The sequence below is a fragment of the Pseudoalteromonas sp. SG44-17 genome (genome assembly GCF_014164235.1).
Classification (GTDB): Bacteria; Pseudomonadota; Gammaproteobacteria; order Enterobacterales; family Alteromonadaceae; genus Pseudoalteromonas; species Pseudoalteromonas rhizosphaerae.
Genome location: NZ_JACJEV010000002.1, coordinates 1 through 57,671 on the forward strand (window position 1 = coordinate 1; position 57,671 = coordinate 57,671).

Here is a 57,671-nt window from a genome sequence, read left to right on the forward strand (position 1 = left end):
TTCTATGAATTGGCGGCCAGACTGTTTGGCGTTTAGCTCAAAGTAATGTTCACTGGCAAGGGTTTGTAAAATAACTTTTGGCTCATTGTCGTCATCATCAAATAGTAGTTCGTTGTGGGCTGCGGTTAATAATCGGTTATGCGTTGGATTGGCGGCGGTTACTACGCTTGGTTGATCGCTATTTAGTGCAAAGCCCATAATGTAGGCGTGATTAGGGTCGTTGTTAATACAGCCTATTAGTACCTCTGAACCACCGACGAGTGGAAAGTGCCATCCAGTGGCCTGAGTTTGGTTTTGGCATGCATACAGAGCTAACTTTTGCAAGGCAGGGCTTGACTGCGTTAGTGGTCTGGCATTTTTGTCAAAATCAACGCGGGCTCGATATTGCCCGTTGTCATCAATAAATGCATTGCCGGTCAGTGATTCTACTTTCGCAGGGAATACCATCGGTTTTGCTTGATGGGGAATAGGGAGTGGCTTAAAGGGGGTGCCTCGCTCAATAAATTGCGCTGTACAACTGTATTTAGTTAAACCCTCATGGCTACTTTCGTCACTTGGTTGCTCGCTGTAGTGCTCGACTGCGATACAGAGCAAGTCACCACTGCTACCAATGCCGGTGTTATCACTTAATGAAATCGAACATCCCGCAAATAAATCACATACGTTACCAGTTAAGCTAATAACTTTATTTAAACTCGCTAGTGCATTACTAAAATTTTGTGCTTGATTAGTTGCGGCGGATTGCGATAACGCACAGGGTTCAAAGAATGATTGGCTATTGCTGGCAATGGTATTAAATTGCCCATAGGCTGCACTGTTTGCAGTATTGTTATAAATAGACTCAGTAAGTTGAGCATGCATAAAGCCAACAAATTGCTCTCTGTGTTGGTTATTCATTCCAGCGCTACTGGTAACTTCTAAAACGCCGCGCTCAAGGTAGGGACTATTTAAATTACTGTCGCTTATCACCAGTATTTCAGCCGAGTCTTTGCTTTCAAACCAATAAAATAAACCATGGGAAGCCAGTAAACGATGAAAAAACTGCCAGTTACTTTCCATTGCTTGTACGCACTGAGGCATATCAGCAAACGGTTGGGTAACTCTGAAATCTACTTGACCTTGAGAGTATCCGGCTTGTGATGCTAGGTAGTGTAAAACATCTTTTAAATTAACCCCGATAAATACTTTGCTATCTGAGGTGTTTTTTAGCGTACTCAATCGATCTTTAATGACGATATGATAGCGGCGTTTTTTATTGAATAACCCAAGATCGGTGCTTTGTGTTATGAGGCCTGCTTGGTGGCGATAGTAATTGTCTTTATTTACAAATGTAATTAAGGCCGATTGTAATAATAAATCGTTTAAAGGCTCATCAGTGAGGGTGTCGAAAATCAGGTCAAACTCAAAGCTTTTATTTAAGCGTTCAATTCCCTTTACCTGAGTTACGTTCATTGTTTTATTATTAATATCTAACAATAATCGTGATTTAGACATTTCCTTGTCCTTTTGCTACCTTGGTCGATAATGCGTGTAAAAATACACATTAATCTAGCGATAATCAATGAAATATTTGTAATCAACGATATTTAGATTATATGCAAATAGGTTCATAATGTGTTCATTTTTAAAATTATATGGTGTGGTCGCTTTTATTGGGAACAACTTTAAGTTAGAAATAGTTGTATTTTCGCACTGAATTCGGTTGACATTTTAACAATTATGTTTGTATCATGCGCTAATTCTAAGGACTGAATAATTACCGCGTTAGTGCAACTTTAAGCTGACTATGTTAAATCAAGGATGATAAAATGAGAAAAAAAGATTTTATAAATCAGGTTGATAGCCTTTACTCCTTGGCTTGGTCTCTAACCTGTAACATCTCCTCTTTACTTGATCAAACAGGTATTCCTGCACATCGTGTTTTTTCTGAATCTGTTATAGATCAGTTTTTCTTCTTTTTGAATAATCCTCCAAAGAACGATGGAAATATTATTTTAATTAATGAAAATATATCTAGTTATATTCAAGAGTTAATAGTTTTAAATTCTAAATTAATATCTTCAATCGATCATGTTGTCATCAAGTCTCTAGCTGTTGAAAATCAAGAAAATAAAAGTTCAGGTTTTTTTTCTAGAATTTTAAATGACAATCGCTGGTCAGATTGTGCGTCAGTGCGTTTTAACAGGGTTATTTGCCCTGTTTATGAAGAGATCCTTTGTAAAAACTGAATAATCAATTTTAAAATATCTAATGAGGTATTAAATGCGTTTTGCAATAAATAAAGTAATCTTAGCTGTGCTGTTAATGTCACTCACTGCGTGCATGAGCACTAATGTAGAGTTAGACATTACAGCAACAGATAATTTAAATTTAAATCAATTTGATGAAGCACTTCCAGTGGTTCTCAGAGTGTATCAATTGTCTGATATTCAGAGCTTTAAAACAGCGACGTTTGAAGAACTTTGGAAGTCAGATAAATCAGTATTAGCAAATTCATTGATCACGTTAGAAGAACGCACTATTAATCCTGCCGAAAAAACAACGATCGCTTTTGAACAAGCTGAAAATGCTCGTTTTGTGGCAATTGTTGCGTTATTCAGAGATCGCCAAGGAGACAAATGGAAAACGTATTATCAACTAGGTGATGGTCCGGTTAAATTATCGACTGCATTAGATGTGCTGATCACAAATAATGAAGTGCAGTTGCCTGACGTGGATGAGGCACAGTAATGAGTACTAAAGCCCCCGTAAAACCCGTCTGGGCTGAAGGTGTATTATTAGCACAACACCATTTTCAGTTATTTGATGAGTATCATGAGCAAAATCAAATTGTAAGACAGCGACTTATTTCTCCATTGGTGTTTGGTATCCAGCATCTTGCAATTGATGAGTCAGCGTTATCACGTGGGCTATTAAAAATTACTAGCTTCAAATTGTTACTTGAAAATGGTCGATTACTTGATTTTGATCGCCAACAACATGACGAATTAAAGCTGGAATTAGATCCTAACCTAGATGAAGTGATTATTTACATCGCGATTGCTGCCAATAAAATCGTTAGTAATATTGAAGGTTATGCAACAACCGGTCAGCTCAGTGCCTATCATGCAGACTATATTGAGTTAAATGATGATCATGATGCTGCACGTAATCGTGAAGTGCTGATAGCGCACCCTAAATTTATATTACTAACAGATAGTGATGTAAAAACTTATTTTGATACTTTAGCGTGTTTGAAAATAGTCCGCGCAGAAGACGGCTCTTTTGTTGTTAATAAACACTTTGTACCACCACTGTTAAATATCAGTGCTTCGGTATATTTAACTGAGCTATTAAATCGCACCGCAAATTTAGTGAATGCGAAAGTCAATGTGTTGCTTAGTCGCAGGAAAAACTTTGGTTCAGTGACTGACTTTGGTCCAAACGAGATGAATAGCTTTTTATTACTTAATGCGATGGCACCTTCAGCAAAGCGGTTGGATCATTTAAAAAGTTTGTCATTAGTTCATCCAGAGCGTTTGTACTGTGAATTGGTTGATTTGATCAGCTCTGTATCGATGTTTGAACACAGTGATTTAGTAAACCAAGTCCCTCCTTATCAGCATAAACAACTCAGCCATGTATTTGGTAAGTTAGATGAGTTGCTAACTAAGCTACTTGAAGGTGTTGTGCCTAAGAAAATGGCTGGCCTTAAACTTGAAAAAATTTCCAATGCTATTCATCAGGTTGCGACTATTGACTCAGCAATTTTTGAGCATAACGACTTTTATCTAGCGGTTTATTTTGAAGCTGAGGATACCAAGTGGATTGAAACATTTAGCGACCAAGTTAAAGTTGGCGCAACTGAAAAACTCGATATTATGATTTCATCAGCCCTTGCAGGTGTTCAGCTAACTCACTGCCAACGGCCGCCAAATAAATTAGCAATAAAGAGTGGATATGAATATTTCCGTCTTGAATCACATGGTTACATTTGGCAGCAAATAATCGAAGAGCAGTCGTTAAGTTTATTTATTCCATTTGGTTTGCAAGCTGCGCAAATCGAAATAGTTACTGTCGCACGCAATTAAGTTAGGTGAAATGATGCAACAACAATCACAACAACAAGATTTAATCGCCTGTATATCACCGGTTATAAATGCGTTATCGCCATTAAAGCTCAAGCAATCAACCGATCTTGAGCTGAACGATTTTCGTGATCAGTTATTAAATAGTTTTGATGAGTTTGAGCGTAATTGTTATGCCCAACAAGTGACGACTAGTGTGATGCAAGAAGTAAAATTTGCTCTTACTGCAATGTGCGATGAGTTTGTAATGAGCTCCGGAGCGCATTTTCGTATGGACTGGATGTCACGACCGCTGCAGTTAGAGTTTTTTGGCAATAACCGTGCAGGTGAAGAGTTTTTTGAGCGTTTAGCGACTTTGCGTACTGGCGGTGAAAATAAATTTGCGGCGTTAGAAGTGTACTATATTTGTTTGCAATTGGGTTTTGAAGGTATCTATAAAGTTAAAGGAATAGAACAGCTTAAAGCTTTGATAGTTGACATTCGTGCACAAATTGAAGATGTCAAAGGCACGCCTAATGCACTGCTTTCTGATAATGGCGTACCTGCTGAAGGGTTTGCTATGAAAGTCGGTCGTAATGTCCCTTATTGGGTTATTCTGTCGATTTGTTTAGGCTCAATCGCTTCCCTATTTGCAGGCTTTCATTTTGTGATCAACAAGCAGGCTACACAGAGTACGCAAACCATAAGTAATCAGGTGGAAGTACTCACTCAATTGAATAAAACCAACGAGACACGATAAGGCAATACCATGCAAGGAAGAGTAAATAAAAGTGGCCTAGTGCATTTTTTACTGGGCTTAGTGTCATCTCGCGCCACAGGACAGTTGATCGGTCTAATTGCAGTGCTGAGCATTGTTTGGTTTGCTGGGCGCATGGTGGGTTTAGACACGACTGATAAAAAGCTGATTGCTATGGGAGCAGTTACGGCGGTATTCATTTTATTTATTTTTACTCGTTGGTTATGGACTAAGCGTTCTGGCGATAAGTTAGCTTCTGAACTTGCAAATCACAATGCGGGCTCAAGTGCTGAGCTTGATGAAATAAAAGAAAAAATGCAAGAAGCGTTAGGCTCATTAAAAGCATCGCACTTAGGCGCTGGCTATCGTGGTAATACCGCTCTTTATGCACTACCTTGGTATATGATCATTGGTCCATCAGCGACCGGTAAAAGTACTTTATTTGCTAACTCTGGATTACATTTTCCGTATTCAAACTCTAGCGAACTGCATATTCAAGGTTTTGGTGGCACACGTAACTGTGATTGGTGGTTTTCAGATCAAGCGATCTTAATTGACACCGCAGGACGTTACACAACTGAGCAATCAGAAAACAAAGAGTGGTTATCATTTTTAAATTTACTGAAAAAGTACCGCCCAAAATTACCTATCAATGGCGTAATGGTCGCAATTAGTGTAGCTGATGTTTTAACCTCTGACAGTGAAGAAATTCGCCAGCATGTAAAGTTAGTCCGTGAACGTATTGAAGAGTTGATCACGCAACTAGGTGTTATTTTCCCTGTTTATATCACTTTCACAAAAACCGATTTAATTAGTGGCTTTGAACCTTTTTTTAATGACTTATCTGAAAAAGAGCGCGAGCAAGTGTGGGGCGCATATTTACTTGATATTAGTGAAGATCAAAAAACCGATCCGGCTGAAATGTTCGAGCTCAGAATGGATGAATTATACGAACGTTTGTGCCAGCAACGTTTAAGTAAAGTGGCCCGTGAACGAAATGAGCATCGTAAACAGTTGATCCTTGATTTTCCTAATCAGTTTAAATCGGCCTCAACAAAACTAACCGAATTTGTAAACTTGCTATTTAAAGCGAATCCGTACCAAGAAGTTCCTTGGTTTGCAGGCGTGTATTTTACCTCAGGTACACAAGAGGGCACACCAATTGAGCGAATCACCAACGGTGTACGCGATCAATTTGGCGCGGTTGTGGTTGAACAAAAACAAGAAACAATCACCCAAAGCTATTTTATTAATCGCGTTTTTAATGATGTTGTTTTTAAACTACAAGATTTAACTCGGGGTAATCGTAAAAAGCGCTTAGTAGGTCGTTGGTTAAAAGGTTTAACTGTAACCACGGGGCTTGCCTCAATAGCGGCGATTACAGCGTTATTGATTACCTCATACACCAGTAATCAGTTATTGCTTAACCAAGGCGAAGCACGCGTGAAAGCGGTGGTTGAAGTTAATGTAAATAAGGCGAAGGCGGATCAAAAGCTAGCTGCAACACTTGCATTATTTGAGCATTATCAGGAGCTTGTAAGTTATGAAGAAAGCTTACCTTGGTATTTTATTTTTGGTATTTACGAAGGTGACGAAACAACTCAAAGTGTCGCGAATGTATTATTTAACCAGTTAAACCAATTGATCACACTTCCTGCTGAAAAACAGGTGTTAGCACAATTAAAACAGTATGAAAGTCGTTGGAACTCTGATGAGCCGGAGTCACGCGTAGGTATTCGACAACCTTATTACGAAGCACTTAAATTACATTTAATGCTAAGCACACACCCCGAACATAAAAATGATGAATTTGCTAAACAGCAGCTACTTAGTTTTATTAGTAATCACTTTAATATTGATTTAACAGCGCAACAAGATACACCCATTTATAGTCAATTAACTGCGTTGTTAGATGTGTACTTAGCTAATTTAGGTACTGATCTAGAGCATCCTGGGAAGATTAATTTTTGGCAAGCAAATGAAACCGCAATTTATACTGCGCGCGAAAGTTTAAATACTCAACCTGAAGCTGAGCCTCTGTATAAGCAAGTGATAACAAGCTTTGCTGAGCGCAAAAAAGCATTACAGCTTAATCAGTTTATGTCGGCTAATAACCGTGATGTATTAAAAAGTAGCTATGCAATTCCTTATGTATATACCAATGCTGGTTGGCAAGAATATGTATATCCTGAAATTAAACGTATTTCACGGTTAGTGTTCTCAGGCGATTGGGTTATGGGCACCAGTAATGACGAAGGGCAAAATGCTGTAGATGAAGCACAAGCTGAGTCCTTAGCCAAAGCAATGCGTGCTTATTACTTTAAGGATTACGGTAATACTTGGTTCGAATTCTTAAATAGTATTCAAGTCCCAGCATTTAGAGACTTAAACGATGCAAGTATTGATTTTGCTCGCCTTTCATCAAACGATGGCCCATTGATAGATTTAATGATGCTGGTGAACAATAACATAATGGTTGCTGACGAACCTTCAGCCGTTACCGCGAATAATGACAAAATTGCGACCTTAGTTGCCGGTGCTGCCGACGTTGCGCAGAAAAAAGCAGCAAAAGGAAAGCTAGCTAAACAAGCTATTAACAGCCCTGATTTTTCACAAATGAGTACGGTTAGAGCGCCAGAGCTGGAATCTCGCTTTGCTGATTTACGCCGTTTTACACAAAACGATGATAATAAGCGCAGTTCTGATTACATGGGCCAGTACATTAGTTCATTAAGCAGCATCCACTCAGACATAAAAGCGATGGCGGCGAGTAATGAAGATGATGGCCAAGCTATGATTTTTGTCCAAGATTTACTCTCAGGTAATAATCAAACCAATGCTTTGCAGTCTTCATGGATCATCATTGAAAGCCAAACACGTGCTTTAGACCCACAAACAAAAGAAACGTTGGATACTCTTTTCAAAGCGCCTTTACAAGCGGGTATAGCCACAATTATGGCCAAAGCACGAAGCCAGTTAAATGAAGAGTGGGAAAACCAAGTTTATACAATGTACAGCAACAGCATCGCAGGAAAGTACCCATTTAACCTAAATGGACCTGATGCCGCGATTGCTGATGTATCGGAGTTTTTAAACACTGAGTCGGGCATATTATGGAACTTTACTAACACTCAACTGAAACCTTTTATGAAAGTACGTCGTGGCGTATGGGAAGAAAAACAGTGGAATGGTGTTGGTATTGGCTTTAGTAAAGAATTACTCGATGGTTTAACAAAAGCAAATAAAGTAACACGTTCACTATTTACTAGTGGCGCAGATTCTGCGGGCTTTAATTTTCAGATGATGCCAGTACCACAAAGAGGCATTCGTGAAACTTATTTAGGCTTTTCAGAGCAAGGTTATCGCTATCGTAATGAGCCGGAGGAGTGGCGTAACTTTTCTTGGCCTGGTCGTGGTGCTGCAGAAAAAGCGATTCTTTATGGTTTAGATAATAAAGGCAATCGAATTTCGATTGAGCAAGATGGTCCGTGGGCGCTACTTAAAGTGCTTAATAATGCTAATGTAAAATGGATAAAAGGCACTGAGTTCTTAGCTACATGGGAACTAACCGATAAGTCAGAACAGCAATTAACAGTACAGTTTTCCTTAAAATCAGGGCGTAATAGCGGTATTTTCTCAAAATATATGCTGACTTCGTTTGCTTTACCGAACTCGTTGTTTTCGAAATCGCCGCAATATGCGCAGTCGAATAATAATTCGGTACAGTAGGGGCGGTTATGTTTAATTTATTTTCTAAAAAGAAATCGCCGTTACTAGTAAAACAGTTTTCTTACGGTTATATGGGGAAAACACCAGTACGACCCGATTTTGTGAAGTTAAATATTTCATCGCGTGAATCAGTGGCATTTGATCATTGGTTACAAGAAGGATTTGCTCACCTTAATCGTGGTCGAAAGGCGAATAATGTTGCTGTACTTAATGGTGTTAAATCGTTGTTTTTTGTATCTGGGAACAGTGAAGACAGTAGTTTGCTTGGTATTTTACAACCAAGTAAAGATAGTAGTGGCCGTTTTTACCCTTTTAGCTCTTTTATACATAGCGGATTAGACACTTATAAACGCCATCCAGCATTTTTGTTTTTATATGCTAGTCATGTGATTGAGCACTTAATTGGTGTGAATGATCGCATTAAAGAAGCGCCATCAATTGATGCGATGGCGGAACAAGCTCATGCTTATAACAAGGTTGCTGATGCGTTGAAGCAGCAACCAAATTTAAATCAAGAGCTAGATAAACTGCGCATGATACCGATGAGTGTGTTGTGGCAGCATCTCCAGATGAATGATGTGCATAAGCGTGCTGTATTAATTGAAGAACTATCTGCAGTATTGAAGTCGATTGCAAATAGAGGCTGTCTACGCAGTCAATTTGGTATTCGTTTACCAATGCCACAGTTTAGTCATGAGAGCGCCTTGGTCGCTGGGTTTTGGCTGCATTTAATAGCATCTGTGGTTGCTGATCACAACTGGCAACCGTGGTTCTTTTATCAACTAGGGTGTGAAGATCATGCGCCTAGTTTAACGGTGTTTTGTCGTCCTGTATCGGCATCCTATTTTAGCTCGATTTGGTTAAATGAAGACAAATCAACACAAATTATTGATTTGACGAATTTACCACTGAGCAAAGTGCCAAGTGACTACAGTATTAATTTTGCCGATATGGATAACGTAAGTGTATACGATGCACTAAGACGATGGTGTAAAGCATGAGTTTAAAGCAACCACATACTCACAATAGCTGGCAACTATGGCTGGATGAACTTGCTGCACCATTGCAAGGTTTGCCGTGTGGCGAAGATTTAAAATACGAAGAAACATTTAAAAGTCTCAAAGCATCTTCATCGGGTGTTGGTGAGGTTGATTTTAAAGTGATGTTTATTCAAGCAACTGACTTATTACAGAATAAGAGTAAAGATTTACGTATTGTTAGTTACTTATGCTTAGCTGCAACCAGTGAATTTGGGGTGCAGGGGTTAATTAGTTCAATCAAATTGTTTAATAAGATATTGGCTGATTTTAGCAACGACGTACACCCACTTAAAGAGCGCATGCGCAGTGCTGTAAATACCTGGTTTTTACAGCAACAAGAACGTCTAAAAGGGATTTCGCAAAGTCATTCGGCAACCGCAGAACAATGGGCCGAACTAGATGCGGTATTAACCGATTACAACCAACACTCAGTACCATTATTAGATAGTGAATCAGGTCCTTTATCTACTTTAAACGAGTGGACTGACGAGCAAATGAAACGCAACCCAGTTGCAAAGGCAGTCGAGCCGTCAGTTGTTAGTAAAGACGATACTGAACAAGCACCAAGCGACGGTACACCGGCAACAAATTCAACATCATCAGTGCACAGCTCTGTAAGTCAAGTTGCAAGTATTACGGTTGGTGATCTCAGCAGTGACACGGCTTATTTATCAGCTATTCGTGAATTACTGAATTTTGATAAAGAACAAAATAACATCGAGCGGGTGATTAAATTATCACGTGCTGCACGTTGGTCTGGGCTGAAAATACCGGCTAATGAAAATGGTAAAACACGCTTACCAGCACCAAGAGCTGCGGCTTTTGCACCGATTGAAAATGCACTTGCCAGTGAACAACCAGAGCAGGCACTCATGCTTGCTGAAGGCTTATTTATGGAAGGTGCGATGCAATTTAATCTCAACTTACAAATGTTGGTATTAAGTGCGTTAAAACAATTAAATAAAGGCAAGCTAAGTTACTGGCTTGAGCAGCAATTGATTAATTTAACTAGTCAGTTTCCGCTTTTAACTCATTTACAGTACGACGATGGCACAGGGTTATGCAGCCCAGCCAATAAAGAAACGTTACTTGAAATTAGCAATGCACAAACACCAGCAAGCAATAATTCGCAAGGCAATATTTTTGATGAACATTATAGCTTATTGGCTGATGAAGTAGTGCAAGGACAACTCAGTGCTGCGCTTAGCAAGGTTGAGCAATTAAGTACCCCTACCGGGTTTGACCAATCACAAAGCCAATTATTAAAAGCCAAGTTGTTACTTAAAGCGGAGCATTATGAACACGCTTTGGCAATTTTAACCGAATTACTTGAGCAAATTGAAACTTTTCAATTAGCGAAGTGGCAACAACATTTTTGCATGGAAGTATGGCGTTTTGCCAAGCAATGTTACGCCAATCTGTCGTTGGCAGAAAGTGATGAAATGAGTTTAGCTGCTAAGCAAATTAGTCAGCGAATGATGGTAACCAATCCGGCTCAAGCAATAGCTTGGATTTAGTTACAAGAGCCTGACTAATGGGTCGAGGTTAATTGGAATTGATACAAACTGCAAAGGAAGAAACATGACAGATACATTTCAAAAAGAGATCCCAAGAGCTCGGATCAATATCTCTTTAGAGCTTGATACTGATGGCGCATCGCAAAAAAGCGAATTGCCACTAAAAATGCTGGTAATTGGTGATTACTCTAATGGTTTAAATACCCAAGACCTTGCTGAGCGTGAACGCGTAACAATCAATAAAAATAATATTGAGCAAGTGTTAAAAGATATGGCACCAAAGGCAAACTTTCAAGTTGCTAATAAGATCAAAGGCGATGGCGAGATCAACGTGAATTTACAGTTTGATTCGTTTAAATCGTTTGATCCAGAATCAGTTGCTTCACAGGTACCTGAGTTAAATAAAATGATGGCAATGCGTAACTTACTGCGTGACTTGAAATCGAATCTTTTGGATAACTCATCATTACGTAAAGAACTAGAGCGGGTATTACAAAACCAGCCAGAACTTGATGAGTTAAAAGCTAAGCTGGATGAAATTGCCCCGCTTGCTTCTGAAGACGAAAAACACCCAGTTACTGAATAAGGACGTTACCATGTCAATGCAAGAACAATTAAACGTTGCAGCTCATTCAATTGAGCAAGCTCCGGTATCAACCTACGAAAGCCTTTGTAACTTGGTCGATATTGCCCCAGTTGCAGATGAGATCAAATTAGACACTTTTCGTGATGCCAGCAACCTTGCTGAAACCCGTGCGAATGAGCGTTTAACAGCGGCAATCAATGTATTTTTAGATATGGCTGGCAGCAGCGGCCAAGAAGTTACGCGTATCGATAAGTTGTTGTTAGATGACTATATTGCGAAAGTTGATACGATTATCTCACAGCAGTTAGACCAGATTTTACATAATCCAAACTTCCAAAAAATGGAATCAGCTTGGCGTTCATTGCGTTATTTAATTAATCGCACGCCAAACAATGCCAACATCAAAATCGAAATGCTCGACGTTGATAAAGAAACCCTGCGTGATGACTTTGAAGAAGCACCTGATACCACGCAATCAGCATTGTACAAGCATGTTTATACCTCAGATTACGACACCCCAGGTGGCGAACCGGTATCGACTATGGTATCGAACTTTGAGTTTGATTGTTCAGCGCCAGATGTTTCATTACTACAAGAAATTTCACGCGTATCAGCTGCGGCGCACTGCCCATTTATGGGCAGCGTAGGACCTAAGTTTTTCTTGAAAGACTCACTTGATGAAGTATCTAAAATTCAAGATATTGGTTCGTACATGGAGCGTGCTGAATTTTTACGTTGGAAAAACTTCCGTGAATCAGAAGATTCACGCTATATCGGCCTAGCGTTCCCACGTTTCTTATTGCGCTTACCGTATGGTGAAACTAATCCACTGCGTAACTTTAACTACCAAGAAGATGTAAACAGTGAACACCATGAGCGCTATTTATGGGGTAACGCAACGTTTGCTTTTGCCGCCAATATTATTCGCAGTTTCCATGATAATGGTTGGGCAGTTAACATTCGTGGCCCACAGTCGGGCGGTAAAGTTGAGAATTTACCACTTCATTCATTCGAAGCAGGTAAAGGCTCAGAAACTAAGATCCCAACAGAAGTATTGATCTCAGAGACTAAAGAGCTTGAATTTGCTAACCAAGGGTTTATTCCACTTAGTTATTATAAAAATTCAGACTTTGCGTGTTTCTTCTCAGCTAATAGTGCGCAAAAGCCACAAGTGCTTGAAACGCCAGAAGCAACCTCAAACGCACGTATTAACTCGCGTTTACCGTATATCTTCTTAGTATCGCGCATTGCGCATTACTTAAAAGTGTTGCAGCGTGAAAACATAGGTTCGAGTAAACCTCGCCATGAATTAGAGCAGCAGCTTAACGATTGGTTAGGTGCGTTAGTTACTAAAATGAATAACCCTGATGAGTCGTTAATTGCAACGCATCCATTAAAAGATGCCAAAGTGACTGTTGCTGAAATTCCGGGTAACCCAGGTTATTACCGTGTTAGTACGTACATAGTGCCACATTTCCAAGTGGAAGGTATTGATGTGCGCTTAGCACTAGTAGGGCAGATGCCTGGCGAAAAATGAACTGCCAAGCCGCCGATGAAACGCATTTAACGCAGGCTTTTAAAGTGTAAATACGTCAATTTGGTGAGTAGCTGGTTGGTGTAAAAATGTAGATGGAAAAGATTGCCCCAAGTTGGTTGCATCCAACTTGGGACATGTTCCCCAGTGGCATGAAGCAGAGGGCTTTTTGGGGGGCATAAACATGGTTGTTTATGCCAATGCCAACTAACAGGAAACACTTCATTCTAAAAGGAGAATAATGAAATGGCAATTCCAGCGTATATGTGGTTAAAGGATGACCAAGGTAATGACATCAAAGGTTCTGTAACTGTTGCAGAGCGTGAAGGTTCAATCGAGATCCTACACTTTGATCATGAACTTCGCATTCCTACAGATAACGACACGGGTGAACTTACAGGTACACGTAAGCATGAACCGTTTGTAATTACTAAAGCGGTAGATGCAGCTACACCGTATCTGTATAAAGCGTGCTCGAACGGTCAAACACTTAAGCAACTTGAGCTTAAATGGTACCGTATCGATGACACAGGGACTGAGCGTGAGTATTTCTGCCACAAGTTGGAAGATGTAAAAATTACGTCAATCTCACCAACAATGCACAACGTAAAAGACTTAGACAAGGAGCGTTATCCGCACCTTGAAACAGTATGTTTACGTTATAAGCGCATTACTTGGACATACCTTGATGGCAACATCGAGTTCTCTGACTCTTGGACTGAAGGTCGATAAGTCGGAATTTTTAAAGGATATGCGCAAGCATATCCTTTTATCAGAGGTAAGTTCATGGCGTTATTCGATTTTTTAACTCAACCTGTCATTCGTAATGGACATCAAGGTTTTCAGACTGATGAGCAAAATAGTGTCTGTAACCATCTTAATGAGCTGCTTAATGCTCGCCGTGGGGTGTTAAAGCATTTGGCTGATTATGGTTTGCCCGATGTTGAAGATATTTACGAAGGTTTGCCTTATTCGCAACATACTTTGGCGTTTGAGGTTAAAAAATTGATTGAGAAATATGAGCCAAGAGTGCGTTATGCCAATGTTATTCCAATGGAAATACGTGAAGAAAATTGCGTGATCCGACTGGATATTCAAGCATTTCTAACCAGTGGCCAATGTATTAAGTTAAACACGCGGTTTGAATCAGGCGGTAAGGCTGATGTAATGCAGCACGCTAAAAATGGTGATTAATATTTCAATGAAAAGGATATTTTAATGCAGCAATATTTTGATGCTCAAATGCGTTTATTAACGCAGGCCGGTAAACAGTTTGCACAACATTATCCTGAGCATGCGGGCATGTTAAATATTGATGCCTTAAAAGATCGCGACCCGCATATCGAGCGTTTACTCGAAGGTATGGCGTATTTAACTGCGCACACACAAAAACGCTTGGATGAATCAGTACCAGAAGTGTCAGAGCAAGTGCTGCGTCAATTATGTCCTATTCTGCTTAGTTATTACCCTTCGAGTACGGTAGTGAAATTTAGCCCTAAGCTGGCAATGCAAAAGACTCACATGATTGAAAAGGGTCTCACATTAAAAGCGGATAATACGGTAGTTGATCATAAAAATATTACTTTTACCACCACGCATAATCTAACAGTAGCACCATTCGATGTTGAGCATGTGCGCTATCAAGAATCACATTTAGGTGCAGAGCTGCGCATTGGTTTACGTTTTGTATGCCAAGGTGAGCGTAAAAATTATGACTTATCAAACTTGCAGTTTTATTTACGCGGCGATACCCCTTTATGTAGCTCTTTATTTAAGCTGCTGCAAACGGCAGAGAAACATGCTGAACTTGATTTTGGCCCTGCGCATTTTGAGCATAATAAAAAGCTTAAAGTAAAAGGTTGCAGTGCCAGTTATTTAAATATTGATGGGGCTCTTTTACCGAGTGCTGAGCAAAGCCATCCAGGCTATGCATTATTACTAGATTACTTTAATGCCAAAGATCGTTTTTACTTTTTAACTTTTACAGGTTTGCAAGACGTTGAGTTTGCAGATCATATAGACCGCTTTGAAATAGTTTTTCGTGGCTCAAGTAAATTACCACCCGGACACCAATTATCCCGTGAAAACCTACTGATAAACTGCGTGCCTGCAATTAATTTATTTTCCCAAGCGGCAGAGCCAATCAGAATCGAACCCAATCGTACCGACTATATGATCACAGCAGATCAAAATCGTACCGATCATATTTTCAGTTACACCGTCGATTCGGTAATGGGGCGCAACTCGCTCAGTGGTAAAACCTATGATTATACACCTCGTTATCAAAGTGTATTTGAAGATGAGAAAAAGCTATTTACCGTATTAACTAAAGATGTGGGTGCAGCTGCACCAACTCATTACTTACAGTTGCCTTTCAATTTAAATGATGAAAAAGAAACACTATCTGTTGATTTAACTGCTTTTAATGCAGGCTGGCCTCGGCAACTACTGCAAGAAGGTGATTTAAATATTGGCGGGCGCGATATGCCAAGTATTGCCGAGGTTGAGAATGTTATTAGGCCTACTAATTATTTACCGTGCCCAGAACAACCAAAACATTGGCAGCTGATCAGCTTACTTAATGTTAAGTTTTCCCAAATAACTCAAGTAACCGAGCTTAAACGTTTATTAGTGCTATTTGATTGGTCGCAAAAAGCTGAGAATCGCTTGCGTATTGAGAGCATTCAAAAAATAACGGCTACTCCGATCAGCCAAATAAAGCGTGGAATTTTTATTAAAGGTGTAGATGTAATAATTGATATCGATGAGAGTAAGTTTGTGTGCGATGCCGATCTTTATCATTTTTGTAATATGTTGCACCAATTCTTTTTAATGTACGCACCAATTAATGAAAGTGTGCAGACTCGCGTTAATGCTATTCCTAGCTATAAAACCTGGTGTTGGGATATTGAGCCGGGCAAGAGTTATCAATTATGAGTGTGCATGAACCAGCCATAAAGCATCCCGTTTGGGCTAAATTGCCCAAACCGATTGAACAATTAATTGCTAAGCCTTGGCAGTTTAATTTATTTAAAGCGATGAGCTTAATTGAAAAGCATTGGGCAACGCCTCACGAACTTGACAAAGGCATTAGTGAGCGGGTGATGTTTAAGCCCTATAAAGAGCTTGGCTTTCCAGCAACCGATGTACGTGCGTGTAGCTTAGATAACCAAGGACGCGGGCGACTCAGTTTATCAACGTCATTCTTGGGTTTGTATGGGGTTGATGCGCCAATGCCACATTACCTGTTAGAGCAAGCAGCAAGTGATGACGAAAGTGGTGACAGGGTTCGGCAATTTTTAGATATGTTTAATCATATTTTATATTGCCAACTTTTTCAGGCGTGGAAAAAGTCACAAATCAATGTTGCAGGACGTGGTGCAGATCAATTTGATCATTTAATAGAAGCCATTTTATCTACAAAAACAGATCAAAAAGTACAATGCGGCATTGCCAGCTTAAAACAAACCAGTGCAGCAGGCTTAACTCAATTACTTAAACATACACTTGCAGTGAAAGAGCTGCATGTTGACGATACCCGCGCTAATTGGCAAACAATTGATGCCCCAAGTACATTTGGTGATGATGCTCAGATGGTACTCGGTGGTTCTGCGGTATTAGGTAGCAAAGTATTAGTAAGTGGCAGTATTTTAACAATTGCCATCGGCCCTGTAGACAGTGAAACTGCCATTAGTTTGAACCCTTTGCATGAGCAAGGTAAAAAAATGGCGGCGTTATTAAGCACTCACTTACCAAATAATGTGCAGTGGTTATGCCAAATCAAAGTGGCTAACGAAGCTGTAGAGCAACAGGCAATCGGTGTGTCACCGTTAATACTTGGACACAACAGTTATTTAGGTAGTGCTGCGGCAAACACAACCGTACACAGCTATACCCATCTTCAATATCAACATTAGTAAGAAACCAGATTTAAGGACAAAACAATGGATGCAAAAGGCATTAAACAACTTATCGACAAGCTAAATGGCCATACCGCGACCGCGCTTGAGTCTGCTGCAGGGTTTGCTAGCAGTCGTAGTCATTTTGAAGTGCTGCCTGAACACTTACTAATTAAGTTGATGGAAGAGGGCAGTAGTGGCGATTTAGAACAAATATTTCACTTTTTTAATATTAATCAAGATGCGGTATGGCATGAGTTGCTTGACTTTTTAAATCGTCAACCTGCGGGTAACCAAAGTAAGCCGGTGTTTTCTCGTCGTTTATATGAATGGTTAGAACGCGCATGGTTGAGCGCTAATGTGCAGCATAAAAGTAATTGGATCAACGGTGCTGCATTGCTTGATGCACTCACGGAGCTATTACCTTATAGCCCTGTGCTTCAATTACCAGCGTTGCTAGATAAAATTGACTCACGCTTTTTAGCCGAAAACCTCGATAAAATTTGTCAAAACTCAAGCGAGCGTTTAAACCCACAGGCAAAAACAGCTCAGCAAACGCAAAATAATGGCCAAAGTGAAGGTGGCGGCGCGCTTGATGAATATTGTGAAGATTTAACCGAAAAAGCTAAGCAAGGAAAAATTGATCCTGTACTCGGGCGAAACGACGAGATACGCATGATGGTGGATGTGTTATGTCGTCGTCGTAAAAACAACCCGATTTTAGTGGGTGATCCGGGAGTCGGTAAAACCGCCGTAGTAGAAGGTTTTGCACAGCGTATTATTGATGGTCAAGTACCTGATGAATTAAAAGGTGTGCGTTTATTAGTCTTAGACATGGGCTTATTACAAGCTGGCGCAGGTGTTAAAGGCGAGTTTGAGCGCCGTTTAAAAACAGTAATTGACGAAGTTAAAAACTCAACCACGCCGATCATTATGTTTATTGATGAAGCACACACCTTAATTGGTGCGGGTGGCGATGCAGGTATGAGCGATGCGGCTAATTTATTAAAACCCGCTCTTGCCAGAGGTGAATTACGCACAGTGGCAGCAACCACCTGGAGTGAGTATAAAAAGTACTTTGAGCGTGATGCCGCATTAGAGCGTCGTTTTCAACTGATCAAAGTCGATGAGCCAACGGAGCAAGCTGCGCAACTTATGCTAGCGGGTTTAAAAGATAAATATCAGCAACATCATAATATCCAAATTACCGATGATGCCATTGAAGCGGCTGTTGTATTGTCAGCTCGTTATATCACAGGTCGTCAGTTACCAGATAAAGCAATTGACGTACTTGATACAGCAGCAGCTCGCGTCAGAATGTCGTTTGCAACTGATCCAGCTGCAATTGAATCTGAGCGAGAGCATATAAATTATTTACAAACTCGGATTGCCAGTATTGCCAGTGAAAGCGAGCAAGGTTTAGCTGTCGATATGGATAAGTTATTGTACTTACAGCAAGAGTTAAATACTGCACAAGCTAAACTTGCTGCATTAACCAGTGCCCGCGAGTCACAAATTGCTACTTTAAGCCAGATCAACGAATTTAAACAAGCAACCAATGCAAGCGAACAAGACAGTGCTGCACTACTTAGCTTGCGCCAAACTTTAAAAGAGCAAAACAGTCAAGATAATGGCTTATTTAGCGAAGTAGACGCTGATGCAGTGGCACAAATAATTTCTCAGTGGACCGGTGTACCTGTTGGTGCCATGGTTAAAGATCAGATCAGTAACCTCATTAATTTAGAAACGGCAATTGGTCAAGAAGTGATCGGGCAGCAAGCGGGTATGGCAAAAATTGCGCAAGCATTACGTGTCAGCAAAGCGGGGATCAGTAATGAACAAGGACCGTTAGGGGTCTTTTTACTTGCCGGACCCTCCGGTGTTGGTAAAACTGAAACAGCCCGCTGTTTAGCTAAGCAATTGTTTGGTGGCGAGAAGTTCTTAACCACTATCAATATGAGTGAATATCAAGAGTCGCATACAGTATCGCAGCTTAAAGGTTCACCTCCTGGTTATGTAGGTTACGGTGAAGGCGGTGTATTAACTGAAGCGGTAAGACAGCGCCCATACTCAGTAATTTTGCTTGATGAAGTAGAAAAAGCGCATAAAGATGTGCTTAACATGTTTTATCAAGTATTTGAACGCGGCAATATGCGTGATGGTGAAGGCCGTGAAATTGACTTCAAAAACACCGTGATCATCATGACGTCTAACTTAGGTTCAGCAGAGCTAATTGATGCATGCACACCACCAACAGTGATCGATTTGAGTCCAGAGCAAGACGATGATGTAGAACAACCGACTGAGCAGCAGCAAGCCATTAATGACGCACTCAATCCAACGGATGCACCGATTAATGAAGATGGTAGCCCATGGCAAGTGCCGTCAATTGGTGCGTTAAGTGAATTAATTAAGCCACAGTTACTACAATTCTTCGCACCAGCTTTACTTGCACGCATGCAAGTAGTGCCTTATTTAGCGCTTGATCAAGATGCACTGCAAGCAATTGTTAGTTTAAAACTAGAAGCGATTGCTAAGCGTCTTGCTACAAATCATAAAATGCAACTGCGTGTTGATGCAAGTGTATTGAGTAAGTTAACTCAGCAATGCCAGCTTTCAGACAGCGGTGCTCGGATGGTAAATGCAGTGATTGAACGACAAATTTTACCGGGAATTGCTAAATCTATTTTGGAATATATGGCGCAAGAAGATATGCCAGATATTTTAACGTTAACGGTTGATGAGCAAGACGAAATCACCGCAATATTTGCCGATAACGCCTAATTTAATAGATAAAAAAGGATTGAAAATGGGACTTATGGACATCTTTAGTGAACATAAAGCGAATACCAGTCATTTTAGCGTAAGTATACAAGGCTTACCTGATGGCATGGTGCAGGTAACTGACTTCACATCAATTAATGATAGCTTATGTGAAGACTATGAATTTAATATTCAAGTATTGAGTCAGGAACATTTAACTGCGCAAACGTTGCTAGGTAAAGATGCCAGTTTGAGTTTGGTGTGGTCTATGACAGATCGGACTATCTCAGGTTTACTAAGTCGTTTTGTAGCCCATGGTAAAAGTCACCAAGGTTATCATTACACGTTAGTGTTGAGTTCTTATTTAACTTTACTTAAGCATCAACATTCCAATCGTGTTTTTACAGCGATGGATCCCGCTGCCATTATTAAAAGTGTGTTTAATAAAGCGGGCTTCCCAATGCAAAAATTCAGCATGCAAGCCAGCGGCCCTAGCCTCGATATGACAGTGCAATATAACGAAACTGATTATGAATTTGTTACGCGTTTAATGCGTAAACATGGCTTTGTTTATAGTTTTGTTGAGCAAACTGACGCGGATTGCACTTTTAAAGTATGCAATAGCAGCAAAGATATTGCGGCTCTGTTTGATGAAGTAAACTTAAGTTATGTGCCACCATCTGGGCAAGTACGTACTAGCGAAACAATCTTCGCAATTAGTCGCCAAGCCCAACTTCAGCCGCAAAGTATTGCGTTAAACGATTATAACTACCGCGCACCAGGTAATTTACAGGTATCGGCGCAAAATAGCGCTTCGCAACCAGGATTTGGTGAAGACAGTCATTATGGTAATAACTATGCAACTTCTGGCGAGGGCAATACGCTTGCTAAAACGCGTCAGCAAGCGTTTGATTGTCAACGAGAGCAATTGATTATCGACAGTGATTGCAGGGCGCTTAGACCAGGAATGATTTTAACTATTTATGATCATCCAGATCATAATGGCCAATATTTGGTTGTGCGTGTTGATCATAAAGGTAGCCAGCAAGCGGGTGTGGAATATGGCGCTAACGTAAAAGGCTTAACTTATAAAAATCAGGCGTACTTGGTCCCATCGGATCAACAGTTTAAAGCACAGTTACTTCCAGAAAGACGTGTATTTGCAACTTTTAACGCACTAGTAGAGCAAGAAATTGATGATGATGGTAATTACGTAGTAAAACTGCCATTTAATCAAGATGGTGAAGGCCAACAAAGCCGCCCAACACGCTTAATGCAACCTTATGGTGGCAGTGGTCATGGCATGCACTTTCCGCTTACACAAGGTACTGAGGTATTAGTTTGTGGCGAAAATGGCGATTTAGACAGACCCATTATTTTAGGTGCGTTATACAACCAAAATGCACCTAACCCAGTTACCAGCCAAAATCCGACCGAGAATAAGCTCGTTACTAAAGCTGGCCACAGTTTAATAATGGATGATAAAAAAGGCGAAGAAAAAATTAGCCTTGCTAATAAAAATAATAAAAACCAACTATTACTCGATGCCACCAATGGCGCCCATCAAGCAACGCTTAAGTCTGTAGATGGCGATGTAAAAATATCAGCGAAAGAAAATCTGCAATTTGTTGCTGAAAACGACGCCACCTTTACGGTTGCCAATGACTTTACTACGCGGGTAGAGAATAACTTGCAAATGCAAACCCGCGAAGGGGATATCACAGTAACATCGGCGGCAGATTTAACCCTCAAAGCCACCTCAAACACACGTATTGAAGCAACCGATGGCAGCTTAGAGCTTAAAGCGGATCAAGAGCTTAAATTACAAGGTGAACAAGATGTTAGCGCATATTCGGTTGACGGCAATTTAGAACTGCAAGCCCCCAATGGCGATATAGAAATTAGTAGCGGCGCAAATATTACCATTAAAGCGGATGGTCAAGGATCACTGCAATTGAGTCAAGGCGGTGCGAGTATTGAAATTGATGCCGGTGGTAACTTAACCATTGATGCGACAAGTATTACTTTATCGGCCAGTAATATCGCCGTGAAAGGCAGTGCAATTAGTAATAACTAGTTGAAAAGGAGTTTATTATGAGCGCTCAGATCCAAAGTATATTCAATCACGATCAACATTTAGCGTGTGTGAGTCGTGTCGACAGTTTTGGCCGTGTAAAAGCGGTATTAATTAATAATGTTGAACATCAAGTTATTGCGCAAGGCGCACATGTCAGCATCGCTGAAGTAGGGGCTAATGTATTACTTGTACATAGCGCACAAGGCTTTATTGTAACGGCGCTCTTAGCGCAAGCGGATCAAGCACCTGCCGCGCAAATTAATAATTCGCAAGGGCATATCGTTATTGAAGCCCAGCAAAGTGTTAGCCTACAAACGGCCAAGGGTAGTGTTGAGGTATATGCAGACGGCACTATCGTGCTTGAAGGGCAAGATATTACAGCAAACAGCGAGCAAGACCTTACCTTGGCTGGCTGGCCAATTAGGCTTAATTAGCACTATGTTCGCACCTGTATATAAAGTAAAACTTCATAATCAGCGCCTCACCACCTTGTTAAAGCACCGGCAAAAGCTGTTGCAGCAAGGGGCGTTTTCGTTGGCACGTTTTAGCGTGATCGACACGCAAATGCTCAATCATTTATATACCTTAAGTGAGTTGGCAGGCGAAGCGCCAACAGATTATTTTTCAGCGCAAAACTTAACCCAAGTAAGCGAGTTAACATGGCAGGCTTTGTGTGAACTTGCGCAGCAAAATAGCGAACATAGTGAAGTATATCGTTTAATAGCGGCTGATTTATTCATTACTGCTATTGATGACTTTACTGCCTACTTTCATAGCTTAAGAGGCAGTGAGCAATTAGCGCAGTGTGAATTACTTCAACATAATTTAAAGCATTGGCAGCTTAACGATTTAAAAGCGCTACGCACCAGTGTACTTGAAGGCAAAGAAAAACCCCAAAACGTGGTTAAAACCTTATTATTTTCACAACCTCTTACAACCAGTGAATTACTCGCAGCGGTATTACACAAAGATTTTGAGATTGCCTTTGCTGCGTTAGTAAATAGTTATTGTGCAGGGCATGACGATGTAAGCGATAAGCTATTTAAAGTGTTTGCAAAAACCGCAGATGAACAGCAAAAAGCACAATTACTCGCTTTAGCGGGTTTACTTAATGACACGCGTTGGTACGAACCCTGTGCATTATTTTGCAAAGCAAATCCAGAGCACTGCTCGTTTGTATTAAGTCATTTTGTTTATAAACAAGCGCTGCCATTAGTGATGGATTTAATGACCATCGCAGTAACACAACCAAGTGCTTATGCAGCGTGGCTCACATTAACAGATAGGCCGCTTGCCAAAGCTGAAAAAATGTCAGTCGTCAGTGATAACAATGCAGTAAAACCGCAAAGCGGCATTAACCTTGATGATGCCGAGCACGTAAGGCAAGCGTTTGCAATGCAAGCAGGTGAGCAACTTTTAATGGGCATTAGTTTTACCAAAGCCAATAGCGCACAAAAACTCGCTAAATTAGCAGGCTCTTTAGTACAACGTGTTATTGCCCCACATTTTGATTTAACAAGTGCATGTGGTTTATTTCATGTCCAGCAAAGTGCATCGCAGTGGCAATTACTGTTAAGTGAAAAAGTGGAGAACGTTCATGCTTCATAATCTTTCTCCTTGGCAAGCCAGCACGTTTAGCGGCTGGTTAGAAGACAGTACTGAAGGTCAAGTAGTGGTGGTTAAACAAAGCTTTGAGTTTGATGAGCAAGGCAACGTTACAGCCATTGAACCCGGCCCTGAGATTGTTATTGCTGATGATTACCAAGGCGATCCTAACAGCTCACCGATTTGTGAAGTAAACGAGCAGGTGGCTTTTAAGTATGGCTTTGAAGTATATGGTAATTGCACTGCTTATCCGCCAAAAGGAAAAGACGCGCGCGTTATTGAGGTTGAGCTGGGCCTTGATTCGCCTTCGCAACCTTTGTTTAAAAAGCGTTTACGTGTAACCGGAGCGCGTTATTGGCGACGTTCGTTGCTTGGGCCAGTCGCTACAGATCCAGATATTATTACCCCAGTGGCACTCAATTATATGCAGGCTTTTGGTGGCAAAGAGCTAAATAACGAGAGCAACACGTTCTTAGAAAACCCAATCGGCCGTGGTTTTAAACTTAAAAATAAGCACGCGGTCGGCCAGCAGTTACCCAGTGTTGAATACGCTAACTCATTACTTAGAAAACCTAGCCACAGCACACCGGTCGCAAGCTTTTCGGCCATACCAAGCCATTGGTCGCCACGAGTTGAACGCTTACCAGAAATAGACGAAACAGCACTTATGGCGGGAGACTACCCGTTTAAAACAACACAGCCAAAAGATTTATACAACACAGCGCCCATTGATCAGCAAGTTGCAGCCGAGTTTGGCAAAGGCTGGGCGTGTCAGTTAACAGGGCTTTATCCATTACAACAATACGGACAACAACAACGTATAGAACTGCCGTACCAAAAACCTATTGTGGAAGTGGTAAATACACTAGCCCGCGAGCGGCTAACCATGCGCTGCGACACCTTAGTAATTGATTCCGACGCCCAGTGTTTTTCTCTGCTTTGGCGCGGTCATATTAGTCTTGAAAAAGTAGGCGCAAATAGTCAAATACTCGTTGCCTCAGAACAAAATAGCGGTAAAGAAAATTAATATGAAACAACTTACTTTTGACAGTCTTTATCATATTAATGCTGCCGGCTGTACATCAAGCAGCTTGTATACTGCAGTGGCTAATAAAATGCTTTTTTCTAAACCAAGTAAAGCATTAATTCGATGTGATATTAGTTTAGATGCGCCGTATATTTTTGTTGAAATAGACGAACTTGCGCAACTCGATAGAGTCACGCGCTGTTTATTAATGCTCTCGCACCTACTTGAGCAAGTTGATATAGCCACGTTAAGGCAAACAAACCGCATTAGCCAAATTGTATTTTTACTGCCCGTTGATGAAATTAAACAGCCACTGATAAGCGATGAAACACTCGCTGAGCTACTCCAAGAGTGTATTGCAGAACAAATACCCGCCTATTCACAGATGCCAACATGTGACTTAACCACCATGAACAACGACACCTTAGTAATCGCTGTGGATTCATGTAATAGCTATCAATATGTGAGTGAACAAGCTAAACGCTGCACCGTGCAAGTATTAAACGGCCCACCGGGCGTTATATATGGCGAAGGTGGATATGCACTGTTAATACACCCGCAAGGCAAGCTTACCGCGCAATTATATGACGGCCAAATGACGGCTCAATTAGCACAGGCCAATTGCACCAGCCAAGACCGTTATTTATTTGCGGGCGAACAATCACTTACTTGGCAAAAAAAATGGTTTGCTTACACACAAAAATTGTACAAAAAAGGCCAGCCGCTCATTGAGTGTGCAGAGTTAGCAACGACGATAGGCCATCAAGGTAATGCAAACTCATTAGCGGCACTTACACTAGCACAAAGCTATTTATGCAACCCGCTTACGCGCTCACTTGAGCAGGTATTTGCTATTTTTAATGCACCTAATGAGCAGCTAGTCAAAATTTCAAGGAGTGAAAAATAATGCCTTATATTAACGCCGCAGCAGGCAAACAAACAGGCAGCGTACAATATGATATTGATGCGCTGAGCGCTGATGTGCGCACCGGTGGCTCAGTAACATGGCGACATAACAACTCAACATTGCTAGGGCTTAACAATAGCGCCCGCAGTAATGGTGCGCTAGGTAAAGCTAACGGTATCGCTATTTTTGAAGATAAAGCCAGTGGTGACGCCGCCTTTTTAGCTGAGATTGCCAGGCCAAAATACCGCGAGAAAACCCTCGGTGAAATGGTAAATATTTTTATACCTGATTATATTATTCCACCGCCACAATGGGATAGCCAAAAAAACGAACCTAGGCTGCCATGGAATGAACCGCAAACTAATATGGATGTAAATAAACCCGTTAGTAACGCGCAAGCATTCTTAGATTTAGTATCAACGCATTTAGGTTGGCAAGCCGGTAACCAAGAGCAGCTTATTAAAGATACAGCTTCACAAGCACCACAAGTACAAGCTGTATCGGGGCAAAATGTGCTGATAAATGGTCGCACCGCTGTACATCAAGATAGTGGCGGTAAACTTATGACGGTGGATGTCTGCTTAACCACAATTGGGACTAGCGTTGTACCAATTCCATACGCAAATAAAGCGCAATCAAGTGACGTTACAGATGTTGCCAGCTCAGTAAAAGTCAATGGCAATGGCGCCGCTAATATAAATAGCACTTTTTCACAAAGCTCAGGTGACTCCCCTGGTGATAAAAAAGGCGTCGCGAGTAAGAAAAACGACGGTGAAGCTGAATTTATCATGGGCTCGTTTAATGTATTAATTGAAGGTAAACCCGCTGTACGCCAAGGTGACCCGATGATTTCCAATTCTAAAAACACCCCACCTGCGCCACTTATGCAATCAGGCGGCCCCGCACCAAGGGGATTGAGTGTGCAAGTGAGGGATAGTTTGAGTGATGCAGAAACAACACATGGAGCGAGTATTTTAGTCAAAGGTGTTGATAGTAACGATGCATCGCTTGGTGCAATAAAAGCGACGCAAGGTGCAAGTGAGCAAAAAGTGCCAATTGCAGATAAGCAAAATATCAGTGGCAAAAACGCGTCAATTAATTTTACAGCAGGTGCTTAATATGGGATTAATTAAATTAGATTCGGAGATAAAGGGTGAATGTGGGAGTTCATATATACCTTTCGGCTATACACAACCTTATACTTTAGATAATCCGCCAAGTGATGACAATAAAGCGCAATTTATTTCGGTAAAACCAACCGTTTTTACCGAGGCGTCCCTTGATAAAAACAAAGCTAAACCTGCGCAATTTCAAGTGTTAGGAGAAGACGAACGACCTGTTAGTAACTTAAACGGCTTTTACTATATATTCGTTAATGGTTATTTATGGCGTGAAATTGCAGCTGTTGACAATGGTTGTTTATCTGAAGTTGATTTGGCAACTGAATTTGGCAAAAACGAGCGTTCATATTCGGGTTTAGTTACCCAAACAATCTTGCTGCCTAAGAAAACAAATGGTTTAAACTGTGAGCCAGGTTCACTTAGTGACCCCACGGTACAAGTTGCTTTTTCCATCGCCCAATGGTCATGGCAGTATATTGTGAGCCTCGGCGGACTGTACAAAGATGATCCAAGACAAAAAAGTGCTAACGCCACTGCACCTACACATGTTGAAGATCAAAGATTAGCTGATTCATTACGAAACGCTCGCTGTCAACAAATTGATTTAGCAGTAGCAGAGCGTGAAGGGCAAATTACAATACATGACCCAGGTGGCATAGCGCTTTCTCTGTTAAATAAGTGCCAAATGATTTTTTTACAGCTACAGCTTGAGAATAAAAAGCTAACAGATAAGAAACATTATGATTCAGGTGTGTTGGCTTATCAAGCGATGCTAAATGATGATTTGCATGAAAAAGTGATGCGCGATCATTATATATTCCCACATCGAACTTCGATGACTCCTATAAAAACCAAAAAAGAGGGATATGCAGACTTAAGTTCTGGTGCAAAGTTTTTACGTAGTGGAGCAAAGCATCTAGACAAAGAATATCTAGAGCAATACTTGTCAAATGACAAATTAGAGAAATATTTAAAGGAGTTACCAATAGCACAAAAAGAGTTTGTTGATTTTTTACAAGACTTAAATAACGACTCATCTTTAACTTCTAAGCAAAGTGATTATATTGGTTTAGCTCCAGTAATGAATGATTGGGTAGCCCTTGAAAATGTAGATTATTTATTTGGCTTTAATTTTATTACTAATGTATTAAATATGTTGAGTATCGACGATGTTTCAACTGGTGTATTTAGACCTTGGAAAGAAAAGTTACCTGCTGAAAACGAGCGTAAAAATAATATAAATAAAGCCACAAGCGCAATAGAAAGCTTTTTAAAAGCAACGTTTGAGCAAGGCAATTGGTTATCTGACTGCTTTATGATCCCAGAAGGGCACTTCGATATAAACCAGCCTGGGAGTGTTGTATTAAACAAGTTGCCGGAAGAAAAAAATAATGGCGAAGCTAAATTTAGATTTGAAGAGTTTAAGCGCATTCATAAAAAGTTGATCGAAGAAAAGCAAGAGCAAGACAGCTTATTAGCTAATAAAGGTTTAAAAGAGTTTTTTGGTAAAGCAAAAGATGCGGTGGGGTATTTAACCGGTGCGTGGGGGCGTGTTGCAAGTCAATATCAAAACGGCGTTTTAAAACCACATACTGTAAAAATTAGAAACTTAATGGTCTCATATAACAAGGCGCTTGGAATTAGTGACTTTGCAGATATTCATGTTAAACAAGCTGGGGCAGTATTAGGTGATAACCCATCAGTAATAGGCATAACCAATTATAAGCGCACGCAAAACAATAGGCAGCAAAGGCGTGCAATGTTACGTGAAAGCGTGAAAAATCCGCCGCCAAATGCTGTAACGATTTATGATAGTAAAGAAAATGTAATCGCCTCTGAAGACCCGAAAGCATTTGGCAGTAACAAAGGCTATTTTAACCCAAAAAATTGGACAGATTATCACGATTTAATCGGTAGATATGATTCTATCGAAGGTGAATTAGTAGTAGTACCCAAAACGCATCGGTATGCAAGCGCGTATGATAACCCTGACTTTAAGCTAGGTGCCGTTGATACAGTCAAGCTCAAAGGTGTGAGAGTTTTAGAACACAACTTGCCGATGGTGATGTTAGCGTTTGAAATGTTTAATGCGAACGAGATGATTAAAAAGTTTAAGGCAGGGGACAAGGTAGATGCTAAGTTCGTCCTTGATTCGATAAACCTTGTCTATAGTTTAGCGACTTTATCTGTTGAGGCTGTTTCTTTCAAGGTTACTTCAGTTGCAGATTTTTTAGAAAAAGGTTTTAGATTTAGAACTAGTACTTTTCAGCTTACAAAAATATTGGCTAAAGTTGGGCTTACATTGGCTTTAGCAATTACTTCATATGACATTTATAAGTCTTTGCAAAAAAATGATATGGATGCAGTATTTTTTCATGCTTTGAGTGGTGTAATTGCTATTGCAGGGTTTATTTATTTGGGGGCTGCATTATTTACTACCCCACTTGGGTGGGCAATAATCGCAGTCGGCTTGATCATTGCAGTTATTGCTATGTTAGTCACTGATAATGAATTAGAAACCTGGGCTAAAAATGGCCCATTTGCTGAAGATGAAGATGACCGTTGTACAGGTGATTATAAAAAGTGGGATACATACCCTAAAGAATGTTATGCCACATTAGTGTCAACAATAATGAAGCCCAATGTGACTTTGGGGGTGAAAAAGTTAACCAGTTCGCATTGCCAATTAACCATTGATATAGACACGCCAAATTTTGCACTTGGGCAATCAGAGTTATTTGTTCAAGTATACCAAATTGAAGATGAGGGAATTTTGCATTTTGAGCAGGAATTTCGTCATGACCATAAAAATTGGCAGGTTATCCAAAAAGAAAGCACTGAATCAGGGGCTATAACTGGGTTTAAATATAGCATACCGATATTATCAATGTGGCCAAAACACTTTGAAGTTGATTGGCAAGTAAAAGTACAATATCGCTTAGATAAGAATACCACCTTACCTTATGTCGATATAGATGAGCGTGATAAATGGGGTAAAGGTGAGCAACCTGATATAGCTTGGATAATTAAGGAAATAGAATATGCTTGAGCAGTATGCTGAAACAGCTTATAGAGGTAAGCAAAACCCTAAAATTAGAAATAAAATAGCGACTGATGAGCGCAACTCTCTGTATTGTCGTTATCAAAGTAAGCAAGCGTTATACCCAAGAGGAAATGTTTTTAGACATTGTTTTGACAGTTCTCAAACCTTATTTTACAAGGATAATTTAAATGGAAGTGCCGAAGATTGCAGAGCACTTTTCAAAATAGATAAAAAGTTAAAACTGGCCCTGAGTACTATTCCTGCTAACTTCACTGATTTCATTATTTCTTCTTGGGTTATACTGCACTTTATTAATTTGTTGTTTGTTATTTTTATCCCTTCAGTGGCATTTGCTTTAGGTGCAACCAGTGTCGCTCTTGATTTTTTATTGGTTCTAGTGGTTATTTGGATTATCTCAAAAGTAATGAGTTTGATAGTGCTACCATTTTTTCGTTCCAAATATAATTTTACCGTCAATTTTAATCGCTTAAATGGAACAGTTGAAGTTCCGAGTTCAAATGCGAAAGATTTTGAAGTTGCACCATTTGAAGAATTCAATGCCCATTATAAAGTACAGAATAATCCTAAAAGTGGTTATCCTTATCGTGGCTTTTCGTTGTTACACTATAAATATAGTATGAGATATGAGATAACGTTCGCAAATCGAATTACTCCAGCACTAATTCATTGGGAATTATTAAAAAATTTTATGGATGTTACTCAGCCCTTAGCTGATATTCCGCAATTTGAATATTATCGAGAGTTTGATAAAACCACCGCTGAATTCGATAAGGCCAATGGTCGACCAAAATATTTTTGGTATCGTGTTGATAAGTCTTTTTTAAAAGAAATGTCTAAAGCACATGACGAGGTTTTAAAAGAGTTTAATGACGAAGAGCAACTCGATAACCTTTTAATGGGTAAACCAATCAAAAAACTTAATCCACCTGAAATCTTCAAGCTCCCTTGGAAATACGCAGAGAATATAAAACCTGAAAGTGAAATTAAATTTGGTAAAACGCTTTGGCAAAAGTTTTACTTGTTTTTAATAGTTGATTTGTAAGCCGTGGAAGTAAACATTAAAAAACTACAGCTTTCTACTTTCCATAAAAACACAGAATATCAAATCGGTTAACTGACCATAACTCTTTAACAATCAGAAAAGGAATTCAAACCTAGGCGGTATATGCTGCCTAGGTTTACCGTCACGTTGCTGGCTAATATGGCGACATAATAAACTGTTAAGAAGACAGCCCCTTTAAATATAAGCGTTTTTGGTGATGAAGTAGAATAAAAATAAACCATGCGCGAGGTAAACTCCCGCCAACAGGCGATATAATACAGCTGTTTAAATTTGCGTAGGCGGGGCTTTACGCCGCGCAAATTGAAGAATAAAAATTGAAGAATAAAAACGATACTCACTCTGAATAGTTAAGATGGGTGTCATCTTAATTTCGTTTCCTCAAAAAAGTATGAGTATAGTTCACCTAAAGGGTTAATTATTGTCCGATTTTTATTAGAAAAAGAGGATAATAAAAAAGTACAGCCTCAAAGCTTGGATAATGAAAGCCGCTACTTGGGTTTTCATAATGCGGGGGATTGGACGCTAGGGTTAACATTAGGGCCTATTCTTTTAGGAGTAACAGGGAGTATCGTGGTTGCTTGCATTTTTCTTATATGTCTCTACACCCAATTTACTGCTACCCCGGAACCATTACCCGTTTGGTTTATTGTATTTGTTGTTTGCTGGGATCTATTCTTTTTAAACTTCATAACCGCCCTGAAAAGTACTGGCGTTTAATGAGCTACAAGCAAATGAAGCAAATAGAAGAAAAGCTCGATAATGATATTTACCGCTTTAACTTTGATGGCGCCATCACCAACCCAAAACGCTGGGCAAATAAAGAAATCACCAACCCCTGGGAAAAGTGGCCGATAGACGAAAGTTTAAACAAACCAGACAACACCCCATACTGGAAACGCCTAGCTAAAACGTTGGCATTTCAATTAATAGCCGGTGTTTAAAAGTTACTGCTCTTTAACAATCAGAAAAGGAATTCAAACCTAGGTGGTGTATGCTGCCTAGGTTTATTAAAGCAAAGGAACCTGATGCAAAAAAATAATTACCTTGGTGTTGGAATAATGCAAAAGAAAACGAAGTTTAATCGTTTTTTTGAATATCGTAGTATAAAAAATATATATCACGAATTTAAAGGCCTGTGTTTTTTATATGATTGGCTTGATACGAACAAGTTATATGAAAATCAGCGCGAAAAATACAAACTTGTCCCTTGTGGCAATAATCCTATAAAAGCCATATTATTTGGACCAATGGCTATCGGGGCTGTATTAAGCTTATTGTTACTAATAGCCTGTGTTGTCGCAACGTATTCTGAAGAGCCATTTCCTTGGTGGCTGGTAGTCCTTACCTTTTGCTGGAACTTATTCTTCTTAAATTTACTACCAATAACTGCTAGGTATATACCTGATAGGGTGATGTATCTTGATAGGCAAAACCAAACGGTCGGATTTACTTTTGATATACCAGGTTGTGAACAACGAGATGACTTAGGTAACTGTTGCTTTAAATGGGAAGAGATTGTTTGCAGGCTAACCTCGAAAATGGGCGCGCCGGGTGTGATGAATTACTTTCCAGAAATTAGTCATATAGACCAAGAGAAGTACCCTAAAACAATAGTAACTGGTTCAGTTGTAGAGCTTTCAGCTAACCCTGTCCATTGTTATTTATTATGGGAGTGTTATGTGCGCTTTATGGATTTAAGTAAGCCATTGCCCGATGTGCCTGTGTATGAACAGCACCGCCATTTAGACCCCATTACAGCTGAATTTGATAAAAAAAATAATCGTCCTTCAGACTTTTGGGTAGACTTTTCAATTGAACAGCAAATTGAAATTAGGGACGAAATTTTAGAAGATGCTTTTCCATTTGATTGGCTAAAAGGTAAAGTAAATGACGAAATAACGAAACCTTGGCAGCATTGGAAAGCAGAGCCTGAGCGCATAGAGCAATTAACGTGGAAATATAAAGTAAAGCGTTTACTGGTTCAACTTTTTATCGGCTTTCCGTGAAACGGCTTAAGTTTCAGAGTCCATGATATGTTAACAATCAGAAAAGGAATTCAAACCGAGGCACTTTAAAGTGCCAAGGTTGATTAAACAATAAGGATATTAAATGCAAAATAATGACTACCTAGCCGTTGATATCATGCCTAAAAAAACGCGATTTAATCGTTTTTTTTACCCTCATAAAATCAAAGAACGATATAAAAAGTTTAAAGGCTTATGCTATTTGTATAATTGGATAGATACTGACATGCATTTAGTTGAAACCCAACCGCAAAGATATCGGTCTTTTAAGTGTGGTAACGATCCTATAAAAACGCTCTTCTTTGGACCAATGGCAATTGGGTTTACTTTAAGTTTGCTATTTGTCATTTCTTGTGTTGTTGCTACCTACTCGGACGAACCTTATCAATGGTGGGTACCGTTACTTACATTTAGTTGGAATTTATTTTTCTTGAATGTATTACCAGTTACATTTAGGTTTACATCTAAAAAAATAATATATTTTGATAGATTAAAGCAGACAGTGGGTTTTACTTTCAATATACCAGACTGTGAACAGCGTGATGAATTAGGTAATTGCTGCTTTAGTTGGGATGAAATAGTGTGTCGGCTTGATATTGCATCTACGCGTCCGGGAGTTGTAAGCTACTTCCTGAGTATTAGCCATATTGATTTAGAAAAGTATCCAAAGACTAAAATGCTAGGTACGGTGGCGGATAATGGAGAAACACCAGCATATTGTTACTTGTATTGGGAAAGTAATGTACGTTTCATGGATTTAACTAAACCTTTACCTGATGTACCTGAATATGAAGAACACCGGCATTTAGACCCACGGACAGCTGAGTTTGATATTCAAAATAATAGACCTGTAGGTTTTTGGCTCGACTTTTCATTTTCGCAACAACAAGAAATTTGGCGAAAATTAAAAGAAGAAGCTTATGACTTTGATTGGCTGAAGGGAAAGCCTAACGAAGAAATAACCAAACCTTGGCTTCATTTTAAAGGTGAGCCAGAGCGTATCGAAAAACTTACTTTGAAATATAAAGCAAAGCGCTTAGCATTGCAGTTGTTTATGGGGATACCTTAAAAGATGACTTTATGTATAGTATTAGGCTAAGTTTATTTTTAATAAAAGTAAACTTAGCCTAGGCAGTATATGCTGCCTAGGTTTATTAAAGCAAAGGAACCTGATGCAAAAAAATAATTACTTTGGTGTTGGAATAATGCCAAAGAAAACGAAGTTTAATCGTTTTTTTGAAGCGCACCGAATAATAAATGAAGGAAGCGAATTTAGAGGATTATGTTTTTTCCGACGTTGGCTAAATCAAGATAGGCGCATTTACGCGAATAAAAAAGAGCAATATAAAATAGCACCTTGTGGCAATAACCCTATAAAAGCCATATTATTTGGTCCAATGGCTATTGGTGCTGTATTAAGCTTTGTTACATTAATTAGTATCTTATCACTTCCATTTTATGATGAAGGTGAAAATTTTCAGTGGTGGATACCACTTGTTACCTTTTGCTGGAACTTATTCTTCTTAAATTTATTACCAATAACGGCTAGGTATATACCAGATAAGATGATGTACCTTGACAGGCAAAACCAAACGGTCGGGTTTACTTTTGATATACCAGGTTGCGAACAACGAGATGACTTAGGTAACTGTTGCTTTAAATGGGAAGAGATTGTTTGCAGGTTAACCTCGAAAATGGGTGCGCCGGGTGTGATGAATTACTTTCCAGAAATTAGTCATATAGACCAAGAGAAGTACCCTAAAACAACTGTTACCGGTTCAGTTGTAGAGCTTTCAGCTAACCCTGTCCATTGTTATTTATTGTGGGAGCGTTATGTGCGCTTTATGGATTTAAGTAAGCCATTGCCCGATGTGCCTGTATATGAACAGCACCGCCATTTAGATCCAATTACGGCAGAGTTTGATAAAAAAAATAATCGTCCTTCAGACTTTTGGGTAGACTTTTCAATTGAACAGCAAATTGAAATTAGGGACGAAATTTTAGTAGATGCTTTTCCATTTGATTGGTTAAAAGGTAAAGTAAATGACGAAATAATCAAACCTTGGCAGCATTGGAAAGCAGAGCCTGAGCGCATAGAACAATTAACGTGGAAATATAAAGCTAAGCACCTTGCGCTTCAGCTTTTTATCGGCTTTCCGTGAAACGGCTTAAGTTTCAGGGTCCATGATATGTTAACAATCAGAAAAGGAATTCAAACGAGGCACTTTAAAGTGCCAAGGTTGATTAAACAATAAGGATATTAAATGCAAAATAATGACTACCTAGCCGTTGATATCATGCCTAAAAAAACGCGATTTAATCGTTTTTTTTACCCAGAGAGATTAAATAGCCTTAAGAGTAAATTCAAAGGCTTATGCTATTTATATGATTTACCAGCTAGAAAACAACAAGCAATTACAAAATATCCTGAACGATATAAAGTAGAAATGTGCGGGAATAGCCCTGCTAGAGCAATACTTTTTGGTCCTATAATTATAGGAGCGGTACTAAGCCTTGTGACTTTTATAAGTGTTGTATCTCTGCCTATTTACGAAGAAGGTGAAAAGTTTCAGTGGTGGATACCTATACTCACTTTTTCTTGGAACCTATTTTTTCTTAACTTATTACCAATAACAGATAGTTACATCCCTAAAAAGCAAATATATTTTGACAGACAAAAACAGCTAGTGGGCTTTACCTATGAGATACCCGGTTGTGAAGAGCGTGATGAGCTGGGTAATTGTTGTTTTAAATGGGCTGATATTGTATGCCACCTTGATATAGTGGCAACACGCCCGGGTGTAATGGGGTTTGTGCCTTTTATTAGTCATATTGATGAGGATAAATACCCCGCCACTAAAATTGTTGTTCAAGTGCCTGATAACTCAAATAACCCGATGAACTGCTATTTATATTGGGAACGAGTAGTCCGGTTTATGGATAACAACCAACCACTGCCTGATGTGCCTGAGTATGAAAACTGCCGCCACCTTGATGAACTCACAGCTGAATTTGATAAGCAAAATGACAGACCCAATAATTTTTGGAGCGATTTTTCGCTTGATCAACAAGTCGAAATTTGGCAAAAATTCAATAAAGAGGCTGCTCATTTTAATTGGCTCAGAGCGACACCGAACGAAGAAATAACCAAACCTTGGCTGCATTTTAAAGGTGAGCCTGAGCGTATCGAAAAACTAACATGGAAATACAAAGCAAAGCGCTTAGCACTGCAGTTGTTTATGGGTATACCTTAAAAGATGATTTTATGTATAGCATGCAACTAGGATTCTGATAAAAATTAAAAATGGAATTCAAGCCTAGGGGTTATGCACCCATCTAGGTTTATTGGCACACTGACGACTAAGGAAGTAAAAAGGAAATTAAGAAGAGAGCCACTTTAAATACGCGCATCTTAGTCATAAGGTAGAAAAAAATCAAACCATGCATGAGGTAAACTGCCGCCTACAGGCGATGTAATATAGCTGTTTAAATTTGCGTAGGCGGGGCTTTACGCCGCGCAAATTGAAGAATAAAAACGATACTCACTCTGAATAGTTAAGATGGGTGTCATCTTAATTTCGTTACGCCGCATTAGTAGGCACATTGATGAGTCCAAATGTTACATTAGGGGTTAAAAAGCTAACTGGTTCCCATTGCCAATTAACCATTGATGTAGACACACCAAACTTTGCTTTAGGTCAATCGGAACTTCTCGTTCAGGTATATCAAATTGAAGATGAAGGAGTTTTACATTTTGAGCAGGAATTCCGTTACGATCATAAAAATTGGCAAATAATCCAAAAAGAAAACACTGAATCAGGAGCTATTACTGGGTTTCAATATATTGTCCCAATTTTATCCATGTGGCCGAAACATTTCGAAGTTGATTGGAAAGTAAAAGTACAATATCGCTTAGATAAAAATGTCACTTTGCCTTATGTTGATATAGATGAGCGTAAGGGGTGGGAAGACGGTGAAGTACCTGATAAGGCATGGATAATAAAGGAAATAGAATATGCTTGAGCAGTATGCAGAGACCGCTTACAGAGGTAAGCAAGAAACAAAGTTTAGAAATGAAATTGCGACAGACGAGCGTGACTCTATGTATTGCCGCTATCAAAGTAAGCAAGCGCTATTCCCAAGAGGAAGCGTTTTTGGGCATTGTTATAATAATGATCAAAAGTCAGAGTATAAGTATAATTTAAGTGGTAAAAGTGAAGAGTACCGCTCAATTTTATGTCGAAAGAAACATGGAGTTGAATTGGCGTTATCTTCAAATGCTACTAATTATATCGATGTATTAGTTTTTTCGTGGGTCATTTTACATATTACCTTGTTATTTTTAATTGTTTCTTTTCCGTTTGTGAGTTTTGTTCTTGGAGATTATAAAAATGCCTTTGATTATGTTTTATATATTTTTATAGCGTGGGCTATATCAAAACTGTTTAATGTATTTGTTTGGCCAGTATTTCGCCACAAAATTAAATTGGCTGTTGTTTTTAATCGCCTAACAGGTGGGGTAAGTGTGCCAGATTACAGCTCTAGAAAACTCGATACTTTACCATTTAAAGAGTTTAATGCTCATTATAAGGTGTCGCATAACCCAAAAAGTGGGTTTCCCTATAGAGGATTTACACTCTTACATTTTACTCGAAGTGCCAGATATGAAGTTACATATAATAATGATATATCTTGTGGATTTATTCATTGGGAACTGCTACAAAACTTTATGGATATAACCCAACCCCTAGCAGATATCCCTCAATTTGAATATTACCGTGAGTTTGATAAAACCACTGCTGAGTTTGATAAAGCGAATGGCCGCCCTAAGTATTTTTGGTATCGTGTTGATAAATCATTTTTAAAGCAAATGAATCAAGCTGATGATGAGCTTCTAAAAGATTTTAATGATGAAGAGCAGCTTGATAACCTTTTGATGGGTAAACCTATTAAAAAGCTAACACCGCCGGATATATTTAAGTTTCCATGGAAATACGCAGATAACATAAAAGCCGAGTGTGACATTAAGTTTAGTAAAACGTTGTGGCAAAAATTCACTTCATTTTTGATGGTAGATCTATAGTTAAATAACATAATAAAATTAAAGGAATTTAACCCAAGCAGTAAATAACTGCTTGGGTAGGCAAAAGGATATTCATGTCAATTTCATATAAATTTGCAAAACTAAATGCAAAAGTGATAGAAAAATCGCAGAACTTTAAACACTATATTTCCTCATAAAAGTATGAGTTCACATCACCCAAAGGAATAATGATTCCCCGATTTTATTGAATAATAAAATTTAAATAACTACCTCAAATGTTTGATTAAACTGCTGTAAAGCGGCTTCAACGCGGGTGATGCCTAAGTCAAACTCAGCCCGGGTTGCTGGGCCGCCTAGGGTGAGGCGAACACCATTTGGATTATCCACCTTTAGGGCTGGAACTTCTGGGATAAAGGAATCTAGCGTCCTTACAATTACCTTATGCGCTTTTAATACGCTGCAAAACTCAAACATATTCTGCGACTGGGATAAGCGAATATATACATTTAAACTGGCAAACTGAGCATCTATCTCATAAGTTTGAAGCAGCTTTTTTATTTGTTCAATACGATAGCGTATCTCATCTGCTAGCTTAGTTTGATTATAAGTAAATTCGTTACTCTTAATGGCGCGCATTATTAACTCAAAATTCATTGAGGAAACCGCCCAACACTCACTATGAATTTGTTTTAAAATTGGTTGCTCCCAAAGTCGTGGAGGTAATAAGTAACCGGCTCGTAGTCCGCCTGCAAAATATTTTGAAAAGCTTGAAATATAAAAAACCCGATCCGGTGCTTGTTGCCACAATGGTAATCGCCAATACTCTGGCAAACAGTAATTTACGTCATCTTCAATAATGAAAAAATTATATCGGCGACTCAGCGCCAGTAGGGCATTTAAATTGTTACTGCTATAGCAAATATTGGTTGGATTTTGACAGTTTGGCGTGATGTAAACCGCTTTGATTGTACGCGACTTACACAATGCTTCAATTTGTGCAAGATCAATCCCGTCGCTATGCACGTTTACTTGCGCTAATGAAAGTTTAAGCGAATGACACGCATGGTAAAAACCGGGGTAACACATTGACTCTGCAATGACAGTATCGCCACTTTCACACAAGGTTGCTAACGTAGTGAATATTCCTTGCTGAGCACCTTGGGTAAATATCAACGGATGGTTTAAGCAATCAAAGCCCTTATCCGCTAGCCATTGTTTGAAAAAATATTGATGTGAGGTAAGTCCATTGAGTTTATAAATCATCACATCTGTTAATGCACTTTGATCCTTTGACAGCGATTGCAGGGCATTGGTCATAACATGTTGTTGCCCCATCATCGGTTGCATGCTTGAAGCAAAGTCTGTGTCGCCCTCAAAATGACTTAACTCAATAACTTTACTTACAAAGGTACCAGCCCCTAGTTTTGCAGTAACCAACCCTCGTTGCTCAAGTAAAGCATATGCACGAGTTACCGTACCATGTGTAACACTTAGGCTGTCAGCGAGAAGTCGTTGGGCTGGTAATTTTTGCTCAAAACCCAGCATTTTGTTGTCGATAGCATGCTCAATCAAAGCGGCTAATGCGCGATATTTTGGCTGTGTTTTGCACAAACTACTAAATAGAGTGTGATCCGGTTTGTAAATTGTATTCATAACAATAAAAATATTGATGATTTTACATAAGTATGACAATTAATAGTTATTAAACAACTACAATATTGTATCAATACAATTAATTATTATGAATACAGCTACTGTTTTTGAGCTTGCTCCGGCTCTCATTTTATTTTGTTTTGCGGCGTCAATTACGCCTGGGCCTAATAATATTTTGCTTACTCACTCAGGCACACATTTTGGCGTGATCAAAACCCTACCGCACTTATTGGGTATTCGAGTAGGCATGACGATAATGCATTTGGCAATGCTACTAGGATTAGGTAAATTGTTTTTAATACAGCCAAAGCTGCATTTTTTTCTACAGCTTTGTGCCAGTGGTTATATTTTATATTTGGCATACAAGATAGCTAGTAGCTCTCAATTAAAAGGTGATAATGCTCAAGCAAGGCCTTTAAATTTTTTTCAAGGCATGCTTTTTCAGTTGATCAATCCTAAGTCATATGCAGTGTTAATGACACTTTGTACTGCACTTACTTTACCAGGAGGTGCCTATTGGCCTTCTGCAATTTTGGGCGTGATTATTTTTAACCTTGTCGCGGCTTGCTCAGGCTTGTTTTGGGTGAATTTTGGCAAATACATGCGCCAATTTCTAAATAAGCCAAATATCTTTAAACGTTTTAATTGGGTTATGTCACTGTTTCTTGCGGCATCAATTCCTTTAGTTTTTCTTTCCAATGCAAGCATTCAGTAGGGAAATAAAATGAAATTTACTCACCAATTGTCACCACAACAATTTACCCAAGCGTTTGAGTTTTTATCTGAGCGAAGTTATTGGAGTCAAGGCATTAGTCGCGAACGGTTAGAAAAAGCGTTCGCACACTCGCTGTGCTTTGCATTAATTGAAAATAAACAGCTATTGGCATTTGCACGAGTGGTGACTGACCAAGCCACTTTTGCAAACTTACTGGATGTATTTGTGTTAGAGCCATTTAGAGGTCAAGGGCTGGGTAAAAAGCTGATGGATCATGTAATGAGTCACCCTGAATTGCAATCATTACGCCGTTTTACACTGGCAACAAAAGACGCTCATTCACTTTATCAACAATTTGGTTTTCAAAGCCAAGCAAACCCCAATCTCGCAATGGAAAAGTGTTTAGTTGGCGGGTACTCAACATTATTACAGCGGCAAAATTAAGTATGGATTGAACGTTTTAATGCGTGCAGTTAAATACTTTTATTATTTTGCAGCTGAACTATTTATTCTCTATTTATAGCCGTTTTATTAAAAATGTGAGCACTTTAGAGAGTATCAATAAATAATACGGCCTATAAAAATAGGCCATATTATTATACCAATCGACTTAAATATTTAACCATTCTGGCGGGCTAAATAAAACGCTAACTGCGTTAATCATTTTTTATGTAGAGCAACAACATGTCAAAATTTCTGCCTTGTTATCACTGTATTTATCTGTCGTTATAAATGGTCAGCAACTTAACACTATTGGTATTATTGAGTTTTTTAGAGTCAGTTAATTAGTAAGATGCAACAATGCTTACGCCAGAAAATGCATTGTACCCTCTTAGTGTAATGTAATATTTACCGCCTTGTCCTGAGCCTAGGTTACAGCTTTCATTATTACCATTTGCATATGGACGGCAGTCATACACACTAGTTGTAGCTTGTGCGCCTTTACGAACATATAAATCAGCGTCGCCCGTACCTCCAGACATACTAATATTCAACGAAGCATTTGCTGGTACTTCAATGGTGTAGACAAGTTCTTGATTTCGTGCCCCAGAAAGCCCTGTAATTGGCACGCCATTTGTTAAGCAATTGCTGCCACAGCTAGTGCCACCGCCAATTGTGCCAGTTAAACTTACACCACTGTATTGGCTGTAGCCATTGAGCATTACCCACCAATCGCCAGCTTGTGGGTTAGTGAACGTGCAGTTTTCTGTGTTGCCATTTTTATATGGTCTACAGTTGTAGCTACTAGTTGAAGGTTTTTGCCCTACCTGTACATACATATCAACATCGCCTGAACCACCATTGGTATCAAATGATAGCGATTCAGAACCCGCAGGAACAACGAGCTTATAAAAAGTGTTTGTACCTTGAGCGCCTGATACGTTAACGCTTTGTCCATTGGTCAGTTCATTTTCTTCTGGGGGGACAATAATGCCACCTTCTAATGTATAAAGTAACTCATTCGGTGAGCCAGATTTCGCATCAGACACTTTGTTTTTAGTACTTCGTTGGCTGAGCATAGTATCGATTTGTGATGGGCTCAAAGAGGGCGTTTCATCAAGGTATAGTGCAACGGCACCAGCAACATGAGGCGAGGCCATTGAGGTGCCACTGATAGTATTTGTTGATGTATTTGAGTTATACCATGCTGATTTAATACTTGAACCAGGTGCGTAGATATCTAAACAGTTACCATAGTTTGAAAAACTTGAACGACTATCGCTGCTAGTCGTTGAGCCAACAGTTATGGCGTTCGCTGCACGAGCTGGTGAATAATTGCAGGCATTACTGTTGTCATTACCCGCAGCTACTACAAAACTTATTCCTGCTGCTACGGCATTGTTTACTGCGTCATCAGTTGCTTGTGAGGCGCCACCGCCTAAACTCATATTTGCAACTGAAGGTCCCGTCGCGTTATTTTTAACCCAGTTAATACCTGCAATAACCCCTGAGTTTGAGCCTGAACCATTACAACCTAGTACGCGCACACCTACGATGTTGACATTTTTAGCAACCCCGTAAGTACCACCACCAATCGTGCCGGCAACATGCGTACCATGTCCATTACAGTCTGTTGCATCTGAGTCGTTATCTATAAAGTCATAACCGTGAGATGCGCGATTGCCGAATTCATTGTGGCTTATACGTACACCTGTATCAATGACATACGCAGTTACGCCAGACCCATCAAAATCATAATAGTAATTTGAATTGAGAGGGAGGTCTTGTTGATCTATGCGGTCTAAGCCCCAGATTGCATTTGGTTGATTTGCGTTTGTTTGTGCCAAAGGGTTAATCGACATCATTTGATCTTGTTCAATGTAGTCAATATTCGGATTGCTAAGCATTTGTTGAATTGTTTTATCTGACGCATTGACAACAACACCGTTTAAAATGCCGCCAAATTCCTGAGCCACATCGATGTTATATAGGTTACTTAAACTCGCTGATTGTGAACTGGCAAAGTCAGCTATTGCATCACTACTTTGAACATTTAAAACGGAGGGAGTTTTAAATACAACGATATATTTACCTTCAATCGCGCGGCTTGTGTCGACGGACATAAGTTCTGCCGCATGAGTTTGCACCGCTGATAAACTGACTAAAACAGCAAAACTTAGAGTACTTAATTTACGCATTGTTTAATCCTTTTTGGATAGTTATTGTTTGAAACGCACTCCAAAAGATAGCTTTAATTAACAATAAGTAAGCATCCTGTTAACTTTAATTTAACTTAAATGTAAAAATATGTAAACAAGTGTAACTGTTTTGGTTTTTTGTAGCCTTATTATGAATCTAACACTTGCTTGCTTTTTAGTGCAATTATTTGAATTTAAGTGTTTTTAATATTGAGCGTATTGTTATTTTTGGCAGGATTATTTTTGAGGATTATTCAAAAGTACTGCGCCACTTTGGGTATCGCCTAAGTAATCGTCTTTATTGTAAATCGGGCACTTTGTCATTGACAGGCAACCGCAGCCGATGCAGCCGTCGACTCTGTCGCGTAGGCGCTGCATAAAAGCAATACGTTCATCAAGTTGTGCTTGCCAGTTTTTTGATAATGCTGACCAATCTTCTTTAGTGGGGGTACGTTTATCAGGTAAAGTGGCGAGGGTTTGTTTGATTTCCTCAAGAGTAATGCCCATTGCTTGCGCTGCTTTGATGACCGCCACACGGCGCAGTACATCAGGCTTATAACGGCGTTGGTTGCCGTTGTTCCGCCAGCTGCGGATCAAGCCTTTGGTTTCGTAAAAGTGTAGCGCGGAGACTTTTACGCCGCTGCGTTTAGCTACAAAGCCCACAGTTAAATTAGCTTCAACAAGCTTTTTTTGTTGATCGGTCATAGTTTTCTTATTTTTTATTAAAAATCAATTTTTAAGGTTGACCTCAATCTTACTTGAGGTTTTACGCTCTTTGCAACCATAAAAAAGGAGAAATAAAATGCAAGAAAAACCAATGCATAACACCGCTATTATTTATTCAAGTGGCCGTAAAAACGGTAATACTACGGCGCAAGTTAATGCCTATAGTAAGCAACAAAGCGGCATTGTTTTTTGCTTAGATGATTATGTTATTTCACCTTATCGCTACGATAAGCAGTATCACAATGATGATTTTTATAATTTGTTTGAAGTGTTACTTCGCTACGAACATTGGGTGTTCGCATCGCCTGTGTACTGGTATAACACCACGCCACAAATGAAAGCATTTATGGATAGGATCACAGATTACATGGATGACGAGGCGTTAAAACCGAAGCTTAGAACTTTACGTCAAAAACAGTTTTCACTATTGTCTAATGCCTCATCTGCCTCTGCGCCAGACGCCTTTATAGACATGTTTAAACAAACCTTTAATTATTTAGGAATGACTTTTAAAGCTCATTCACATGTACAGGCTGGTTAAATACGGGTAGGCTAAACAAAAAAGGATGATTTATGAAAACTTCACTTTTAGGCTTTGGCCTTCTTGCAACTAGCTTAACAACGATCGCTGCTGAGCCAACTCCTGTTATCAATGACTTTGGTTATTTTTACAATGTACCAGCTCAAGTATCAGACTTAAGCCAAGCGCAGTTTAAAATTGCCTTTGATGTGGGGGATGGTGCAAAACATGGCGAGCAAAATAACCCTATTAATTCGTTAGCGCGCTTTATTAATATGCATGTTGCCCATGGGGTAAAGCCGGAAAACATCCAACTGGCCTTAGTCGTACACGGTAGCGCGAGTGTTGATGTGCTGGAAAACAGCGTTTACAAAAGCCGCTTTGATGTTGATAATAAAAACCAGTCTTTGATCACCCAGCTACTTGCTAATAATACGGTTGTGTATGTGTGCGGGCAGTCGGCAATGCATATGAAGGTAGCAGCAGAGCAGCTTATTCCAGGGGTGGAAATGGCGCTTTCTGCAATGACCGCTCATGCGCAGTTACAGCAACAAGGCTACACGCTGAATCCATTTTAAAATGAATATTTTGTGTTTTGGTGATTCGAATACCTTTGGTATTTCTCCTGTTGATGGGAAACGGCTGAGCGAAACTGAACGCTGGCCTACTTTATTAAAGCAGCAGTTGGGCACAGGCTTTGAAGTGATTGAAGCAGGGGAACCTAATCGTACTTTAGTCAATAATCCCCCGTTTATGGGGGATAAATCGGGCATTAAGTATTTAAAACCGTATTTGGAAGCGCATACTGTTGATGTTGTTATTATTCAACTCGGTACTAATGATTTAAAAGCGCGCTTTGACTTAACACCAGAGCAAATTGCAGGTGGGTTAGACTCTTTTATAACTGCTATTAAGCTGTTTTATCAACAATCAATGATACCTGTACCAAGCATTGTGGTTATCTCTGTTGCAAACGTAATTGCGAACGGCGCTTATAAAAAAATCTATGCGGGGGCAGAGCATAAAGTTATGCATCTTGCTGCTTGGTGTAAAAAAGTGACCAACAAGCATAACTGCATATTGGTTGATGCCTTCTTGTTTATTAAGCCTTGTCAGTATGAGGGGGTGCACTGGCCATCTTGTGAACATAAAAAGCTCGCAGATAATTTATATCAGTATATTTTAGAGCAAAGAACGTGATACTTCTTTATATGACTTGCCAACTTTTACAATCGTACCTGAGATTAGCTCAATATAGTCATTACTAACTGCAACAACCTTATTTTTATTGATTAAAAATGATTTATGAGTTTGCAAGAATGAGCCATCAAGTTGTACTGAGAGCCGCTTAAGTGTGCTTGTTGCAAGTATCACTTGGTCAGCTAGGTGAACTTTTACATAATTTCCATACGCCTCAATGTATTCAATACTATCTAAGTTGACCTTACGTTTTTCACGGTCAACTTTAAGAATGATGCTTGATTGCGGCTGTGTTGAAAACTGATTCTCACGAATTATAACTTTGTTGAGTGCTTGCTCAAGCCTCTCTGCCGATACGGGCTTTAGCAAATAATCAGTTACATTGAGTTCAAAGCCTTCAAAGGCATACTCTTGATAAGCACTGACTATAATTACTTGCGGTGGTTTAGCGAGCGCTTTGAGTAACTCTAACCCCGATAACTCTGGCATATTGATGTCTAAAAAGACTAAATCGACGTCTAACTTTGCCAAGTCATATAAAGCATCTTTTGCGCTATAGTATTGGCCAACAATATTAATTGTAGGGTGAGCTGCTAAGTGGTGCTGAATTACGAGGTGTGCGAGTGGCTCATCATCGATTATGAATGCGTTTAACATGATGAAAGCTCCAAAGTGAGTGTAGTGTGCCAAATATTATGTTGACTATTTGTAATCAGAGAATAGCTATTTGGGTACAGAAGTTCCAGTCTTCGCTTTAAATTGTTCAGTCCCATGCCAGAATCATTTTGTTGTTTTTGTTGGTGGATGGTGTTTGCGCAATACAGCGTTAGTGTATTGCTACTGACTGTGAGTTCAAAGGTTATTTCTGTTTGCTGTGATGTTGGCTCTACACCATGTTTAATAGCATTTTCTAATATAATAATGAGTAGCAGTGGGGCTATTTTTAATTTACCAGGGTTACTTGGCCAAACAAGGTTAAATTGGCACTTGTCACCACTTCTGATCTGCTGTAATTCGATAAAGTCTTTAAGATAATTAATTTCTTGGGTTAAGAAAACCTGTTGTTTTTGACCTTCGTAGACCGTGTATCGAAGTAAATTGGCAAGTTGCATCACCAACTGCGGTGCATTATCTGATTTAGTGAGTGTTAATGCATATAAGTTATTTAGTGTGTTGAATAAAAAGTGCGGGTTAATTTGTTGTTGTAGTAACGTCAGTTCTGTTTCAGTTTGCTGCTTGGCAATCACATTTAATTTATTATGCTGCTGTTGGCGTTCAAAGGCTAAAATAATTGGCGTGCTAACGCTAAGAAAGAAAAACATAAACTGGTAGTTATACTTACTAAAAAGGCTTCGAGTTCCACTTGGTGTTAAATTTACAACCTCTGTAGGCAGATCATTGATGGGCAGTAAAAGCACACCCGCAGTGAGGGTGGGTGTAAGCAAAGCAATAAAAATTAAACATGCAGCGAGAAAAGTAAACACACCATGGTTTGTTAATATTTGGCGGATCAATATGTATCGGTTAAATAAGTACAAACAAAAAATGATAGCTGTGTATACGCTTAGCTGCCAAAAGTAAGTTAGGAATTGATTAAATTGGGTAAATACTTTGCTTATGTCAAGGATCAGGTCTAAAGGTTGATTTAGCATCGGGTTTGTATGCGTATTAAGTACGCCAGCCATAATTAAAGACCACGATACTAATACTAAAATAACCATATTATCGAGAGATGTTAATGAGTTAAACCACTTTGAAGTTAATGAGTTTTGTGCGCTACTAACTCGCTTTAACATTAGCCAAATAAGACTCGCGAATGCAGAGAGTATCCAGCATTGTGCGTCGAGGTATTGCCAATTAGCAAACGCAGAAGACATTATATTTAACAGGTAGACAAGAGAAGGATACGCAACAAAGCCTAATAGCCACACTACAACTGAGCGTTTAAGTGGCAATTTAAATGCTAAAGCGTGAGCAGCTAAAAAAGGCAAGCACTCTAAAAATAGTTGCCCATTAATTAGCGTGTAGAGCTCGGCTGAGTCTTGCTTTAATGATAGATAGCGAATGTGTGCTTCTAGCATTATTGCAGCAATAACGGGTAGTAAAACAACCACATAATGTAAGTTTAATCGTTGCCACCGCGCTGAAATAGCTGCCTGCATACTACACTCCATGTTCATCGTGCTTAATGATATATGTTATTAAGTTTAAATGAATTACTTCACTTAGTTCAGCAAAATAATGATCAAAGGTCGTTTTTTAATGACAACTGCAAAATATTTGCTTTCATCCTTTAATTCAATGTGTTGATCATTGCTATGTAGCTTATTGTGCGGTGCTTTCTTAATGTGATTATTAATCAATTAAGGAACATAACGATGCTAACACTTACAAATATTAATAAAAAATACGCAGATGGTACCCAAGCATTAAGTGATATATCTATTACTTTACCAACCGGTATGGTGGGATTACTTGGGCCAAATGGGGCGGGTAAATCAAGCTTAATGCGCACGCTTGCGTGTTTGCAAAGCGTTGATACTGGTCAGGTGAACTTTGACGGTTTAGATGTGTTGCAACACCCTGATGAGATGCGCAAACAGCTGGGCTATTTACCGCAACAGTTTGGTGTTTATCCAAATATGAGTTGTATTGCTTTGCTAGAGCATATCGCAATTTTAAAGGGCCTTGATAGAAAAGACCGACAGCAGCAAATAAGTGAGCTCTTGGCGCTATTAAATTTATCTCAGTTTGCAAACAAAAAGGTGAGCCACTTTTCTGGTGGGATGAAACAACGCTTTGGTATTGCTCAAGCGTTGCTAGGCTCCCCTAAGCTGATTATTCTAGATGAACCAACCGCAGGGCTTGACCCTGCTGAGCGCGAAAGTCTCAATAATTTATTGGTGACGATTAGTAAACAGCGCTTGGTGTTGTTATCTACCCACATAGTAGAAGACATAGAAAATCAGTGTCATTTTGTCGCGATGATCAACCAAGGTCGGTTAATTCAAAGTGGTGAAGTGGCAGCACTCATTAAGCCATTGCATGGTTGTGTATGGCTACTGGAGAGCCTTCCTAGTGTGTTACCGCAAGAGAGCTTTGTATTAAGCCAAAGTTATCGATACGGCAAGCCTTCATTTCGAGTTTATGCCACAACGGCTCCCGCTGAGCGTGCAAGACCTGGCGAAGTGACACTGCAAGATAGCTATTTTTATGAATTGAAAGCTAGAGGGTGTCACACATGCTACTGATCAACGAACTACATTATGTACTTCGCCAGCCTTTGCTTTGGCTTTGCTTTGTAACTGCCCCTTTATTTGCGTTTACATTGTCATCAGGTTTAGCCGTCGAAGGCAGCGACGCTATAAATCAATTTAAATTACATCTAGTTGCACTGCAAATGATACAACTAGCTTTACTTACAGGTGCGCTTGCACCGACATTTTTTTTACGTGATCAAATACACAATATGCAAGAGCTGGTGGCAGTGACACCTATCACGTTTAAACAAAGCGCATTGCTACGTGTGGGAACGTTGGTGTTGTGTGTGTTTGTGATTGTGCTTATCAGTATGCTAGTAATGATGGTTATGCAAGTACACAGCAAAGGGTTTGACTGGCAAATCATTAATCAACTGGCTGTTAATAGTCTTTTTGTGCTGCTTCCTAATAGTTGTTTGCTTGGTGTAATTGCATTCTGGTTTTGTCAAAAATTCAGCAGCCCTCTGGTGAACTATTTTGTATTTGCAGTTTTATGGATTGGCTACTTACTGCTTGCAAGTGTCACGGGTAATCCCATATTGGCGGGAAGTAGTATTATCAGTGAAACTAGTTATCAACTGTTTATATGGTTAGATCCTTTCGCATACACTGCAATTATAGGTAGCTTTGTTGAGCCTCAGGGCTGGGTTATAGCCATTAATCGGGTGCTGATACTGTTACTCACAACCGCTATCTACTTTAGTACGGCGGCAGCGAGTAATGTGTTTAACTCGTTCAATAAGCGGGTAAAAAATGCAGTGAGTAATCTACAATCCGTTATAGTAGCAAGTGCTTCGTACCAACCTGTGGCTGCAAAAAACCATGAACTGCCGATATTTATCGCATGCTATAAAGTAGCGCTTTTCAATGTTTTAAAGCATCCAATAACACTGTTAATTTTATTAGCTTGGCCAGCCATGGTGTTTAATAATGTAGCCTCTTCTTCTGCTTATGCTGAGCCATTGAGTGTAATCAGCGCAACCAGCATCGATGCAATTAGTCACTATGCTTTTGATATGCAAATACTGTTTGGGTGTTTGCTGATGGTGCTTTGGAGCTGGCAAATCAGTTGCTATGCACGGCGCTTTAACATGGCTGAGCTAATTGCTGCTACGCCGATCAAAACGGCCACTATTTTATATAGTCAATTATTGGTATTGGCTACCCTGGTTATTATTTTTTCAACGATGAGCTTTGTTGGTGCTTCTTTGTCACAATGGTTTATTCATAGCCAATATGACGCGTACGATCATGTATATGTTCTGTGTTTAACGGCACTGCCCCTGATGCTAATTGGCTGGGTAACGGTGTGTGTATTTAATATTTGTCGCTCAACACTGGTTGCAGGAGGCGTTATTTTTGTGATGCTGTTGCTAAAATTTACACCAGTTATGACTTATTTAGGATTCACACACACATTTTGGAGCCTAGCTTGGACGCCATTGCAGCCACCGAGTGAATTTTGGGATTATCGGGCCAGTATTAGCAGTTATTGGCCTTATATACAGGTGTGGTTGTTTGCCTGTGTAAGTTTTATATTGCTAACGTGTGTATTTAGTCACCGCGGTGCAGGGCTTGATAGGCGTGCGGTTGTACGAAAAGATGCATGGCTAATAATGCCTGTGTTGCTCTGTGTTGGTTTATTTGTGCAATTACACCTACGGTTAGTTGATGAAAAGCCCCTTACCAATTCACATAAACGTGAGGCCTTTAAAGCGGATTATGAAAAAACCTTTGCAGGCTGGCAGCATAAGTTGCAACCTCAGGTTAGTCATATTGATGCAAAAATTGATTTTTACCCGCATCAACAGTTAGCAAAGTTTGATCTGGCTTACACCTTAAAAAACTCTCATCCAATGGCCATTAAGCAAATTTTAGTCGGCAGAGCTGGGTTTTATAAGTGGGCGAAGGTGAAGATTAAAGGTGCGACCCAAATCGCTTTTTATCCTGACTTAAATCAGGCTGTATATGAGTTTGACGTTGCAATAAAACCACATGAAACACGACAATTAACAACACAATTTGAAGTACATCAAGCGAAATTGTGGCCTGCTGGTGGACATCAAATAATTACGCCTGAATTTAGTTATATTCGAGCAGTTCCGGTGCTGCCAACCATTGGCTATCAAATCAACTATGAGTTAACAGATACAAGCTTACGAGCTCAATATGGTTTGCAACAAAAGCCTCGCCCTTTAGCTTCAGCGTTACTTACTAAAGGGCAAAATAGACCAGCACACTATGAGCGTATAACGATGTCGAGCACAGTATCAACGGCAACGGGGTACCAAGTTGTGACACAGGGCAAGCAAATTACGCATCAACGTGAACAGGGTCGTGAAATATTTAAGTTTAAAACAGTGTCTGCAATTAATAACTTACCAGCTTGGCTGTCAGTGCCTTTTAATGCTGAAACTAAAAAACATGATGGTGTTACTTTACAAGTATTTGCAAAAAAACAAGAGCCGATTGAGCGTTCAGATGCAATTGCCGTTAACTTTCAAGCAATGATGGACACACTTGATTGGTTTAAAAATAATATTGTTGCGTATAAAGCCAAGCAATTAAGCTTAATTGCAGCTCCCCCATTTGGTGGCACTGGGTATGCTTTACCACAAATTATATTAATTGAGGATAAAGTTGGGTTTAGGGCTCGTCCAAGCGTTGGTGCTGGCTTTGATCAGCGTTATCGCCGTGCAGTGCATGAAACCGCGCATCAGTGGTTTGGCCATGATATAGGTAATAGTGTGCCTGCAGATAGTGCCTTTTTAATGGAATCGATGGCTAAATATATCGAATTAGTCGTGTTAGAAAAACGCTACGGTAAAACCGCTATGAACGCATTAGTTGATTATGAAACAAAGCGTTATGAGCAGGCATCGCGCATGGATATTACCGCTAAAATGGCGTTGATTGATTCAACAAAAAATTATGATCAATACTCAAAAGCCACCATCGTATTTGCAAAACTAAGGGCTAAAGTAGGCGATGAAGCGATAACTAGTGCACTTAAGTCAGTATGGCAAGAGTATGCTTATCCAAATCGGCCTGCGACAGCAATGGATTTTATTCGGACATTGAAACAGCAGGTTGAGGAGCAGCATATTGCATTTATCAATTCGCTGTTTTTAGACGTTTAAGTGAACTAAACGCCACAATTTGCAAACCGTGGCTTGATTTTTATGCTTTGTTTAGTAGCTGGTAAAATGTGCGTAGTTTAAATAGTCTTGATTATTAAACAACCCGCTTTGTAGTTTAATATTACTTAAAGCCGCGTATAATGCGCGGCTTATTTTTAGTGTCTGTATGGTGTTTTTTGAAGTCGATATTCAAACAGTATGGTGTGGTATTTATCTTGTTAAGCTTATTAACGGGCTTAATAGGCGCATTTGTTAATCCACTAATGAGTTTGTTTATTGTTGAAGGCTTACAAAGCCCACCTATATATTTGGGTGTGTACACTACAGGTGTCACTTTGATGGGCATTCTCTTTAGCCAATGGTTAGGTGGATTGGCCGATAAGGGCGTGAGTGCTAAAAAGATGTTTATGATTGCGGTCTCTGGCATGGGGATGGCGTTAATCATATTCGCTAACGCAACGTCTTTTTGGCAGGTATTTGCTGCCGGAGTACTCTTGCTTTCAATGGGCAATGCCGCGATACCGCAAGTTATGACTATTGCTCGCCAGTGGGCGGATGAGCAAGATCATATTGATATCACCCAGTTTAATACTCGCCTTAGAGCGGCAATTTCATTTGCATGGGTCGCAGGCCCGCCGCTTGGCTATTTACTTGCATCAGGAGTTGCCTTTAGTCGCTCATTTTATACCGCAGCTACGTTTGCGTTGTTGGCATTAATTTTTGCAATGAAGTTTTTGCCCAGTGTTAATGCTAACGACAGAGCTAAAAAAGCTGAGCCAAATCAGCCGATCAATCAATCGTTTTGGGCTTTAGGTGCTGCTATAACTTTTGGCTCAATTGGCAATATTATGTACGCCAGTGCCTTACCGCTTTATACAATAAATGAACTGGGCTTTGCTAATAATATGCCTGGAATATTTATGGGCATGGTGGCATTAATTGAAATACCTGTGATGTTGTATAGCGCAAAGCTCAGTAAACGCATCACTAAAACAGCCTTGTTAGGTTTTGCTTTTAGTTGCGCTATTTTGTTCTATATTGGCGTATTTTTTGCCGATCAAGTATGGCAATTCTTTGTACTGCAAGGTGTAAATGCTATTTTTTATGGGATCTTTGCGGGTATCGGCCTGACTATTTTACAAGAGCAGCTACCATCACGAATTGGTTTTACCTCTGCTTTTTATGGCAATGCCATTAAAGTAGGGGTCATGCTTGGCACTGCCAGTACCGGTTTAATTGCACAGTGGTTTAGTTTTCGTTTTGCCACGCTAGGCTCGCTTATAGCGGCAAGCATTGCTATGACTTTTTTAATAATATTTAGTTATTTAAAGCGCCAAGAGAGCGAGTCGCAAGAGCAGCTTTTTGTTCAAAACGTGATTTAAAAAAGCCGCGGTGTATTAACCACCACGGCTTTGGGTATTGATCCAGAGAGATGAGGGTTAGAATTCGTAGCTTACGCTTAAGCGTGTTGTACGAGGCATAATGTAACGGCCATTGGGCGCGTCAGCATTACGAGGGTCGCCTTCGGTAATACCTTGCTCGTCAGTTAAGTTATCAATTGCTAATTGCAGTTTGATCCCTTCCATTGGCTCAAGGATAAAACCTAAGTCAACTTTTTCGTAGCCATCAAGTGTCACGGTGTTTTCATTATTACCAAAGCGGTCATCTACTGCTGACAAAGTACCATAGAGTGTGGCGTACATGCCGTCTACTTCAAAGTCATAGCTTGGTGTTACACGTACTTGCCATTTAGGCTGGCGCTGTGCTTCATTGCCTTTATTTTCTGGACTTTCAGTGATTTCGGTTTGTTGTAATGTGGTATTTAAATTAACAGAAAAGCCAGATTCATGATTAAAGTTGTAATCAAGTTCAACACCATACGCTTCGTTGGTTAAAATTTCAGCTGGCACACCCGGGCGACTTACAAAGGTATCGCCTTTGACTTCGTTGGTAAATAAAGTGGCAAAAAAGTCAGTGCTTTGAGTGATCAGTTTATAGCCAAGTTCAGCTTGAGTGACTTCTTTAATTAGTTTTTCACCCCCTTGGTATGCGCCAAAATTATCTCTAAAGTCATCAAAATATGGCATTTTATAACCACGGTTAACGCGAGCAAATACGCCCATGTCATCATTAATTGAATAGTTTAAACCGGTTGTCCATGAGGTTTTACTTTCATCGTAATCAACAGCTTTAGTGATAATACCGTCAAGGTCTTCATCAACACTGTACTGTACATCATGGCTTTCATAACGTAGTCCACCGTCAAGAGTGAGATCTTGGCTTAGCTTGTACTGTGCCGTGGTATAAAAAGCATTAGTGCGTGCATCACCTGATGAATTAATGTCGTAGTTAAAGTCACAGCCTTCGGCGCTTTTATTACAAGTAATATCATTGAGCATTTCACCACCCGCTTCAAGAACATGATAGGCCGTATTGCCTAAGCTCCACCAGTCATTGGCAGAGGTGCTTGCAGTGTAATAGCCGACAGCAACAGAGAGGTCTTCAAATTGCTTTGAAAATGCTAAATCATTAGTAAATGAACTAATTTCTTTGAGTACCACCCAACGACCCACTTGTTGTACGGGTGTATCACTGTCATAAGTTGTGCCTGTCGCGGCGCCTGTTGCAGACTGACCATTATCAGCCACTTCACCTAGTGTTGTTGCGGAGCCTGCGGGCACTAAACCAAGTGTATTGGCATCGCCTTTGGTGATATTAAAGCGGTCTGAAAAACTCCAGCCATTGTCAAATTCAAGTTTAATACTACCGCCAGATACATGGCCATTCCAACCGCGGCCATCGCCAATATCAACTTGGTGCGCGTCATTATTTGGCCCGGTATAAATGGTCGCTTGGCGGTTTAGTGTGCCAAGTTGGGTATATTCAGCATCAATGCCATTAACATTGAGTGGTGTTGGTAAGTACCATGCGCCATGATCGTCTGTTTGGCGAGTGTAGAAATTCATTTCACCGTTATCGAGTTCTTTGGTGATATTAACCGTAAACTGGCTGCCTTTCTCAGAGGTAAAGCCTGCATCACGAATACCTGGTGAGCTTTTTACATAGCCGCCTACCATAAAATATAAGTCGTCGCTGATTTCGCCACTTAAAACAGCATCAACACGTTGCAAATCGTAATCAGAGGTGGTGTATTTAAATAAGCCTTGAGTATCTTCGCTGCCACGCTTTAATCTAAAGTTGGTTGTTAAGCCCGGTTGGCCGTTAGAAACCACTGGGTTTGGACCACCACGTAATGCTTCCATGGTTTCAATGGTTTCGTCGATTCTAAATAATGATGAGTTTTCTAAAAACGATAATGTTGGTGCTGGGTAAATAGGAGAACCTTCAAGGCTTAGGGTTAAAAATGGCGCATCACCACCACCAGGAAAGCCGCGCACAAATACATTAGCGCCAGATTCACCACCCGAGCTTTCTACCCACACACCGGGAACTGCTTTAAATAAGTCCGCAGTACTTTTTGGTGATAGTTTAATTATTTGCTCAGCATCAATATTTGTCACAGCATAGCTGGCATCAATTTTACGAACGCCCATACCTGCAGGTGTGCCAGAAACCACAATGCGTTCAACTTTTTTATCTGTGGTTGTTTGCGCGCTTGTTGCTGGTTGATCTGCAAGCACGGTTTGACTGGATAGCGCTAAAATAATAGCGCAAGCAAGTTTGCTTGGTGTGTGTGTTGTTGTCATGTTGGTATTCCCATTTTTTGTTCGTTATTTAAAAAACTATAAATAACAAAGCACTAACTAATTTAATGAAATGTTAATGCTGTGTTCTTTTAAACCTTAGAACTTTATGCAAACGTTTGCAATTATTTTTTTAACTTTCTGTATTATTTTTATACACGGTTATGTTTATGACTAAATTTAGGCCTTGGCGCAGCCTAATTTTAATAATGATGGTATATTGCAACTTCACGATTTAAGGAAGGCTTCGTACTTAGCAATGAATAACAAACAACTAAAGTTAGCGGATCTAGCCAAGCTTGCTGGAGTATCAACCTCGACTGTTTCTCGTGCGTTAAATGATAACCCATTGATAAAAAAAGAAACTAGAGATAAATTAAAGCAGTTAGCAAAGCAACATAACTTCAGTTTAAATACGGCTGCGAGCCGCCTTCGCTCACAAAAAACCAATGTTGTAGCAGTGATCATAAATTTCGACAGTGGCACTGAGCAATCAATTAACGACCCTTTTTTGCTTAAGGTAGTCGGAGAGATAAACCTCGCATTGAATAAACAAGGGCTAGAACTTCTACTCTCAAACTCATTTATGGCCGGTGATGACTGGGCTAATTACTTTATCAATAGCCGTCGGGCTGATGGCATTATTGTGGTTGGGCAAGGCAAAGATCCGGCAAACATTGAAGCCGCCGCTAATGCAGGCGTGCCTTTAGTTGTTTGGGGTGACCCAAAAACTCCCAGTAATTATCCCATTGTAGGCAGTGATAACTTTGTTGGGGGTCGTCTTGCGACTGAACACTTATTAGCAGGTGGCGCTAAAAATATTGTATTTTTGGGAGATCCAGGACATGCTGAAATTGGCGAACGTTACCGTGGCTATTTAGCGGCTCTAAATACGGCTAACGCTATAGCACACGTAGTGTCTATCGATATTACTAGTAGCGCAGCATACCATGGGATCAACCAATTACTAGTCGCGAAAGGTTTATGTTTCGACGGCATTATGGCGTGCAGCGATATGGTGGCACTAGGCGCTATGAAAGCGTTAAAAGAGCGCTATATCAGTATTCCTAACGATGTTGCGTTAGTTGGTTTTGATGATATTGCCATGGCAGATGTGAGTCACCCATCACTTTCGAGCATTAAACAAAACACTCAGCGAGCCTCAGTATTACTGGTTGAAAAATTATTAGCGCAGTTACAAGGTCAGTCAGCTGAATCACAAGTTGTTGAAATAGAATTAATTAATCGTCAATCTAGCAAAGGATAATCTGTAGGGTGAGTTAACTCAATTTTGAAATTTAAAATGCAAACGTTTGCATTTTATTTTGCGCTACACTATGCTAAAAGAAATCAACATCAGGTTAACGTGCATGAACCCAATAAGAATAACCATAGCGTTGGCGTGTAGCTATTTCGTGTTCGCTATTTTACTCAATAGTGTTGGCACCGTAATTTTACAAGCCATCAATAGTTTTGACATAACAAAAACGCAAGCTTCTGTTTTAGAAGGCTATAAAGACCTTACCATAGCAATAGTTTCTTTTATTGTTGCATCATTTATTCCACGACTTGGCTATAAACTGGCCATGCTTGTAGCGTTGGGGTTGGTTGCCTTAATGTGCTTGTTAATGCCCTCAATTGCACAGTTTTATGCGTTCAAAGTATTGTTTGCTGTGATTGGTTGCAGCTTTGCGATTATGAAAGTATCCGTTTACTCGGTTATTGGCCAAGTCACTGATAACGCCAATCAGCACTCAGCATTGCTTAACACCATTGAAGGTATTTTTATGCTTGGGGTGTTATCTGGCTATTGGGTGTTCTCATGGTTTATTGATAGTAGTAATGCGCAAAATACAGCATGGTTGAACGTGTATTATTTGCTGGCTTTGTTAGCGGGTATGGCTTTTATTACAGTGCTTATAGCGCCAATAAAAGTTCCGCAAAAAGCAACATTACGTACCAGTCAATTAGCTGCTTTTATTGACATGCTAACACTCACTTATAAACCTCTAGTGGTTATATTTATTATCAGTGCATTTTTGTATGTGTTGATTGAGCAAGGGGTAGGGACTTGGTTACCTACTTTTAATAATCAAGTACTTAAGCTGCCAGTTGATATTAGTATTCAACTGGCCAGTGTGTTTGCCGCAGCACTGGCGCTAGGTAGACTAGTGGCGGGGCAGATATTACGCGTTATTGGCTGGTATAGTTTGTTGTTAAGTTGCTTGGTTGCTATGGCCGTGCTGGTGCTACTAGTTTTACCGCTGACTCATGAAATTGATGGCAGCCAAGTAACGAGTGTATTTGATGT

Annotated in this window: 46 protein-coding genes (1 of these 46 running past the window's edge); 39 read left to right on the forward strand and 7 right to left on the reverse strand. The window is 39.7% G+C overall.

The genetic code is table 11. The features are described from left to right. On the reverse strand, positions 1–1,494 hold a 1,494-nt coding region (locus tag H5182_RS01540; protein WP_182759383.1), incomplete at its 3' end, for a type VI secretion system Vgr family protein. 314 nt (positions 1,495–1,808) lie between these two features. Here H5182_RS01540 and H5182_RS01545 point away from each other — a divergent pair. The 29 genes from H5182_RS01545 to H5182_RS01685 all read left to right on the forward strand — a co-directional run bounded on the left by H5182_RS01545 (position 1,809) and on the right by H5182_RS01685 (position 37,842). Then, a complete protein-coding gene (locus H5182_RS01545; RefSeq protein WP_145242501.1) occupies positions 1,809–2,228 on the forward strand; it encodes a hypothetical protein in 420 nt (139 codons plus the stop codon). Between the two features lie 34 nt (positions 2,229–2,262). Beyond that, the gene (tssJ, locus tag H5182_RS01550) at positions 2,263–2,730 is read left to right on the forward strand and encodes a type VI secretion system lipoprotein TssJ (protein ID WP_145242499.1); all 468 of its coding nucleotides are present in this window, start codon (positions 2,263–2,265) and stop codon (positions 2,728–2,730) included. Then, a complete protein-coding gene (gene tssK / locus H5182_RS01555) occupies positions 2,730–4,070 on the forward strand; it encodes a type VI secretion system baseplate subunit TssK (protein ID WP_145242497.1) in 1,341 nt (446 codons plus the stop codon). The genes tssJ and tssK overlap by 1 nt, the downstream gene beginning before the upstream one ends. Positions 4,071–4,080: 10 nt before the next feature. Next, the gene (gene icmH, locus H5182_RS01560) at positions 4,081–4,806 is read left to right on the forward strand and encodes a type IVB secretion system protein IcmH/DotU (RefSeq protein ID WP_257326852.1); all 726 of its coding nucleotides are present in this window, start codon (positions 4,081–4,083) and stop codon (positions 4,804–4,806) included. A gap of 9 nt (positions 4,807–4,815) precedes the next feature. After that, positions 4,816–8,532, forward strand: a complete 3,717-nt coding sequence (gene tssM / locus H5182_RS01565; protein ID WP_182759384.1) for a type VI secretion system membrane subunit TssM — start codon at positions 4,816–4,818, stop codon at positions 8,530–8,532. Positions 8,533–8,540: 8 nt separating this feature from the next. After that, positions 8,541–9,533, forward strand: a complete 993-nt coding sequence (gene tagF, locus H5182_RS01570) for a type VI secretion system-associated protein TagF (protein WP_182730835.1) — start codon at positions 8,541–8,543, stop codon at positions 9,531–9,533. Continuing rightward, complete coding sequence (locus H5182_RS01575; RefSeq protein ID WP_145242491.1) at positions 9,530–11,089, forward strand: TssA family type VI secretion system protein; 1,560 nt, start codon at positions 9,530–9,532, stop codon at positions 11,087–11,089. Before tagF ends, H5182_RS01575 begins: the two co-directional genes overlap by 4 nt. Before the next feature lie 64 nt (positions 11,090–11,153). Further along, positions 11,154–11,675: a type VI secretion system contractile sheath small subunit gene (gene tssB / locus H5182_RS01580; RefSeq protein ID WP_145242489.1), complete on the forward strand. Its 522-nt coding sequence runs from the start codon at positions 11,154–11,156 to the stop codon at positions 11,673–11,675. A gap of 10 nt (positions 11,676–11,685) precedes the next feature. Next, entirely contained in the window at positions 11,686–13,212 is a 1,527-nt protein-coding gene (tssC, locus tag H5182_RS01585) for a type VI secretion system contractile sheath large subunit (protein ID WP_145242487.1), read from the forward strand. Between the two features lie 243 nt (positions 13,213–13,455). Then, positions 13,456–13,941: an Hcp family type VI secretion system effector gene (locus tag H5182_RS01590; protein ID WP_007584479.1), complete on the forward strand. Its 486-nt coding sequence runs from the start codon at positions 13,456–13,458 to the stop codon at positions 13,939–13,941. Between the two features lie 54 nt (positions 13,942–13,995). Then, entirely contained in the window at positions 13,996–14,403 is a 408-nt protein-coding gene (gene tssE / locus H5182_RS01595) for a type VI secretion system baseplate subunit TssE (protein ID WP_145242485.1), read from the forward strand. A 24-nt stretch (positions 14,404–14,427) separates the two neighbouring features. After that, the gene (gene tssF / locus H5182_RS01600) at positions 14,428–16,146 is read left to right on the forward strand and encodes a type VI secretion system baseplate subunit TssF (protein WP_182759385.1); all 1,719 of its coding nucleotides are present in this window, start codon (positions 14,428–14,430) and stop codon (positions 16,144–16,146) included. Then, positions 16,143–17,126: a type VI secretion system baseplate subunit TssG gene (gene tssG, locus H5182_RS01605; protein ID WP_220491355.1), complete on the forward strand. Its 984-nt coding sequence runs from the start codon at positions 16,143–16,145 to the stop codon at positions 17,124–17,126. Before tssF ends, tssG begins: the two co-directional genes overlap by 4 nt. 27 nt (positions 17,127–17,153) lie before the next feature. Then, complete coding sequence (gene tssH, locus H5182_RS01610; RefSeq protein ID WP_182733906.1) at positions 17,154–19,892, forward strand: type VI secretion system ATPase TssH; 2,739 nt, start codon at positions 17,154–17,156, stop codon at positions 19,890–19,892. A 34-nt stretch (positions 19,893–19,926) separates the two neighbouring features. After that, positions 19,927–21,948, forward strand: coding sequence for a type VI secretion system Vgr family protein (locus tag H5182_RS01615; protein ID WP_182719407.1), 2,022 nt, complete (start codon positions 19,927–19,929; stop codon positions 21,946–21,948). 17 nt (positions 21,949–21,965) lie between these two features. Beyond that, entirely contained in the window at positions 21,966–22,382 is a 417-nt protein-coding gene (locus H5182_RS01620) for a hypothetical protein (RefSeq protein ID WP_182719402.1), read from the forward strand. A gap of 4 nt (positions 22,383–22,386) precedes the next feature. Beyond that, complete coding sequence (locus tag H5182_RS01625) at positions 22,387–23,556, forward strand: hypothetical protein (RefSeq protein ID WP_145242475.1); 1,170 nt, start codon at positions 22,387–22,389, stop codon at positions 23,554–23,556. Continuing rightward, positions 23,546–24,580, forward strand: coding sequence for a DUF2169 domain-containing protein (locus H5182_RS01630; RefSeq protein ID WP_182759386.1), 1,035 nt, complete (start codon positions 23,546–23,548; stop codon positions 24,578–24,580). The genes H5182_RS01625 and H5182_RS01630 overlap by 11 nt, the downstream gene beginning before the upstream one ends. A 1-nt stretch (position 24,581) precedes the next feature. Then, positions 24,582–25,487: a hypothetical protein gene (locus tag H5182_RS01635; protein WP_182759387.1), complete on the forward strand. Its 906-nt coding sequence runs from the start codon at positions 24,582–24,584 to the stop codon at positions 25,485–25,487. After that, the gene (locus H5182_RS01640) at positions 25,487–26,605 is read left to right on the forward strand and encodes a DUF4150 domain-containing protein (protein WP_182759388.1); all 1,119 of its coding nucleotides are present in this window, start codon (positions 25,487–25,489) and stop codon (positions 26,603–26,605) included. The genes H5182_RS01635 and H5182_RS01640 overlap by 1 nt, the downstream gene beginning before the upstream one ends. 1 nt (position 26,606) lies before the next feature. Continuing rightward, on the forward strand, positions 26,607–29,657 hold the full coding sequence (locus H5182_RS01645; protein WP_182759389.1) for a hypothetical protein: 3,051 nt from the start codon (positions 26,607–26,609) through the stop codon (positions 29,655–29,657). Continuing rightward, positions 29,650–30,714, forward strand: a complete 1,065-nt coding sequence (locus H5182_RS01650) for a hypothetical protein (RefSeq protein WP_182759390.1) — start codon at positions 29,650–29,652, stop codon at positions 30,712–30,714. The genes H5182_RS01645 and H5182_RS01650 overlap by 8 nt, the downstream gene beginning before the upstream one ends. Before the next feature lie 737 nt (positions 30,715–31,451). Next, positions 31,452–31,676: a hypothetical protein gene (locus tag H5182_RS01655; RefSeq protein WP_182733916.1), complete on the forward strand. Its 225-nt coding sequence runs from the start codon at positions 31,452–31,454 to the stop codon at positions 31,674–31,676. A gap of 84 nt (positions 31,677–31,760) precedes the next feature. Further along, the gene (locus tag H5182_RS01660) at positions 31,761–32,741 is read left to right on the forward strand and encodes a hypothetical protein (protein ID WP_182759391.1); all 981 of its coding nucleotides are present in this window, start codon (positions 31,761–31,763) and stop codon (positions 32,739–32,741) included. Between the two features lie 103 nt (positions 32,742–32,844). After that, the gene (locus H5182_RS01665; protein WP_182759392.1) at positions 32,845–33,828 is read left to right on the forward strand and encodes a hypothetical protein; all 984 of its coding nucleotides are present in this window, start codon (positions 32,845–32,847) and stop codon (positions 33,826–33,828) included. Positions 33,829–33,931: 103 nt separating this feature from the next. Further along, positions 33,932–34,921, forward strand: a complete 990-nt coding sequence (locus H5182_RS01670; RefSeq protein ID WP_182759393.1) for a hypothetical protein — start codon at positions 33,932–33,934, stop codon at positions 34,919–34,921. Positions 34,922–35,023: 102 nt separating this feature from the next. Further along, complete coding sequence (locus tag H5182_RS01675; protein ID WP_182759394.1) at positions 35,024–36,013, forward strand: hypothetical protein; 990 nt, start codon at positions 35,024–35,026, stop codon at positions 36,011–36,013. 352 nt (positions 36,014–36,365) lie between these two features. Continuing rightward, positions 36,366–36,782: a hypothetical protein gene (locus tag H5182_RS01680; RefSeq protein ID WP_182759395.1), complete on the forward strand. Its 417-nt coding sequence runs from the start codon at positions 36,366–36,368 to the stop codon at positions 36,780–36,782. After that, a complete protein-coding gene (locus tag H5182_RS01685) occupies positions 36,775–37,842 on the forward strand; it encodes a hypothetical protein (protein ID WP_182759396.1) in 1,068 nt (355 codons plus the stop codon). The genes H5182_RS01680 and H5182_RS01685 overlap by 8 nt, the downstream gene beginning before the upstream one ends. 219 nt (positions 37,843–38,061) lie before the next feature. Here H5182_RS01685 and H5182_RS01690 read toward each other — a convergent pair whose 3' ends face one another. Then, on the reverse strand, positions 38,062–39,456 hold the full coding sequence (locus H5182_RS01690) for a PLP-dependent aminotransferase family protein (RefSeq protein ID WP_182759397.1): 1,395 nt from the start codon (positions 39,454–39,456) through the stop codon (positions 38,062–38,064). An 88-nt stretch (positions 39,457–39,544) separates the two neighbouring features. Between H5182_RS01690 and H5182_RS01695 the strand changes: the two genes are divergently transcribed. Beyond that, entirely contained in the window at positions 39,545–40,171 is a 627-nt protein-coding gene (locus tag H5182_RS01695; RefSeq protein WP_145234560.1) for a LysE family translocator, read from the forward strand. A gap of 9 nt (positions 40,172–40,180) precedes the next feature. Next, on the forward strand, positions 40,181–40,615 hold the full coding sequence (locus H5182_RS01700; protein ID WP_182730817.1) for a GNAT family N-acetyltransferase: 435 nt from the start codon (positions 40,181–40,183) through the stop codon (positions 40,613–40,615). Positions 40,616–40,956: 341 nt separating this feature from the next. Here the strand turns inward: H5182_RS01700 and H5182_RS01705 are convergent, their stop codons facing one another. Then, on the reverse strand, positions 40,957–42,810 hold the full coding sequence (locus tag H5182_RS01705) for a S8 family serine peptidase (RefSeq protein WP_145234556.1): 1,854 nt from the start codon (positions 42,808–42,810) through the stop codon (positions 40,957–40,959). A 237-nt stretch (positions 42,811–43,047) separates the two neighbouring features. Continuing rightward, positions 43,048–43,515, reverse strand: a complete 468-nt coding sequence (gene soxR, locus H5182_RS01710; protein WP_145234554.1) for a redox-sensitive transcriptional activator SoxR — start codon at positions 43,513–43,515, stop codon at positions 43,048–43,050. 97 nt (positions 43,516–43,612) lie between these two features. Here soxR and H5182_RS01715 point away from each other — a divergent pair, with 97 nt between their 5' ends. From H5182_RS01715 to H5182_RS01725, 3 genes are read left to right on the forward strand one after another with little or no spacing between them, the layout of a single operon-like run. Continuing rightward, positions 43,613–44,077, forward strand: coding sequence for a flavodoxin family protein (locus H5182_RS01715; protein ID WP_149981836.1), 465 nt, complete (start codon positions 43,613–43,615; stop codon positions 44,075–44,077). A 32-nt stretch (positions 44,078–44,109) separates the two neighbouring features. Then, positions 44,110–44,634 carry a DsrE family protein gene (locus tag H5182_RS01720; RefSeq protein ID WP_182730815.1) on the forward strand — a complete coding sequence of 175 codons (525 nt, stop codon included), beginning with the start codon at positions 44,110–44,112 and terminating at the stop codon, positions 44,632–44,634. A 1-nt stretch (position 44,635) separates the two neighbouring features. Beyond that, positions 44,636–45,256, forward strand: a complete 621-nt coding sequence (locus H5182_RS01725; RefSeq protein ID WP_145234548.1) for a GDSL-type esterase/lipase family protein — start codon at positions 44,636–44,638, stop codon at positions 45,254–45,256. Here H5182_RS01725 and H5182_RS01730 read toward each other — a convergent pair. Further along, the gene (locus tag H5182_RS01730) at positions 45,239–45,913 is read right to left on the reverse strand and encodes a LytTR family DNA-binding domain-containing protein (RefSeq protein ID WP_182759398.1); all 675 of its coding nucleotides are present in this window, start codon (positions 45,911–45,913) and stop codon (positions 45,239–45,241) included. The two genes, H5182_RS01725 and H5182_RS01730, sit on opposite strands and share 18 nt — an antisense overlap. Next, complete coding sequence (locus H5182_RS01735) at positions 45,907–47,418, reverse strand: sensor histidine kinase (RefSeq protein WP_182759399.1); 1,512 nt, start codon at positions 47,416–47,418, stop codon at positions 45,907–45,909. The genes H5182_RS01730 and H5182_RS01735 overlap by 7 nt, the downstream gene beginning before the upstream one ends. 216 nt (positions 47,419–47,634) lie before the next feature. Between H5182_RS01735 and H5182_RS01740 the strand changes: the two genes are divergently transcribed. The 3 genes from H5182_RS01740 (at position 47,635) to H5182_RS01750 (ending at position 53,038) form a co-directional block, all read left to right on the forward strand. Next, the gene (locus H5182_RS01740) at positions 47,635–48,507 is read left to right on the forward strand and encodes an ABC transporter ATP-binding protein (RefSeq protein WP_182759400.1); all 873 of its coding nucleotides are present in this window, start codon (positions 47,635–47,637) and stop codon (positions 48,505–48,507) included. Further along, positions 48,498–51,656, forward strand: a complete 3,159-nt coding sequence (locus H5182_RS01745; RefSeq protein WP_182759401.1) for a M1 family aminopeptidase — start codon at positions 48,498–48,500, stop codon at positions 51,654–51,656. The genes H5182_RS01740 and H5182_RS01745 overlap by 10 nt, the downstream gene beginning before the upstream one ends. A gap of 176 nt (positions 51,657–51,832) precedes the next feature. Continuing rightward, positions 51,833–53,038 carry a sugar efflux transporter gene (locus H5182_RS01750; RefSeq protein WP_220497065.1) on the forward strand — a complete coding sequence of 402 codons (1,206 nt, stop codon included), beginning with the start codon at positions 51,833–51,835 and terminating at the stop codon, positions 53,036–53,038. Positions 53,039–53,095: 57 nt separating this feature from the next. Here H5182_RS01750 and H5182_RS01755 read toward each other — a convergent pair whose 3' ends face one another. Further along, on the reverse strand, positions 53,096–55,363 hold the full coding sequence (locus H5182_RS01755; protein ID WP_182759402.1) for a TonB-dependent receptor: 2,268 nt from the start codon (positions 55,361–55,363) through the stop codon (positions 53,096–53,098). Between the two features lie 256 nt (positions 55,364–55,619). Between H5182_RS01755 and H5182_RS01760 the strand changes: the two genes are divergently transcribed. Both H5182_RS01760 and H5182_RS01765 read left to right on the forward strand, forming a co-directional pair. Next, positions 55,620–56,627: a LacI family DNA-binding transcriptional regulator gene (locus tag H5182_RS01760; RefSeq protein WP_149981828.1), complete on the forward strand. Its 1,008-nt coding sequence runs from the start codon at positions 55,620–55,622 to the stop codon at positions 56,625–56,627. A 103-nt stretch (positions 56,628–56,730) separates the two neighbouring features. Beyond that, a protein-coding gene (locus H5182_RS01765; RefSeq protein WP_182730808.1) for a sugar MFS transporter crosses the window boundary here: on the forward strand, positions 56,731–57,671 show its 5' portion. 310 nt of this gene lie beyond the right edge of the window; 941 of the gene's 1,251 nt are visible here — the first part of the coding sequence; it begins with the start codon at positions 56,731–56,733; its stop codon lies beyond the right edge, outside the window.

What these genes read in the sequence shown, in the direction of transcription:
- H5182_RS01545 (WP_145242501.1), top strand. Translation starts at nt 1,809, where the DNA reads ATGAGAAAAAAAGATTTTATAAATCAGGTTGATAGCCTTTACTCCTTG.
- tssJ (WP_145242499.1), top strand. Translation starts at nt 2,263, where the DNA reads ATGCGTTTTGCAATAAATAAAGTAATCTTAGCTGTGCTGTTAATGTCA.
- tssK (WP_145242497.1), top strand. Translation starts at nt 2,730, where the DNA reads ATGAGTACTAAAGCCCCCGTAAAACCCGTCTGGGCTGAAGGTGTATTA.
- icmH (WP_257326852.1), top strand. Translation starts at nt 4,081, where the DNA reads ATGATGCAACAACAATCACAACAACAAGATTTAATCGCCTGTATATCA.
- tssM (WP_182759384.1), top strand. Translation starts at nt 4,816, where the DNA reads ATGCAAGGAAGAGTAAATAAAAGTGGCCTAGTGCATTTTTTACTGGGC.
- tagF (WP_182730835.1), top strand. Translation starts at nt 8,541, where the DNA reads ATGTTTAATTTATTTTCTAAAAAGAAATCGCCGTTACTAGTAAAACAG.
- H5182_RS01575 (WP_145242491.1), top strand. Translation starts at nt 9,530, where the DNA reads ATGAGTTTAAAGCAACCACATACTCACAATAGCTGGCAACTATGGCTG.
- tssB (WP_145242489.1), top strand. Translation starts at nt 11,154, where the DNA reads ATGACAGATACATTTCAAAAAGAGATCCCAAGAGCTCGGATCAATATC.
- tssC (WP_145242487.1), top strand. Translation starts at nt 11,686, where the DNA reads ATGTCAATGCAAGAACAATTAAACGTTGCAGCTCATTCAATTGAGCAA.
- H5182_RS01590 (WP_007584479.1), top strand. Translation starts at nt 13,456, where the DNA reads ATGGCAATTCCAGCGTATATGTGGTTAAAGGATGACCAAGGTAATGAC.
- tssE (WP_145242485.1), top strand. Translation starts at nt 13,996, where the DNA reads ATGGCGTTATTCGATTTTTTAACTCAACCTGTCATTCGTAATGGACAT.
- tssF (WP_182759385.1), top strand. Translation starts at nt 14,428, where the DNA reads ATGCAGCAATATTTTGATGCTCAAATGCGTTTATTAACGCAGGCCGGT.
- tssG (WP_220491355.1), top strand. Translation starts at nt 16,143, where the DNA reads ATGAGTGTGCATGAACCAGCCATAAAGCATCCCGTTTGGGCTAAATTG.
- tssH (WP_182733906.1), top strand. Translation starts at nt 17,154, where the DNA reads ATGGATGCAAAAGGCATTAAACAACTTATCGACAAGCTAAATGGCCAT.
- H5182_RS01615 (WP_182719407.1), top strand. Translation starts at nt 19,927, where the DNA reads ATGGACATCTTTAGTGAACATAAAGCGAATACCAGTCATTTTAGCGTA.
- H5182_RS01620 (WP_182719402.1), top strand. Translation starts at nt 21,966, where the DNA reads ATGAGCGCTCAGATCCAAAGTATATTCAATCACGATCAACATTTAGCG.
- H5182_RS01625 (WP_145242475.1), top strand. Translation starts at nt 22,387, where the DNA reads ATGTTCGCACCTGTATATAAAGTAAAACTTCATAATCAGCGCCTCACC.
- H5182_RS01630 (WP_182759386.1), top strand. Translation starts at nt 23,546, where the DNA reads ATGCTTCATAATCTTTCTCCTTGGCAAGCCAGCACGTTTAGCGGCTGG.
- H5182_RS01635 (WP_182759387.1), top strand. Translation starts at nt 24,582, where the DNA reads ATGAAACAACTTACTTTTGACAGTCTTTATCATATTAATGCTGCCGGC.
- H5182_RS01640 (WP_182759388.1), top strand. Translation starts at nt 25,487, where the DNA reads ATGCCTTATATTAACGCCGCAGCAGGCAAACAAACAGGCAGCGTACAA.
- H5182_RS01645 (WP_182759389.1), top strand. Translation starts at nt 26,607, where the DNA reads ATGGGATTAATTAAATTAGATTCGGAGATAAAGGGTGAATGTGGGAGT.
- H5182_RS01650 (WP_182759390.1), top strand. Translation starts at nt 29,650, where the DNA reads ATGCTTGAGCAGTATGCTGAAACAGCTTATAGAGGTAAGCAAAACCCT.
- H5182_RS01655 (WP_182733916.1), top strand. Translation starts at nt 31,452, where the DNA reads ATGAGCTACAAGCAAATGAAGCAAATAGAAGAAAAGCTCGATAATGAT.
- H5182_RS01660 (WP_182759391.1), top strand. Translation starts at nt 31,761, where the DNA reads ATGCAAAAAAATAATTACCTTGGTGTTGGAATAATGCAAAAGAAAACG.
- H5182_RS01665 (WP_182759392.1), top strand. Translation starts at nt 32,845, where the DNA reads ATGCAAAATAATGACTACCTAGCCGTTGATATCATGCCTAAAAAAACG.
- H5182_RS01670 (WP_182759393.1), top strand. Translation starts at nt 33,932, where the DNA reads ATGCAAAAAAATAATTACTTTGGTGTTGGAATAATGCCAAAGAAAACG.
- H5182_RS01675 (WP_182759394.1), top strand. Translation starts at nt 35,024, where the DNA reads ATGCAAAATAATGACTACCTAGCCGTTGATATCATGCCTAAAAAAACG.
- H5182_RS01680 (WP_182759395.1), top strand. Translation starts at nt 36,366, where the DNA reads ATGAGTCCAAATGTTACATTAGGGGTTAAAAAGCTAACTGGTTCCCAT.
- H5182_RS01685 (WP_182759396.1), top strand. Translation starts at nt 36,775, where the DNA reads ATGCTTGAGCAGTATGCAGAGACCGCTTACAGAGGTAAGCAAGAAACA.
- H5182_RS01690 (WP_182759397.1), bottom strand. Translation starts at nt 39,456, where the DNA reads ATGAATACAATTTACAAACCGGATCACACTCTATTTAGTAGTTTGTGC.
- H5182_RS01695 (WP_145234560.1), top strand. Translation starts at nt 39,545, where the DNA reads ATGAATACAGCTACTGTTTTTGAGCTTGCTCCGGCTCTCATTTTATTT.
- H5182_RS01700 (WP_182730817.1), top strand. Translation starts at nt 40,181, where the DNA reads ATGAAATTTACTCACCAATTGTCACCACAACAATTTACCCAAGCGTTT.
- H5182_RS01705 (WP_145234556.1), bottom strand. Translation starts at nt 42,810, where the DNA reads ATGCGTAAATTAAGTACTCTAAGTTTTGCTGTTTTAGTCAGTTTATCA.
- soxR (WP_145234554.1), bottom strand. Translation starts at nt 43,515, where the DNA reads ATGACCGATCAACAAAAAAAGCTTGTTGAAGCTAATTTAACTGTGGGC.
- H5182_RS01715 (WP_149981836.1), top strand. Translation starts at nt 43,613, where the DNA reads ATGCAAGAAAAACCAATGCATAACACCGCTATTATTTATTCAAGTGGC.
- H5182_RS01720 (WP_182730815.1), top strand. Translation starts at nt 44,110, where the DNA reads ATGAAAACTTCACTTTTAGGCTTTGGCCTTCTTGCAACTAGCTTAACA.
- H5182_RS01725 (WP_145234548.1), top strand. Translation starts at nt 44,636, where the DNA reads ATGAATATTTTGTGTTTTGGTGATTCGAATACCTTTGGTATTTCTCCT.
- H5182_RS01730 (WP_182759398.1), bottom strand. Translation starts at nt 45,913, where the DNA reads ATGTTAAACGCATTCATAATCGATGATGAGCCACTCGCACACCTCGTA.
- H5182_RS01735 (WP_182759399.1), bottom strand. Translation starts at nt 47,418, where the DNA reads ATGCAGGCAGCTATTTCAGCGCGGTGGCAACGATTAAACTTACATTAT.
- H5182_RS01740 (WP_182759400.1), top strand. Translation starts at nt 47,635, where the DNA reads ATGCTAACACTTACAAATATTAATAAAAAATACGCAGATGGTACCCAA.
- H5182_RS01745 (WP_182759401.1), top strand. Translation starts at nt 48,498, where the DNA reads ATGCTACTGATCAACGAACTACATTATGTACTTCGCCAGCCTTTGCTT.
- H5182_RS01755 (WP_182759402.1), bottom strand. Translation starts at nt 55,363, where the DNA reads ATGACAACAACACACACACCAAGCAAACTTGCTTGCGCTATTATTTTA.
- H5182_RS01760 (WP_149981828.1), top strand. Translation starts at nt 55,620, where the DNA reads ATGAATAACAAACAACTAAAGTTAGCGGATCTAGCCAAGCTTGCTGGA.